Here is a 55689-nt window from a genome sequence, read left to right on the forward strand (position 1 = left end):
CGTGCTGGTGCTGCCGGCCGGGCTGGACCCGGATGAGGCGGCGGAGACGGCGGGCGCCTTCCGCCTGCTCGGCTGCCGCCATTTGCTGCCGACAAGGCTGGACAGCGCGCGCCGCCTCGGCAGCGTGCTGGCCGCCGCCGCGGTGGGCCTGCCCCTGACCGAGGCCGGTACCGGGCCGGATGCCTCGGGCGGGTTGGAACCCTTGACGCCGGAGGGGCTGGCGCAACGCCTCGCGACCCCTGTGAGGCAGGAGAGAGCATGACGGGACGGATCATCGCCGTCGCCTCCGGCAAGGGCGGCGTCGGCAAGACCTGGCTGTCCATCACCCTCGCGCATGCGTTGGCCGAACAGGGCCGCCGCGTGGTGCTGATGGATGCCGATCTCGGGCTGGCCAATGCGGATGTGCAACTCGGGCTGAATCCCGGGCGCGACCTCGGCGCGGTGCTGGGTGGCGTCGCGGTGGAGGAGGCGGCGCAGGCGCTGCCGGCCGGGTTTCACCTGCTGGCCGGGCGGTCCGGCAGCGGGGCGCTGGCCGGGCTGGCGGGCGCGGGGCTGGATGCGGCGCTGGCCTTGCCGCAGCGCCTGGCTGCGCGCTTCCAGGATGTGGTGGTCGATCTCGGCGCGGGGGTGGAGGCGCCGCAGCGCCGCCTGGCCGCGCTGGCGGATCTGCTGCTGGTGGTGGCGACGGAGGAACCGACCAGCCTGACCGATGCCTATGCCGTGCTGAAGCTGCATGCGCAGGACGCGCCGCGGGGCGATGCGCGGCTGGTGGTGAACCTGGCCGGCACGGCGGCCAGCGGCCAGCGCACCCATGCGACGCTCGCCGCCGCGGTGCGTCGCTTCCTGGCACGGGACCTGCCCCTGGCCGGCGTGGTGCGGCGGGATGCGAAGGTGCCGGATGCCATCCGCCACCAGACCCCGCTGCTGACCCGCCACCCCGGCTGCACCGCCGCGCTGGATGTGCGGGCGCTGGCCCGGGGGCTACACGCGGCGTAGCACCAGCAACACCCCGGCCACCGCCACGCCCTTCTCCTGCCGCAGCGGCGCATCCTGCCGCGCCAGCAGGGTGAGCCCCGAAGCGGCGGCCAGCGCCAGGACATGCGCGGGGTCGTGGCGGTAGCGCAGCCCCTCCCCCAGTACGAAGGAGGCGCCCTGCCCGGCCGCTGGTTCAAGGGCCTCGATGCTGAAGGCCGCCACGCCCCCCGGCACCAATGCGCCGGCGATGCCGGCCAGGGCGGGGGCGAGGTCGCCCAGGTAGTTCAGCACATCCACCGCCGCCACCAGATCGAACCCGGCCCGACGCGCGGCCAGGAAAGCCGCCAGATCGGCCTCATGCAGCGCGTCGTACAGCCCGCGGCGGCGCGCTTCCGCCAGCATGCGGGGCGACAGATCCAGACCTTCCAGCCGCCGCGCCCAGGGCTTTAGCGCCAGCCCCGAAAGCCCGGTGCCGCAGCCAAGGTCCAGCACCCGGCGACCGCCATCCGGCGCGATGCCCTGCTGGGCCAGCAGCGCCGCCAGCAATGCGGGCGTGCGGTAATGCAGTCGGTCCTGGAGGTCCTGGTCGAAGCGTGGCGCGTATTGGTCGAACAGGTCGCGCACATAGGCGGCCGGCGCGCGGTCCGGCGCCGCTTCCGCCCCCAGCGCGGCCAGCAGGAAGCGTGCCTGCGCGGCAAGCCCCGGCGGCAGGCCGGGCAGCGCCAGCACGCGCCGCGCCGCATCCTCCGCACCATCCTGCCCGGCCTCGCGCAGTGCATGGGCCAGGGCGAGCCAGGGCTCCGGCGCCTGTGGCGCGATCTGCACGGCCTGTTGCAGCGGGGCGATGGCCGCCGCCGCCTGGCCCAGCGCGCACAGCGCTTGGCCGAGGTTCCGCAGCGCCGTCGCATCCGCCGGGCGCCGGGCCAGCGCGGCGCGCAGCGCCTCCACGGCCGGTTCCAGCTGCCCGGCCTCGGCCAGGGTGGCGCCCCGATTCGCCAGGAAAATCGGGCTGTCCGGCTGCACCGCCAGCGCCTGGGCGGAGAAGGCCAGCGCCGCCGCCAGATCGCCGCGCTGGCGGGCCGCCACCCCCAGCAGGTTCAGCGCATTGCCGTCCCCCGGGCGCAGCTTCAGCACGCGGCGGTACAGCCGCTCCGCCAGCGCCAGGTCGCCGCGCTGGTGCCGGGCCGCCCCCTCGCGCAGCAGGTCGTCAGCCGATGCTTGCGCCAAGCCCTGTCCTTCCGCGATGCTGTCGGCGCATGTCCTCCCCCTCCGCCTCCGCCTCCGCCGCCGCCTCGCGTGACATCCGGGTGGATTTCCTGCGTGGCCTGGCGCTGTGGTTCATCTTCATCACCCACACGCCGGGCAATCTGCTGGCTCACGGCACGCTGCGCAACGTGGCCTTCTGCGATGCGACGGAGGTCTTCGTGCTGCTGGCGGGCTATGCGGCCGGCATCGCCTATGGCCGCATGCTGGAACGGGATGGCTGGCCGACCGCCGCGGGCCGCATCGTCGGCCGGATGGGCACGCTGTATGTGGCGCACATCTTTCTGTTCGTGGTCTTCGCCGCCCAGGTCGGCTTTTCCGCCGCCGCGCTGAACCAGGCGGCCTATCTGGACGAGCTGCACCTCGACCCCTTCGGCCAGGAGCCCTACCGCGCGCTGCTGGAGGCGCTGCTGCTGCACTACCAGCCCGCCTTCCTGGATATCCTGCCACTCTACATCGTGGTGCTGGGCCTGTTCGCGCTGAGCCTGCCGCTGATCCGGCACCCGGCCTGGCTGCTGGGCCTTTCCGCCACGCTGTATGTCGCCATCCGGATCAGCGGCTTCAACCTGCCGAACTGGACCGGCGGCTCCTGGTTCTTCAACCCCTTCGCCTGGCAGTTGGTATTCACCATCGGCGTGGTGCTCGGCCGCGCCGATCCGGCGGTGCTGGCGCGGCGCCTGCCCTGGCACCGGGGGCTGGCGGTGCTGGCAGGCCTGTTGCTGCTGGCCTGCGCGGTGGCGCTGAACCTGGTGTGGCACGGGCCGGGCTTCGGGCTGTACGCGCCGGAATGGCTGGCGGCCGCCATCGCCACGGTGGACAAGGCCGGGTTGCATCCGGCGCGGCTGGCCTCCGTCCTGCTGCTCGGCTGGCTGGTGGCGCATCTCATCCCGCGCCAGGCGTCCTGGCTGTCGCACCCGGTGCCGGCGATGTTCGTGCTGATGGGGCAGCAGGGCCTGGCGGTCTTCTGCGCCGGCATCTTCCTGTCCTTCCTCGGCCGGCTGGCGCTGGAAATGATCCCCGGCCTCACCGGGCAGGTGCTGGTGAACCTGGTGGGGCTGGCGGCGCTGATCGCGGTCGCGGTGGTCTCCGCCTGGTATGGCGGAGAGGGCAAGCGGTCGCGCAAAACCCCCTTGCCGGCCACGTCCGGGATCGTTACGCCATGAGCGCCATGCCCCGCAAATTTCAGCCCTGGCTGCCCCTGCTCGCCCTGGCCGGCGCGCTCGCCTGGACCCCGGCGCGGGCCGGGGACGTGGCCTGCGGCGCACCGGCGGAGGCGATGGAAGCCGCACCGATGGCCGGCGTCTTCGCCGCCCTGTCGCATACCGATCTGCGCATCCTGGTGGTGGGCAGCGCCTCCACCCAGGCCGGCGGTACATCCGGCCCCGCGGCGACCTGGCCGGAGCGGCTGGGGGCGGTGCTGGGCGAACGGGTCGCGCCGGTGACGGTGACGGTCGCGGTCTATGGCCGGCGCGGCACCACCGCCACGGATCATGCCCGCATCCTCGCCGAACAGGGCCCGCGGCTGCGGCCGCACCTCGTCATCTGGCAACTCGGCACGGTGGAGGCCGCCCGCGGCCTGCCGGTGGAGGAGATGGCGGAGACGGTGCAGAACGCCGTGGCCCAGCTTCGGGCGGTGCGGGGCGAGCGCACCGATGTGGTTCTGGTGGACCCGCAATTCTCCCGCTTCCTGCGCGCCAATGCGGATGTCGAAAGCTACCGCAACTGGCTGCGGGTTTCCGCCGCGGCCAGCGGCGCGCAGCTTTTCAGCCGCTGGGCCATCATGCGCCATTGGGTGGAGACGGAGAAGCTGGACCTGGAACGCGCGCCAGCCTCTCAGCAGGTGGCGCTGGCGGACCGGCTGCATGATTGCCTGGCGAAGGCGATGGCGGAATTCATCCTGGATGGCGCGCAGCGCGGGCGGCGAGCGCGCCCCTGACCGGGGCCAAGGAACCCCAGGGCGCCGGCTGCGCTCTCATCGCATGATCCTTTTCCAGCATCCTCCCGCAAGGCCCCAGCTTCCGCCGCCCGGTGGGGCGGCGTTCGATCGCTGGCTTCAGGACGAACTCACCCGACGCTACGAGAGCGCCCTGGCGGAGCCGGTGCCGGAGGCGTTGCTGCGCCTCCTGCGCGAGACGCACTGAGACGCCGCACCGCACGCCCGCGCACCGCCGTGATCGCGCCCCGGAAGTGACGGATACCGCCCCCGGCCCGAGCGATCAGAACAGCCCTTCGATGCGGCCCTCCGCATCCAGGCCGATGGTCTCGGCCGCCGGGCGGCGCGGCAGGCCGGGCATGGTCATGATCTCCCCGCACACCGCGACAACGAAGCCCGCGCCGGCCGAAAGCCGCACATCGCGCACCGGCAACGTATGGTCCACCGGGGCGCCCAGCGCGGTGGGGTCGGCGCTGAAGGAATATTGCGTCTTGGCGACGCAGACCGGCAGGTGGCCGAAGCCCTCCGCCTCCCACCGCGCCAGCTTCTGGGCGGCAGGTGCCGGTATCGCCACGTCGCGCGCCCGGTAGATCTGCTGCGCGATGGTCCGCAGCTTGTCTGCCAGCGGCATCGCATCCGGATATAGCGGCTGGAACCGCGCGGCCCCGGCGGCGATGCGGGCCTGCACCGCCTTCGCCAGTTCCTCGGCCCCAGCCGCGCCATCCGACCAATGGGTGCAGAGGACCGCCTGGGTATCCAGCCGCGCCATGGCGGCCTGCACCGCAGCGATCTCGGCCGGCGTGTCGCTGTTGAAGCGGTTCAGCGCCACCACCACCGGCAGGCCGAATTTGTGCATGTTCTCGACATGACGGGCGAGGTTGGCCACGCCGCGTTCCACCGCCGCCACATCCTCCCGCCCCAGCTCGGCCTTGGCGACGCCGCCATGCATCTTCAGCGCGCGCACCGTGGCGACGATGACGCAGGCGGCAGGGTTGAGCCCCGCGAGGCGGCACTTGATATCGAGGAACTTCTCCGCGCCGAGATCCGCGCCGAAGCCGGCTTCGGTGACCACCACATCGGCAAGGCCCAGGCCCATCCGCGTGGCGACCACGCTGTTGCAGCCATGCGCGATATTGGCGAAGGGCCCGCCATGCACCAGCGCCGGGGTGCCGGCGATCGACTGCACCAGGTTGGGCGACAGCGCATCCCGCAGCAGCGCCGCCATGGCGCCATCCGCCTTGATGTCACGCGCCGTCACCGCCGTGCCGTCCCGCCGGCGGCCGACGATCATGCGGCCCAGGCGGTCCTGCAGGTCAGCCAGGTCGCGCGCCAGGCAGAACACCGCCATGACCTCGGACGCCACGGTGATGTCGAAGCCATCCTCCCGCACCACGCCCTGGGTGGCACCGCCCATGCCCACCACGCAGTCGCGCAAATTGCGGTCGTTCATGTCCATGGCGCGGCGCCAGGATACGCGGCGCGGGTCCAGCCCCAGTTCGTTGCCCCAGTACAGGTGGTTGTCCACCATCGCCGAAAGCAGGTTGTTGGCGCTGGTGATGGCGTGGAAATCGCCGGTGAAATGGAGGTTGATGTCCTCCATCGGCAGCACCTGGGCATAGCCACCGCCGGTCGCACCGCCCTTCACCCCGAAACAGGGGCCGAGCGAGGGCTCCCGCAGGCAGATCATGGTGTTGGTGCCGAGCGCGTTCAGCGCATCGCCGAGGCCGATGGTGGTGGTGGTCTTGCCTTCGCCGGCCGGGGTCGGGCTGATGCCGGTGACCAGCACCAGCGCGCCGGGCGGCCGGGCGGAGGCCTCGGCCACGAATTGCGTGCCGATCTTGGCCTTGTACTTGCCGTAGGGCTCCAGCGCCGCATCGGGGATGCCGGCGCGGGCCGCGATCTCCGTGATCGGGCGCAACGTCGCCGCGCGGGCAATGTCGAGGTCGGTGGCCATGCTGGTGCTTGCTCCCTGCGATGTCTCCGCGCTTATCGGGACATAGGCATGGGAGCAAGCCATGCCGTTGCCTTCAGCGCAGCAGCGCGAAGCCCAGCGCCATCAGCAGCACGAGAAGGCCGGTGAGCGTGGCCAGGAGAATGGCGATCCTGCGGCGCATCGGGTCCTCCTCAGGCCAGCTCGAAGATTTCGGTCTGGATCTGCCGCGCCGGGATGCCCATGCCCAGCAGCGCCTGTTCCGCCGCCGCCGTCATCGGCGTCGGCCCGCACAGGAAGCAGTGCAGATGCGGGCGGGGTTCGGGCGGCAGATGCCGCTCCAGCACCTCCCGCGTCACGAAGCCCGTCTCGCCCTTCCAGCCCTCCGGCGGGTCTTCCAGGATGTGGATCAGGTGCAGGTCGAGCCGCGCCCGCAGGGCCTCCAGCTCCTCCCGGTAGGCCACATCCTCCCAGCCCTTGTTGCCGTAGAACAGCCAGACCGGCCGCCGGTCGCCGCGCGCGGCCAGGCTGCGCAACATGCTCAGCATCGGCGTGATGCCGACGCCGCCGACGATGCCGACGATGCCCTCCGCCGCCTTCTGCCGGTCGATGGAGAACACGCCATAGGGCGCGTCGATCCAGGCCGGGTCACCGGGGCGGACCTCCCCGATCCGGCTGGTGAAGTCGCCCAGCTCCTTGATGCCGAATTCCAGCCGCGGCAGGGATTCAGGCGCCGAGGCGATGGTGAAGGGATGCTCGCGCAGGCCGAAGGGCGAATTGCGCAGGGTCAGCCAGGCAAACTGGCCGGGCAGGAAGCGGCGCAGCCCGGCATGGCCATCCGGCTCGATCGCGATGGTCCAGACATCGTTGCGGCCGGGCCGCACCTCCACCACCCGCCAGGGCTCGCGGGTCTGCCGCATCGGCTTCACCAGCCGGACCCAGACCAGCAGCACCAGCCAGGACAGCGTCGCCAGCAGCCATAATGTCCGGTTCATCGGGGATGCGGTGAAGTAGCCGATGCCGATGATGTGGGCGACCGCCGCACCGAAGCCCAGCGTCGCCAGCACCACATGCAGATAGCGCCACAGCCCATATTCCAGCCGCAGCAGCTTCCGCCATTCGGAGGTGACGACGGCGAGCCCGAACAGCAGCAGCGCCGCGCGCCCCGCCGTCAACTCCCAATCCGCCGCGAAGGGATTGATGGTGGGGCCCAGGCTTTCCTCGTACCACAGCCACAATATGCCGAAATGCGCCGCCACGAGCGCAAGCGCGATCCAGGCCAGATAGCGATGGAACAGGTAGATGATGTCGACGCCGAAGGGCGAGGTCATCGGGCGGATGCGCGCGGTCAGGGCAAACTGCACGCCCATCATCGCCATGCCGGCGAAGCCGAGCGCCATGGAGAAGTTCCACCAGAAATCGCGCCCCGGCGGCACCTCGCCCAGGAACAGCAACGCCTGCGGCGTCAGCACCAATACCAGATAGAGCGCAATCCAAGCCGCCTGGCGGAACGCCATGCCTTTCTCCCTGCCGATCCCCTTCCGAACGCAGCGGCGCCGGTCTCGTTCGCCGCGTGGTGACCTCGCCGGTTGCCGGCGGCCTTTCGCGCCACAGCGATGCCCGGCATCATCCCGGCAAAAGACCACCCTGGAGGATGTCCCATGCTGCGCCGAACCCTGCTGTCCACGCTTGCCGCCACGCCGCTGCTGCCGGGCCTCGCCCGCGCGCAGGATGCCGCCTGGCCGACCCGGCCTGTCACCATCATGGTGCCCTTCGTCGCCGGCGGCCCCTCCGACATCATCGCGCGGACCATCGCCAACCGCATGGGCCAGGCGGTCGGCCAACCCGTGGTGGCGGAGAACCGCGCGGGGGCGAATGGCGAGGTCGCGGCACGGCTGGTGATGCGGGCGCCGGCGGATGGGCACATGCTGTTCGTGGGCTCGATCGGCGTCTTTGCCATCAACGCCGCGCTGCGGCCGAATCTCGGCTACGACCCGGTGCGGGATTTCGCGCCGATCACCATGGCCGTCACCACGCCGAACGTGCTGGTGGTGAATGCCGAGAAGGTGCCGGCGCGCACGCTGGATGAGGTTGTTGCCTGGCTGAAGGCGCAGGATGGCCGCGCCAGCTACTCCACCTCCGGCGTCGGCTCCTCGGACCATCTGACGATGGAATTGTTCAAGCAGCGCACGGGCACGGATGTAACGCATGTGCCCTATCAGGGCGGTGCCGCGGCGGCGACGGACCTCATCGCCGGCAATGTGCAGATCTCCTTCCAGAATCTCGGCACGGTGGCGGCGCATATCCAGGGCGGGCGGCTGCGCGCCATCCTGCTGACCAGCGCCACGCGCAGCCCCGTGCTGCCGGATGTGCCGACGGCGGCGGAGGCAGGGCTGACCGATTTCGTGGTGACATCCTGGCAAGCCGTGATGGCGCCCGCGGGCCTGCCGCAGCCGGTGCTGACGAAAGTGCATGCCGCGACCGTGGCCGCGCTGCGCCACCCGGAATCGGTGCAGCGCCTGAACGCCATCGGCTTCGATGTCGTGGCCAATTCGCCGGATGACTATCGCAGCTTCCAACAGGCGGAGATCGCGCGCTGGCGCGAGGTGGTGCGCAGCGCCAATATCCGGGCGGAATGATGCAAACCGCATGACCTGCATCAAGGATTGGTGAGGAAGCCAGGACCAGAACACCTCCGCGGCCGCGCACGGTGCGCGTCGCGGAGAAAGGCTATTGGCTATGATTCGGAAGATCTGCGCAGCGGCCCTGGTGGGTGTGGTCGCGGCGATGCCGGCGATGGCGCAGGATGTGCGTGGCAAGCTGGCGGGCGATATCGTGCTCGGCGTCGGCCTCATCGGCGTGCTGCCCTCCAATGGCGGCAACACCACCATTGGCGGCGAGCCGCATGTGAGCGCAACGGCAACCCCGCAGCTCGACCTCACCTATTTCATGACGCCGAACTTCGCGGTGAACGTCATTGCCGCGACCTCGCGCCATGATGTCTCCGTGCGCGGGCTGGCGGGCGGCAACATCGATCTCGGCCGCGTCTGGGCGCTTCCGCCGACGGTGACGCTGCAATATCACCCGCTGCCGGCCAGCCGTTTCAGCCCCTATCTCGGCGTCGGGCTCAACTACACGGTGTTCTATGGCGAAGGCGGCGGCCGCAGCGCCGGCATCACCAGTGTCGATGTCGAGAATGCCTGGGGCGTCGCGGTGAATGCCGGCGTGGATTACGAGATTTCGCCGAACCTGCTGGCGAATTTCGATGTGAAGCGGCTGTGGCTGCGGCCTGATGTCAGCGTGAACCAGGGCGCCGTGCGGGCTGAGGCGAATCTCGACCCCTGGATCATCGGCACCAGCATCCGCTACCGCTTCTGATGTGACGAGGGGGCGGGGCAGCCATGCCCTTCCCCCACCGCCGGCGCGCCCCATCTGCGTGCCATGGCCAGTCCCTGCATCGATATCTGCCGTTATGACGAAGACACCGGCTGGTGCTTCGGCTGCGGCATGCTGAAGCCCGAGAAGAAAAGCTGGAAGAAGGACAAGGCGGAGCGCCCCGCGATTCGTGCCGCGCTGCCCCAACGCCTTTCGGCCCTCGCCAATGCCGGCCACAGGACCGGCACGGCAGCGGCGAAGAAAAAGAGGAAGGCCTAGGCGGCGGCGCGGGTGCCGACGCCCATTTCCTGCAGCACCGCCTCCGCCTGCTTCAGCGCGAAGCGGATATCCTCCTCCCCGATCGCACCGATGCAGCCGAAGCGCATGGACGGCTTCAGGGTTGAGGAGAAGTCGGACAGGATGACGCCGCGCGCCTTCATGCCGCGCTGGAAGGCCTCGAGGCTCCAGTTCGGATCGACCGGCTGATACACATTGACGATGATCGGCCCCTGGTGTTCCGGCGCGACATAGGGCGTGAAGCCCAGCGCCTTGAGGCCCGCATACATCACGTCCCGGTTGCGGCTGTAGCGTGCGAGCCGCGCCGGCTGGCCGCCTTCCGCCTCATAGATCTCCATCGCCTTGCCGAAGGCCCGCAGCGCCTGCACCGCCGGCGTGAAGCGAAAACTGCCCCAGCCATTCTTCAAGGCGTGATCATAAACGTCGGACAAATCCATGACCCAGGACCCGGCCTGGCCGCGGCAGGCTTCCAGCCGCGCGATCGGCGCCACCGCGAAGCCGAAGCCCGGCAGGCCTTCGAGGCATTTGTTGGAGGTGAAGACCACCACATCGCATTCCGGATGCGCCTCCAGGCTGAAGGGCAGCGCGCCGAAGCCGGAGACCGCATCGCAGATCATCCGCCGCCCCGCCGCGGCGATGACCGGGCCGAGGATGTTCGGATCGTTCACGATGCCCGTGCCGGTCTCGCTCACCACCAGCGCGACCTGGCCGCAATCCGGATTTTCGGCCAGCGCCTGGGCCAGCCGCTCGGCCGGCATCGGCGCGTCATCCGGCCCATCCAGCGCCACCACCACGCGGCCCGCACTCTCGGCCAGCCGGGCCAGGCGGTCCGCATAGCCGCCATTGCGCACCACCAGCAGCTTGGCGCCGGCCGGCACGAAGGTGCGGATCGCGGCCTCGATGATCATGTGGCCGCAGCCGGGCAGCGGCAGCGACACATGCTTGCCCTCCACCCCGCCGGCGATCTTCACGATGCGCGGCCGCATGGCGGCGTATTCGTCGCGGAATTCCTCGTCCCAGGGGGCGATGTCCTCGGCCATGCAGGCGCGGACCTCGGGGCGGGTCTGCACGGGGCCGGGAATCAGCAGCAGCATGGGTTTCGCCCTTCGGATTGCACCCCTGGCTATACCACCAGCGCGTCGCCCAGCAATTCCCGTCGCAGCTTGCGCAGGATGGCTTCGGCGAAATCGATGTAGTCGGCGCAGGGCATGGCGAAGGACCCCGGGCCGCCCACCACCTCCGCCAGGTAATGCTCCAGCAGGTCCGGCTCCTCGTTCAGCAGGGCCAGGCCGTTCACCGTCAGCCCCGCCGCCACCGCCAGGTCCCGCACCGGCCCGGGCGGGCGCCCGGCATTGTGGCGGCCATCGCCCGAGACATCGAGCACCAGGCGGGTCGGATCCCCCGGCGCACGGGCCAGCACGGCGAGGCCCGCGGCCATCCCCTCCCCGATCGCCGTGGCGCCGGGGCGGGGCATGCGGGGCGTGTTCTCGATCGCGTCGGCCAGGGCAGCGGCGGAGGCCGCATCCGCGATCCGGGTCCAGCCCACCGCCAGATCCTGCTCGCCGGGGCCGGACCACAGCAGCAGCGCCACCGCCGCGGCACCACGCGGGCCGGCGGTGGCGGCGGCCAGGATGGCGGGGTCCCGGAACGCCGCCGCGGTGCCGCCGGCCATCAGGCCGAACTCCGCGTAGTCCACGCTGGCCGAGACATCCATGGCCAGGCACAGCGCGATATCAACGGCCGCCATCGGCAGGTTCCCACTCATTAACGAGTCGATTGCATGACGCCCGGGCCGATGCCAGCCTGGGCCGGTGATGTGTGACAGGAGCGCAGGATGATCGGCAGGCGTGGCATTCTGGCGGCGGGTGGCGGGCTGTTGGCCGCACCGCTCGCATCGCCCCGGGTACTGGCGCAGGCCTGGCCGGCGCGTCCGATCCGCATGATCGTCCCCTACCCGCCCGGTGGCGCCACCGACGCCATGTCCCGCCTCGCCGCGCAGAAAATCCAGGAGAAGATGGGGGTCCCGGTGGTGGTGGAAAACCGCTCCGGCGCCAATGGCCAGGTCGGCAGCAATGCCGTGCTCCAGGCCGGCGCGGATGGCTACACCATCCTCGGTTCCGCCTCGATCCACGTCATGGCGCGCAGCGTGATGCGGAACGTGCCCTATGACCCCGTGACGGATTTCGTGCCGCTGGCCCGTACCGCGCGCGGCCCGCTGGTCCTGGTGATGAGCCCGCAGCGCCCGCAGCGCGACATCCCCGAGATCGTCGCGGCCGCGAAAGCCGAACCGGCACGCTGGTCCTTCGCGACATCCTCGCTGGGTTCGGCCGGGCATCTCGGCACGATCGAGTTCAACCGCGTGACCGGCGCCAATATCGAGATCGTCGGCTATCGCGGCACCGCGCCGGCGCTCACGGATGTTGCCGGCGGCAATGCGCATCTGATGTTCGACCCGGTGCTGGCCACGCTGCCCATGGTGCGCGGCGGGCAGCTGCGCGGGCTGGGCATCGCAACCGCGGCGCGCACACCCCTGGCCCCCGACCTGCCGACCATGGCGGAGGCCGGACTGCCGGGCTTCGAATTCTATTCCTGGTACGGCGTATGGGCCCCGCGCGGCGTGCCGGCCGAGATTGTCGCGCGGTACAATGCCGCGCTGGTGGAGGGCATGCGCGACGCCGCCGTGGTCGAGCGCCTGACCGGCCTCGGCTTCGAAGCGGTGGCGGAAAGCGTGGCCGAGGCTGAGCGCTTCATCAATGCCGATGTCGCCCGCAACGTGGAATTGCTGCGGATCGCGAATTTCCAGCCGCAATAGGCGCGGCAGCCATCAGGCCGGCTGCGATACAGCCGGCCGCAGCAGAACCGGCCACGAAGCTGTCACACCGCGCCTTCTGGCATCCGGCGGCCACCCGCCCTATCACCTCCTCAAGCCGGGCGTTCAGCCCTGGTGCGCGGAGAGGGTCTCCATGGATGGGATGAAGCACGGCCACGAAGCAAGGCAGGCGCCCGTCGCCTGCAACCTCACGGCTAAGTGACAAGCCCTCTGTGAAGGATCCCCGGGCCGTGCTACCGCTTATCGCGGGAAATGGCTTCCCGGCCGAAAGCGCCGGGCTGGGGAAGGAGTGGGCGCGTCATCGACGGGCTTCAGGATTTGTCGCACGCCGATGCGCCTGCCGCGCATCCGGTGCCTGTTTCGGAATTGGTCACCGGCATCGCCCGAGATTGGCCGACGGATCGCTTGACCCTCGGGGAGCTCATGCAAGCCCTCGGGGCACGCGGCTACGGCGTGCTGATCGTGCTGTTCGCCCTGCCGAACCTGCTGCCGATCTACATCCCCGGGCTCAGCCCCATCTTCGGCGTGCCGCTGCTGATCATCTGCGCGCAGCTCGCCTATGGGCTGCCATCCCCGAAGCTGCCGGTCATGCTGACACGGCGGTCGATGCGGCGGTCCGACCTGCGGTTGATCGCGGCGAAGTCGTTGCCCTGGCTGCAACGCGTCGAACGCTTCGTGAAGCCGCGCCCCTCCTGGCTCACCAGCCGGACCGGGGAACGGATGATGGGCGCCTATGGCGTGGTGCTGGCCGCCATCGTCTGCATTCCCCTGCCCTTCACCAACGGCCCACCGTCGCTCGCCTGCATGATCATGGCGATCGGGCTGATGGAGGAGGATACCCGGACCATCCTGGCCGGCGCGCTGTTCGGCATTTTCGGCATCTTCATCGGCCTGTCGATCATCGGCAGCGTCGGCTGGATGCTGGCGGCCGGTTTCGCCTGGCTGTTCGGGCTGAGCTGACCACCTGCCCCACCTCAGCACCATGAAGCCGGAGCCGATGGCAGACGCGGATACGGCACCGATTTCCCGCATCGTGGCAGAGGTGGCGGCCGCCTTTCCGGGCGAGCGCATCAGCCTGGGCGAATTGGCGCAGGCCTTCGGCGACCGCGGCTTCGGCCTGCTGCTGCTGCTGCTGTTGTTGCCCGGGTTGCTGCCCGGCATGGCCACCGTCTTCGGCACGCCGTTGCTGATTCTCGGCGTGCAGATGGGACTCGGGCTGCGCGTGCCGAAGCTGCCCGCCATCCTGGCCCGCCAGACCATCAAGCGGTCCGACCTGCTGCGCCTGGCCTCCGTTTCCTCCAAGGGGCTGGGGCGGATCGAGAAATACGTGAAGCCGCGGCCGGGCTTCTTCACCTCCCCATTGGGCGAACGCATCATCGGCTGGCTGACCGCCTATGTGGCGATCATGCTGATCCTGCCCGGTCCGGGCACCAATGGCCCGCCGGCCTTCGGCAACATCGTCATGGCGCTCGGGCTGATCGAGCATGACAGCATCGTCACGGGCTGGGGCGTGGTGCTGACCATCGCGGGCTGCGTCTTCGCCACGGTCATGCTCGGCCTGCTCGGCTGGCTCGGGCTGCAGGCGCTGGGCTGGATCTTCTGAGCGCCCGATTGTGCGCCATCACGCCCCGGTGGTAACAGTGCGTCATGCGACGGTGGCCCGCAAGGGCTGAAACGGGAACGCGCGAAGGCCCGGTGGCGCAATCCGCCGAGCCACGTCCGCGGCTGCCCCCGCAACTGTAGGCGGAGAGATCGTCTCCCTGACGCCATTGGGTCCATCGGGCCCGAGAAGGCGGGGACGGTCCTTCGGGAGGATCCCTCCCGAGCCTCCGCGAGCCAGGAGACCGGCCGGCGCAGAGACGTCACGCGCGTGCCGGGCGGGGTGCACCGGCGCAACGGAACGACAGGCCACTGGTGGGCATGCCCCGCCGGTATCCGCTCGTCTCCGCCGGCGGCGACGACGCCAGCCGCCGCGTTGCCCGCAAGGGTGGCGTGGCTTGTCGTCTGATCGCACGGAGGATTCCCATGCGACTTCTGTCCACGCTCGCGGCCGCGCCCATCGCGCTCGCCCTGCCCTTGCTGCTGTCCACCACCGCGCTGGCGCAGCCCACCCTGCCGGAGACCATCGTCACCGCGACCCGCATCCCCACCGATGCCGAACGCGTGCCGGCCGCCATCACCGTGCTGACCCGCGCGGATATCGAGGAACGCGGCTACCAGTCCCTCGCCGAAGCCCTGGCGACGGTGCCGGGGATGAACATGGTGCAGGGCGGTGGCCTCGGCCAACAGGCCAGCGTCTTCATCCGCGGCACCGCCTCCCGCCATGTCCTGGTGCTGCTGGATGGCGTGCCGGTGAACGATGCCTCCGAGCCCAATGGCGCCTTCAATTTCGGCAATGAACTGCTCGCCGATATCGAGCGGATCGAGGTGGTGCGCGGCCCGGGCTCCTCGCTCTATGGCTCCGGCGCCATCGGCGGCGTCATCAACCTGGTGACGCGCCGCGCGCCGGAAGGCGTGCCGCTGCAGGTCTTCGGCGACCTCGCCGGCGGCAGCCAGGGCACCGCCCGCGGCGCGCTGGGGGCCGCCGGCAGCCTGCGCGGCTGGAACTACCTGGTGGTCGGCCAGGGCCTGACCACCCAGGGCAGCGACGCCACCCCGCGCCGCTTCACCAACGACACGAGGGAAACCGAATCGCTGCGCGCCGGCGCCGGCACCGCCCGCTTCGGCTGGTCGGGCGGCACCACCAGCATCGAGGGCCTGCTGCGCTGGCGCGAGAACCGGCTGGACCTGGACAACATCCCGAATGACGACCCGAACTACACCGGCAATGACCGCCGCTGGTATGGCCAGCTCCGCGCCGAGACCGGGCTGTTCGACGGTGCCTGGACCACCGGCCTGCGCGCCGCCATCACCGAGGACCGGCGCCGCTACCTGAACCTGCCGGATGCGCGCAGCAGCGCCTCCACCGACGATCTGTATCGCGGCACCCGCCAGGTCCTGGATTGGGGCAATCGCGTGCGGCTCGGCGATCTCGGGCCGTTCTCCGCCGCGGGCATCGCCTTCGGCGTGACGCATGAGCAGGAAAGCGTGGAGGCCAATTCCGGCTCCCCCAGCTTCCGCACCACCACGGATGCCTCGGCCAGCAACACGGCGGTACATGCCGGCATCCAGGCGCAGCTTGGCCCGCGCCTCGATCTCTCGGCCGGGCTGCGGCAGGATTTGGCGGATGACTATGACGGCTTCCTGTCCTGGCGCACCGGCGCGGTGCTGGCGTTGCCGGAAGTGTCCTCCCGCCTGCGTGCCTCGGCCGGCACCGCCTTCAAGGCGCCCTCGCTGTACCAGCGCTTCGGCCGCATCGGCAGCTTCTTCCAGGGCAACCCGAATTTACAGGCGGAGGACAGCTTCGCCTGGGAAATCGGCACCGAGACCGACCTGCCGCTGTTCGGCCGCACCGATGGCGTGACCGCGAGTGCCACCTATTTCAACACGCGCACCAACAACCTGATCAACTTCAACCGCGCCTTCTCCAGCCTCGAGAACATCGAGAAGGCGAGCAGCCAGGGTGTCGAGCTGGGGCTGGTGGTGCGGCCGGCGCGCTGGCTGGATGCGCGGCTGGGCTGGACCATCACGCAGGCACGGGACCGGGTGGCGGATGCACCGCTGGCCCGCCGCCCGCGCAACGTGGTCAGCGCCGGCGCCCGCATCTCGCCGACGGACCGCATCACCATCAGCCCGGAGATGCTGTTCACCGGCCCCTCGCCGGAGACCGCCTCCTATACCGACAGCGGCGCCTTCGTCTCCGGCGTGAACTACAACAAGTCGGGCACGGTGCTGAACCTGACGGCATCCTACCGCGTGACCAGCGCCATCACCGGCTATGTCGAGGGGCGCAACCTGGGCAACAGCCGGTGGGAACCGGTGAACGGCTTCGTCACGCCGGGCCGCAGCCTGCTGGTCGGCACGCGCTTCACGTTCTGAGCGCGACCGTCAGGCCGCGCGCTTGCCGCGCGGCTTGCGGACCGATGCCGGCTGGGCCTCGGCCTCGCCGGCATCGGCGACATCCTTGCTGCCCTCCAGCGCCGAGAGGAAGCGCCGGCACCAGATGCTGGCGGAGCCCGCCTTCACGGTGGCCCAGTTGCGGGTCCAGCGATCCAGCCGCTCATCCGCCGGCATGTCCATCGCCGCATCGAGGGCTTCGGCGATGTCGTCGGGGTCGAGAGGGTTGACGATCAGGGCGCCATCCAGCTCCACCGCGGCGCCCGCGAAGCGTGACAGCACCAGCACGCCGGGGTCCGCCGGGTCCTGCGCCGCGACGTATTCCTTGGCCACCAGGTTCATGCCATCGCGCAGCGGCGTCACCAGGCCAATGCGCGCCATCCGCATGAAGCCAGCCAGCGTCGGCCGGGCGACGGCGCGGGTGATGTAGCGGATCGGCGCCCAATCCGGCTCCGCCATCTGGCCATTGATGCGCCCGACACCTTCATCCAGCTCGCGCCGCAGCGCGCGGTACATCGCCACATCGCCGCGGCTGACAGGCGCCACCTGCAGGAAGGTGATCTTGCCGCGGTGCCGCGGAAAACGCTCCAGCATCGCGCCGAAGCCGGCGATCCGTTGCGGCAGGCCCTTGGTATAGTCGAGCCGGTCCACGCCGATGGCGAGCGAGCGGCCGCCGAGCGAATCGCGCAGCCGCACCACCTCCTTCGCCGAGGCGCGCTGGGCGGCCAGCTTGGCGAAGCCGATGGCGTCGATACCGATGGCGAAGGCGCCGACGCGCATCGCCACATCGCCCTTGCCGATCGCGATCAGCGCGGCGCGCAGATTCTCCGCGTCGTCCTCGGTCTGCGTGCCGATGGTGTCCACCGCCTCCAGCGCTTCCAGCAGCTTTTCGGCATGCGGCAGGCCGTTAAAGACGGAGCGCGGCGGGAAGGGCACATGCAGGAAGAAGCCGATGCGCTGCCTGCAGCCCAGCGCACGCAGTTCCGCAGGCATTAGGAACAGGTGGAAGTCATGGATCCAGACCGTGTCATCCGGCTGCAGCAGCGGCGCCAGGGCCTGGGCGAAGGCCAGGTTGGTGCGCTGGTAGCCGGCGAAGTCCCGCCGGTCGAAGCGCGCAATGCCGAGGCGGTAGTGCAGCACGGGCCACAGCGCCGCGTTGGAAAAACCCTGGTAGTAATGCTTGTAGTCGTCATGCCCGAGGTCGAGCGTGGCATAGGTGGTGCGGCCATGCTGGGCGATCGTGGCTTTCGGGCCGGTCTCCGCCGCCGTCTTGCCGGACCAGCCGAACCAGACCGCATCCCGGTTGGCCAGGGCATCCTTCATGGCCACCGCCAGGCCGCCGGCGGTGGCACCGCCTTCCTTCGGGTCGGGCACCCGGTTGGCGACGATGACGAGGCGGCTCATGCCGCGGCCCCGCGCGCATAATGCCGGTCCAGACCGGCCAGCCAGTCCCGGAACACCGGTGGCGTGCCGAACACATCCTGAAGCCGCAGCCCCTGGCCGCCGGCGGCGCGCGCCACCGCCATGCCGGCTTCATCGGTCACGTCGTCACCGACGAAAACCGGCAGGCGCCCGGCGAAGGGGCTTCGCGCCATCAGGCTGGTCACCGCGGTGCCCTTGGAGACGGCGCGCGGCGTCACTTCCCAGGCCATGCGGGCCGGCATCAGCACGAAGGCATCCGGCGCTTCCGCCACCAGGGATTCCAGCAGGGTGCGGGCGACCGGGCCGGCTTCCGGGGCCTGGCGGAAATGCAGCACGAAGCCATGCGCCTTGTCCTCGATGAAGGCGCCGGGAAAGCTTTCGGCCAGGGCTGCAAGGCGCACGCGCCAGGCGGCGGGGGGCGAGGGCAGCGCGGGTTCCTCGAGCGGGCCATGCGGCACCGGGCGCAGCACCGCGCCATGGCTGCCGACCTTGGCGATGGGAACCGGGAGGAAATGGTCGAGTTCCGCCAGCGGGCGGCCGGAGATGATGGCGAGTGCACCATCGAGATGCGCCGAGAGACGCTCCAGCAATCCGGGCAGGTCGGGGGGGACAATTACGGCGTCCGGTCGTTCGGCGATCTCCACGAGAGTGCCGTCGAAGTCGAGGAACAGCGCCGCGCGTTCGGGTGGGTGGGGTAAATCCTGCATACCGCAGCCTAACACGACGGCAGCATTCCGGTTACCATGCCCTCACGTGATCGTGAGGCGCATGCCGCCCGCCCTTGTCATCCTGCCGCCATGTTACGGTGGATGCGGGAATCGCCAAGGGAGAATTGCCCCATGCCAGAGGTGCCGCGCACCACCATCAGCCGGGCCGAAGGCGCCCATTTCGAGACCGGGCTGCGAAGCTTCTTCGCCTATCGGGACCTCGGCGTGCGGGCGGCCACGGGCGGCGCCTTCGGTGCGCATGTGATCCGCGCCGTGCCCGGCACGGGCGCGGCGCCGCAATGGCACACGCACGAGCTCGGCTTCCAGCTTGTCTATGTGCTGCGCGGCTGGGTGACCTTCACCTATGAGGATATCGGGCAGGTCACCTTCCGCCCTGGCGACAGCGTGCTGCAGCCGGCCCTGGTCCGCCATGTGGAGGTGGCGCATTCCGAGGATCTGGAATTGCTGGAAATCACCAGCCCCGCCGACTTCCCCACCCGAACCGTCGATCCACCCGGTTCCCCCTGAACGGGTTCTGCGCTATCCTTGCCACTTCGCGGGCGTGGTGGAACTGGTAGACGCGCCGGACTCAAAATCCGGTTCCGAGAGGAGTGTCGGTTCGATTCCGACCGCCCGCACCACTTTTTCCTGGCGCGACGCCGCCGGCCAGCCCCATCGCGCGGATGCGTTTCCGCTCCGCCGCATCTCCCGCTCCCGCCGCGCTGGCTTGACCTGCCGCAAGGCGCTTCCACCCTGCCTGGCCCAACATGAATCTGTCATCATGGCCAAGCCGAGGGAGGAAACATCATGCGGGACCGCCTGATCGCCGAGATCATCCAGGGCCAGAACCCCCTGACCCTGCCGCCCGACGCCACGCTCGCCGCCGCCTGCGAGGCCATGTACCGGCGCCGCGTCGGCGCGGTGATGGTGGTGCGGGATGCCGACCTGCTGCTGGGCATCTTCACCGGCCGGGATGCGGTGCGCTGCCTGGCCGAGGGCCGCAAGCCCACGGCCAAACTGGCCGATGTCATGACCCGGCAGCCGGAGACGGTGACGCCGGAGCAGCATGCCAGCGACGCGCTTCGCCTGCTGAATGATGGCGGCTTCCGGCATTTGCCGGTCTGCGAGGATGGCCGCGTGCGCGGAATCCTGTCCCGCTACGATTTCCGCGCCGCGGAACATGCACAGCAGGATACGGAGAACGGCTTCTTCGAGAACCTGCGCTGAGTCATCACGACCCCGTCACCGCCTGCGCCAGATCAAGGTCCGGAGTCCCCGGCCGGTTCGAAGATACCCAGATAAAGGCTGCCAGCTGCAAGATACGGGGAACGCGCCATGGCCCAGTTCGCACCACCCCTGCCTACCCAGCCGCCCATCCAACAGGCCGAACCGGTCACGCTGTCGCCCGGTGACAGCGTGGCGGAAGCCTGTCACGCCATGCAGCGCCACGGCACCACCGCGGTCCTGATCGTCGGCGTCGGGGAACGACTGCTCGGCATCTTCACCGGCCGCGATGCGGTGCGCTGCCTGGCCGAAGGCTGCGACCCGCAGCAGACGCGGGTGGAGTGGGAAATGACCCGCAGCCCGGTCACCATCCCGCCCGACCTGCCGATGCAGGAGGCGCTGCGGGTGTTCGAGGCAGCGGGCGTTCGCCACTTGCCGGTCTGCGTCGATGGCCGCCCCCGCGGCGTACTGCGGCGCGGCGCCGGCACCCGTCCGGCATTTCCGCCGGAGCCGAAACTGCCCTAGCCTCGGCCGCATGACCCGCCGCGCCCAACTCGCCCGCCAGCCTTCCGGCCCCCGCAGCGCGTGAGGCGCCTCGGCCGCTTGCTGCGCCTTGTCCTGCTGGTGGCGCTGCTGGCGCCGCCGGGTCTGATCCTGGCCTACCGCTTCATCCCGCCGCCGGTAACGCCGCTGATGCTGATCCGCGCCGCGCAGGGCCATGGCCTGCAGCGTGACTGGGTGCCCTTTGCGGCCATGGCGCCGGCGCTGGCGCGCTCCGTCATCGCCGCGGAGGATAATCTGTTCTGCCGCCAGGCGCTCGGCTTCGATTTCGGCGCGCTGCGGGAACAATTCCGGGCGTGGCAGGCGGGGGACCGTCCACGCGGCGCCAGCACCATCACCATGCAAACGGCGAAGAACCTGCTGCTGTGGCCGGGGCGCGACCCGCTGCGCAAGGCGGTGGAGGCCTGGCTGACGCCGCAGGTGGCGCTGCTCTGGCCCAGGCAGCGGGTGCTGGAGGTGTATCTGAACATCGTCGAATTCGGCCCGGGCGTGTATGGCGCCGAGGCCGCGGCCCAGTCCTTCTTCAACAAGCCGGCCGCGCGGCTGACCGCCCAGGAAGCCGCGCTGCTCGCCGCCGTGCTGCCCAGCCCGCTCACCTGGTCCGCCGCCGAACCGACGCCGAGCCTGCGCCAGCGCGCTGCCATCATCGAAAGGCGCGTGGGGCAGCTCGGCCCGCTGCTGGATTGCGCCGCGCCCGGTTAAGAATCACTCGCAACTCCGGGTGGCCTGCCGGACCGCCGCGCTGGACAAGGCGGCCGGTTCGGGCGAAGAGGCGCGCTTCGCGCATCGCCCCCACTCCGCCCGGAGCCTGTTCCCCATGACGTCCCCGGTTTTCGACCGTATCGCCGACATCATCGCCGAGAACAGCGAAGTGGCGCGTGACAGCATCACGCCGGGCGCGCATGTCATCAACGACCTGGGCATCGACAGCCTGGATTTCCTCGACATCGTCTTCGCCATCGACAAGGCCTTCGGCATCAAGGTGCCGGTCGAGACCTGGACGCAGGAAGTGAATGCCGGCACCGCGCCGGCCGAGCAGTATTTCGTCATGGGCAACCTCGCCCAGCGGATCGAGGAGCTGGTGGCCGCCAACCAGGCCAAGGGCTGAAATCTGGGTCACGGGGCACGCGCCATGCGGCTGGAATATTTCCAGATGGTCGATCGCGTGGTGACGCTGGGCGCCGACCACATCACGGTCGAAAGCCAGGTGCCGGAGGCCAGCCCGGTCTTCGAAGGCCATTTTCCCGGCTATCCCATCGTTCCCGGCGTGCTGCTGGTGGAGACCATGGCGCAGACCGCCGGCTGGCTGCTGCTGGCGATCGAGAAGCTGGAACGCATGCCCTTCCTGCTGAAGGTCAATGGCGCCAACTTTCGCGGGTTTGTCGGGCCCGGCGCCAAGCTGGTGGTCGAAGCCAAGCGCACCCATGACGGCTCCGGCTATGCGGTGGCGGAAGCGCGCATCCTGGCCGAGGGCAAGCGCATCGCCGATGCCGAGATCACCTTCCGCATCATGCCCTTCCCCGCCGAGGCACTGCGCGAGGCGATGACCGCGACCGCCCAGCGCATCGGCCTGCCCAATTTTTCTGGGCCGGAACATGGCTGACATGGACATCTGGATCACCGGCCTCGGGCTGGTTTCCGCTTCCGGCGAAGGCCGCGCGGCGCATCTGGCGGCGCTCGCGGGCAGCGCCCCGGCGCCCACGGATGCCGAAAGCCACGCCCCCTTCCCGCTGCACCCTGCCCCGGCGCTGGAACTCGACCGGCAGATCCCGAAAAAGGGCGACCAGCGGCAGATGGAGCCCTGGCAGCGCCTCGGCACCTATGCCGCGGGCCTGGCGCTGGATGATGCCGGCGCGCGCGCGCTGGTCGGCGAGATGGACCTGATCGTGGCCGCCGGCGGCGGCGAGCGTGACCTGGCTCTGGATGAAAGCGTGCTGGCGGCGCTGGCCGGCCTGCCACGGGCCGAGGCCGCGACGCAGTTGAACGCGCTGCTCGCCGGCGGGCTGCGGCCCACGCTGTTTCTGGCGCAGCTTTCGAACCTGCTGGCCGGCAACATCTCCATCGTCCATGGCGTCACCGGCGCGTCCCGCACCTTCATGGGTGAGGAACAGGCCGGCGCCGATGCGGTGCGGATCGCGGCGGCGCGGCTGGCCGAAGGCCGTGGCCAGGCGGCGCTGGTCGGCGGCGCCTTTGTCGCGGCGCGCTGGGACCTGATGGTGCTGTATCATTCGGCCGGGCTGCTGCGGCAGGGCGGATTCGCGCCGGTGTTTTCCCGGGCGGAGGCGCCGGGCGCCATCCCCGGCACGCTCGGCGCCTTCCTGGTGCTGGAGACGGCCGAGAGCGCCCGCGCCCGTGGCGCACGCGGCCTGGCGCGTATCATGGGCGTTGCCTGCGAACAGGCACGGCGCGATGCCGCCGATGGCAGCGCCGCCGCCGCCACCCGCGCCTTCGCCCGGCTGGCGCTGCCGGAAGCTCCGCTGACCGTGCTGTCCGGCGCCACGGGTGTCGCCGGGCCGGTCGCGGCGGAACGGGATTTCCTGGCGGGCCTCGGCCGCGACATCACACTGCGCGCCGCGGGCAGCCGCCTCGGCTGGGGGGTGGAGGCAAGTTTCCCGGCCAGCCTGGCGCTGGGTGCGCTGATGCTGGCGGAGGGCGTGCTGCCACCTGCGCTGGAGGAGGCCGAGGCGCCCCTCGACGCCCCGCCGACCGACCTGCTGGTGACCGGCTTCGGCGCCTGGCGCGGCGAGGCGCTGGCCCATCTGCGCGCCATTCCGGCGGAGGATCAGCCGTGAAAGTGTCGGATGGTCGGAGGGGCGAAGGCCCCGGAGAGCTGAATCGGCCGCAGCAAAGCGATCTTGACCATCGCGGCCGCCCCATTGTCGCCGTCACCGGCATCGGCCTGGTCACGCCGCTCGGCTTCGGCGTGGCGGCGAATTGGGCGGCGCTGCTGGCCGGCACCTCCGGCATCCGCCGCATCACCCGCTTCCCGACCGACCACCTTCGCACCACCATCGCCGGCACCGTGGACCTGCCGGAGGAAGCCGATGGCCCGGCGCTGACCGCCACCCCCCGCGTCGCCCGCATGGCCGCGATGGCGGCGGAAGAAGCGCTGGCCGAGGCCGGGCTCGGCGGTGGCGATTTCCCCGGCCCGCTGATGCTCGGCATGCCGCCGGTCGAGGTGGAATGGCCGCACCGCTTCGAACTCGCCCGCCGCGTGGCGCCGGAGCCTGTCGCCTACAAGGCGCTGACCCTGGCCGCGACCGGCTGGCCCACACTGTATGAGACAGCGGCCTTCCAGACGGTGGGGGAACAACTCGCCGCCCGCTTCGGCACGCGCGGATCGCCGGTTTCCGTCACCACCGCCTGCGCCACCGGGGCTTCCGCCATCCAGCTCGGCGTCGAGGCGATCCAGCGCGGCGAGACAGAGGCCGCGCTCGCCATCGGCGCCGATGGCACGGTGCAGCCAGAGGCGCTGATCCGCTTCTCGCTGCTCTCGGCGCTGTCCACCCGCAACGACGACCCGACCGGCGCCTCCCGCCCCTTCGAGAAGAACCGGGGCGGCTTCGTGATGAGCGAGGGCGCGGCCTGCCTGGTGCTGGAAAGCCTTTCGCACGCCCGCGCGAGAGGGGCATCGATTCTTGGCGTCGTGCGCGGCGCGGGCGAGAAATCGGACAGTTTCCACCGCACCCGCTCCAACCCCGATGGCAGCGCGGTGATCCGCGCCATGCGCAACGCCATCGAGGATGCGGGGCTGACGCCGGCCGATATCTCCTACGTCAACGCGCATGGCACCGGCACGCCGGAGAACGACAAGATGGAAAACCTCGCCATGCGCGCGGTGTTTGGCGAGGCGGCGCCGCCGATCTCCTCCAACAAATCGATGATCGGCCATACGCTCTCGGCCTCCGGCGCCATCGAGGCGGCGTTCAGCCTGCTGGCGATCCGCGACCAGATGCTGCCGCCCACCATCAACCATGTGGAGCCGGACCCGGCGATCACGCTGGATGTGGTGCCGAACGTCTCCCGCGCCGCGAAGGTGGGGAATGTGCTGTCGAACAGCTTCGGCTTCGGCGGCCAGAATGTCTGCCTGGTCCTGAGCGGAGAACCCACCTGATGCGCGCGCTGCGCCTGCATGGCGACCGCGATCTGCGGCTGGAAGACATCGACGCCCCGCCGCCGCCTGGTGAGGGCGAGGTGCAGTTGCGCATCCGGGCCATTTCGCTGAACCACATCGATGTCTGGGGCTGGCGCGGCATGGCCTTCGCCCAGCGCACCCTGCCGCTGGCGGTGGGCGCGGAGGCCTCGGGCGAGGTGGTCGCCGTCGGCGCCGGCGTCACCGGCTGGAAGGCCGGCGACCGCGCCGTGCCCTATGGCGCGCGCACCTGCGGCCATTGCGCCGCCTGCCGCGAGGGCCGCGACAATTTCTGCGAGAACGTCTCGGGCGTTGCCGGCTTCCATGTGGACGGTTTCGCGCGCGAACTGGCCAACGTCCCCGCCCGCCTGCTGGTGCGCGTGCCGGAGGGCGTGCCCTTCGAGGAAGCCGCCTGCGCCACCGTCACCTTCGGCACGGTCGAGCACATGCTGTTCGACAACGCGCAGCTCAAGCCCGGCGAGACCATCCTGATCCAGGCTGCCGGATCGGGCATCGGCTCCGTCGCCATCCGCGTCGCCAAGGCGCATGGCTGCACCGTGATCGCGACCGCCGGCGATGACGAGAAATGCGCCAAGGCGCAGGCGCTCGGCGCCGACCATGTGGTGAACTACACGGACAAGAACTTCTCGACCGTTGCCCGGCGCGTGACGGGCAAGCGCGGCGTCGATGTGGTGTTCGAGCATGTGGGCGCCACCACCTGGGCCGGGTCGCTGCTGTCGCTGCGCACGGGTGGCCGGCTGGTGACCTGCGGCAGCACCTCCGGCGTCTCCGCCGAGACCAATCTGATGATGATCTTCCAGCGCCAGCTCCGCATCTTCGGCAGCTTCGGCTGCGCCATCCGCAATGTCGGCGATGCGCTCGGCAAGATGTCGCAGGGCATCCTGCCGGTTCTGGATACCGTGGTGCCGCTGGAGCGCTTCACCGAGGGGCTGGAGCGGCTGGAATCGCGCCGCGTCTTCGGCAAGATCGTTGTGAAATTCTGACTTGAAGGCGGCCCTGAAACGCGCCGCGGATGAGACGCTGGCCGCCCTGATCCGCGGCGGCTTTGCCATGGTGCGCGCGCTGGGGCCGGACCGCGCCGGGCGCATCGGTGCCGCGGTGGCGCGCAACCTCGGCCCACTGACCTCCGCCAACCGCATCGCGCGCGAGAATATCGACGCCGCCTTCCCGGAGAATACCGCCGCCGAACGGGCGGCGATCCTGCGCGAGAGCTGGGAGAATCTGGGGCGCACCGCCAGCGAGTATGTGCACCTGGGCGATCTCTGGGATTTCGACCCGGAGCACCCCAATTCCGGCCGCATCCTGCTGGATGCCGAAAGCATGGCGCGCTTCGAGCGGCTGCGCGATGACGGCAAACCCGCCATCATCTTCGCCGCCCATCTGGCGAATTGGGAATTGCCCGCCGTCGCCGCGCTGCGCCATGGGCTGCCGGCCGCCGCCCTGTATCGCACGCCGAACAACGCCGCCGTGGCGCGGGACATCCTGGCGCTGCGCAAGGGTGTGATGGGTGCGCTGATCCCGGCCGGCCCCGCAGCCCCGATCCGCATGATGGAGGCGCTGGATGAGGGGCTGCATCTCGGCATGCTGGTGGACCAGCGCTTCGGCCGCGGCCCGAAGATCCGCTTCTTCGGGCGGGAGGCCACCGCCATTCCCATCCTGGCCCGCCTGGCCCGGCGCTTCGACTGCCCGATCCACGGGGCGCGGGCCATCCGCCTGCCCGGCGGCCGCTTCCGGCTGGAACTGACGGAGGCGGTGGAGCTGGCGCGGGACGCGAAGGGCCAGGTGGACATCCAGGCCGCGACGCAGCAGGTGAACGACATCGTCGAGGGCTGGATCCGCGAGCACCCCGGCCAATGGCTGTGGCAGCACCGCCGCTGGCGCATGTAGAACGCCTGACAAGCCCTCCCCCCACTTGGGGGGAGAGCTTTCATCCCCTCAAGCCAGCGGCAGCGTCCGGTACAGCGCCACCCGCAGCCCGCCATGCGGCACCGGTGCGGTGTTCGGCAGGAAGGGCAGCCTGGTCGCATGGGCCAGCTTCGGCTCGCTGGTCACCATGCCCACGCGCCAGCCGGCGAAACGCCGCAGCATCACCTGGCCGAAGGCGGCGTAGAGCGGGGCGAGGTCCGTCCCCTCCCCCATCCGGCTGCCATAGGGCGGGTTGACGATGACCAGGCCGGGCGGTCCCTCCGGCGGGGTCAGCTCGCTGATCGGCGCCTGGGCAAAGTCGGTGATCTCGGCGACACCCGCGCGTTCCGCATTGGCCCGGCTCATCGCGATGGCGCCCGCATCGCGGTCCCGGCCGTGACAGCGCACCGCCGAGACAGGCTCGCGCCGCACCGCGCGCATCGCCGCCCAGGCTTCCGCATCGAAGCTGGCAAGCTGTTCGAAGCCGAAGGCGCGGGACCGGCCGGGATTCAGCCGGGCGACGATTTCGGCGGCCTCGATGACGAAGGTGCCGGCGCCGCACATCGGGTCCACCAGCGGCTCGGTGCCCTCATAGCCGCATTGGCGCAGGAACAGCGCGGCCATGGTCTCCCGCAGCGGCGCCGGGTTCAGCGCCTGCTTGTAGCCGCGCTTGTGCAGCGGCTCGCCGGAGGTATCGACGCTGATGGTGCATTGGTCGTTCTCCAGCCGCACCATCACCAGCACGCCGTCATCCGACTGCTTCGCGCCGAGTGTCTCACGGATCGCGGTCTCGATCCGCTGCGCCGCGGCACCCGAATGGTAGATGCGCGACCCGGCGCAGCTTGCCTCCACCCGGAACGGCACGTCGGCGCGCAGCACGCTCGCCCAATCCACGCGCCGGGCCTTGGCGTCGAGCTGCGCCAGATGCACCGCGCGGAATCTGTCGATGCGCGCCAGCACGCGCCCGGCGCCGCGGAGCCAGAGATTGGCCCGCCACACCTCCGGCCAGCCGCCCTCGATCACGACGCCGCCCGGCACCGCCTTGGGTCGCTTGAAACCCTTGGTGCGGACTTCCTCGAACAGCAGGGGCTCCAGGCCGGGGGCGGTGGCCAGGAAGATCTCGAAGGCGTCGGTCATGCCAAATCCCAGGGGTCGCGACTCGCGCCCGGACGGGCGCCGCGCCTGAATGGCGCGGAGCCAAGCGCGCACCGGCCTGTGCCGGCGCGTAGCGGCGGATCAGCGACGATCCGCGGAGTTTTTCTCAGACGTTGAAGCGGAACAGCAGGACGTCGCCGTCCTTCACCACATATTCCTTGCCCTCGACGCGCATCTTGCCGGCTTCCTTGGCGCCCTGCTCACCGCCGAGCGACACATAGTCATCGAAGGCGGTGGTCTCGCTGGCGATGAAGCCGCGCTCGAAATCCCCATGGATCACGCCGGCCGCGCCGGGCGCCTTGGTGCCGCGGGTGATGGTCCAGGCCCGCGTTTCCTTCGGCCCCACCGTGAAATAGGTGATCAGGCCGAGCAGCTCGTAGCCCGCGCGGATGATCCGGTCCAACCCGCTATCGGGCAGACCCAGGCTCTCCAGGAAATCCGCCCGGTCGGCTTCCGGCATCTGGCTGATCTCGGCCTCGATGGCGGCAGAGACGATTACCGCCTTGGCGCCCTGCGCCTTGGCCATGGCAAAGACCTTCTCGCTATGCGCGTTGCCGGTCCCGGCGGAGGCTTCCTCCACATTGCAGACATAGAGCACCGGCTTGCTGGTCATCAGCTGCAGCCGGCGCACCGCCTCCTCCTCCCCCTTCGGGATCGCCGTGCGGGCGGCGCGGCCTTCGGTCAGCGCGGCCAGGATCGGCTCAATCAGGCTGAGCTGCGCGCTGGCTTCCTTGTCGCCGCCACGGGCCCGCTTGTTCAGGCCGTAGGCGCGCTTCTCCAGGCTATCGAGGTCGGCGAGCATCAGCTCGGTCTCGACCGTCTCGGCATCCCGCACCGGGTCCACATTGCCCTCGACATGGGTGACGTCGTCATCCTCGAAGCAGCGCAGGACGTGGACGATGGCGTCCACCTCCCGGATATTCGCCAGGAACTGGTTGCCCAGCCCTTCCCCCTTGGAGGCGCCGCGCACCAGGCCTGCGATATCGACGAATTCCAAGCTGGTCGGGATGATCTTCTGCGACTTGCCGATCTTCGCCAGCACGCCAAGCCGCGGGTCGGGCACGGCGACGCGGCCGACATTCGGCTCGATCGTGCAGAACGGGTAGTTCGCCGCCTGGGCCGCCGCAGTCTGCGTCAGCGCGTTGAAAAGCGTGGACTTGCCGACATTGGGCAGGCCGACGATGCCGCAGTTGAAACCCATGGGAGATATCCGTTCAGGAGGAGGCGGCGCCTCAGGAAGAGGCAGCGTCGCGGGCGAGCAGCGCGCAGAGATCGGCGGCGAGGGTGGAGGCGGCGATGCGCGCGGCCGCATCATCGGTACGGAAATCCAGCGCCGCGCTGCGCAGGAAGGGAGACAGCGTGGCCGGCGGCAGGCCCACCTTCTTCGCCGCTTCGGCAATGCGCGCGGCGTGGTCGGCGGGGCTGCGGGCTTCGGCCAGCAGGGCTGCCGCATCCAGCGCCAGGGCGGCGCGCAGCGCGGCCTCACCGGCGGTGTGCAGCACCATGCGCTGGCGGCGGATGTCGGAAACTGGCTCGCCACCCGGGACGCCGGGCGGGTTCGGCGCGGCGACGCTGCGGAGCGAGGCCGCGGCATTGGCCAGGCCCTGCGCTTCCCGGATCAGCCCCGCCGCGAGGGCCGCGGCGCCATTGGCGAAATCCTCGGGACCCGGGCCGCCGAAACCGCCATCGAACACGCTGTCATCTTCCATGCCGGTCATTGGGCCGCTCATTGGTCAGCTCTCCTGGGTCAGCAATGCGACGCGGGTCATGAAGGCCTCGTGCTGACCCTCCGCCAGCAGCGGCGCGGCATCCGCCACCGCATCCAGCAGCGGCTCCACCCAGGTATCCACCTTGGCGAAATTGCCGAGCACATGGCCGGTGACGCGGTCCTTGTGGCCAGGGTGCCCGATGCCGAGGCGAATGCGCCAGAAATCCGCGTTGCCGAAGGCGCGCTGCATGTCGCGCAGGCCGTTATGGCCGGCCGTGCCGCCGCCCTTCTTCACCCGGATCTTGCCGGGCGCCAGGTCCAGCTCGTCATGGAAGGCCCAGATATCGGCGGTGCCCAGCTTCAGGAAGGCGGCGGCCTGCTGCACGGCGTCGCCGCTGGCATTCATGTAGGTCTCGGGCTTGAGCGCCAGGATCTTCTGGCCGCCGAGGTTGCCCTCCGCGACCAGGCCCTTGAAGCGCTTGCGCCAGGCGGTGAAGCCATGGCGGCGGGCGATGGCATCCATCGCCATGAAGCCGATGTTGTGGCGCTGCCGCGCATGTTCCTGCCCCGGATTGCCGAGGCCGACCCAGAGCAGCGCCACCGCAACAGACCCCTTCAAGTTTCGATCGAGACTGGAGCATGACCCGCCCTGGCGGGCGGGTCATGCTCCAGCGGATTACTTCTTCTTGGCGGGCGCGGCAGGGGCGGCGGCAGCGGCGGGCTTGGCAGCGGCCTTGGCCGGCGCCTTGCCCTTGCCCTTCACCGGCTCCGGCGCAGCCACGACCACCGGGGCCAGGCTTTCGTCGATGGTCGGCGCGGCGATCGAGGCGATCATGAAGTCGCGGCCGGCGATGCCGGGGCGCGCGCCCTGATGGTCCTTGATGGCGGACCAGCGCAGGCCGTCGCCGATCTTGGCCTCGGCCAGGTCGATCTCGAAATGCTCCGGCACGCGGTCGGTCTCGGCCAGGACCTCGACCTCGCGGCGGACCACGTTCAGCACGCCGCCGGCCTTGATGCCGACCGAGGTTTCCTCGTTCAGGAACACCACCGGCACGCGGACGCGGATACGCGCACCGGGGGCCACGCGCTGGAAATCGATGTGGATGGGGCGATCCGTCACCGGGTGGAACTGCACCTCGCGCATGATGGTGCGCTCGGTCGGGCCGTCCTTCACCGCAACCTCATAGAGGTGCGACTGCCAGCCACCCTTGGTGAGTTCCTTCATGATATCGCGCGGGTCGAAGGCCACCAGCGTCGCCGCCTGCTTCGCACCATACACCACACCGGGGACGAGCCCCTCCCGCCGGGTCGCGCGCGCTGCCCCCTTACCTGCATCTGCGCGCGCCACGGCTTCGATCCGCACTGTCTGGACCATTGCCAGGCTCCTTCAAGAATGATGCGCCCGCAGCCGTTGCCGGATGGCTTGGCCGGGGCGGGCGCAAAGAAAATGCGCCGGCCTCCAGGGGTGCCGACGCAGCGGGGACGCCTAGCCGATCCAGGGGATCGAGACAAGGGCGGAGGCAAGGGCGAAGGGGGATCTGGCCCCCTTCGCCCGATGCACTCAGCCGGTCTGCTGGATCGCCGACAGGCGCCAGGCCTCACCCGGGAAGCGGGTGTAGGTGATGATCTCCGTCACCACCTGCGGCTCCGTCGGATGGCCTTCGACCACCTGGCCGCCGGCATCCTTGGTAACGTCGACGATGGAATAGCGCATCGCCACCGTCGCGTAATGCTGGCCATTCTCCTGCCACGCCTCGGACAGGTCGCCGGCCTCCAGCTTCGTGCCGCTGGTGGTGTTGGTCCAGCCGCGGGCGCGCAGGTCCTTCAGGTCCTGGGCGAAGTAGTTGGTCATCTCCGAGGTCGAGAGGCGGCGCAGCGCCTCCAGGTCCTGGCGGGACCAGGCGTCGTTCACCGCCTGCAGGTTCTGCTCGAATTCCTGATAGTCGGATTCGACGATCTCCAGCGGCGTGGTGGCCACTTCCGGCTCGGCCGGGGTCGGCATCGGGCCGCGGGCGGCGGCCATGCCACCGGCCATCGGACGCGGGTTGGCACCCTGCTGCATGTCGCGCGCATAGGCGTTCGGCGGGCCACCGGCGGTCGCCTCGCGGCGGCTGCGGATCATGCGCATGACCAGCCAGATCACGCCGCCAATCAGCGCCACCTGCAGCAGCAGGCCGAGGATGGAGGCGAAGCCGCCCAGGCCACCGAACAGGCCGGCGCCGAGGAACATGCCGAACAGGCCGGCACCGAGCAGGCCGCCCATCAGGCCGGAACGCATGCCGGTACGCGCCGCGGCGCTGCCGGCCGCGGCCGTGCCGGCGGTTGCGGCGCCCGCGGTCGCGGCGGTCGGCGCGCTTTGCGTGCGCTGCATCTGCGTCGCGCCGCCCGGGGCGGTGCTGGTCGGAGGCGGCGCCTGGTAGGTGCGGGCGCCACGGCTGCCGGAGGAGAAACCCCCGCCGCGGCGTGCTTCCGCGAAGGCTGGGGCAAGCGCCAGCGCCACGACGGCGATGGCGGCCATGAAGGTTGCTTTGCGGCGCATGGTGGGTTGGGTGACTCCGATCTGGGTTTCCTGCACGTAATATAGGGAGGCTTGAGCGGAAATGCGACTGCCTCCTTGCGGCGAGCGAATCCATTGCGGACGGGGCACAAGCTGCGCCACGCTACCGCATTGCAGCGCGAGACATGACGCAGATGACACGCAAAAACCGCCTCTGGGACACCTTCCTACGGGGCACCTTCCTCTCGGGCATCGGCGCCCTTGGCCTGGTGGTGGCGGGCACGGCCGCCGCGCAGGCGCCGCAGCCGCGGCTGTTCCGCATGGCCACCAGCGTGGATGCGGCAACGCTGGACCCGCACGCCACCAACGCCCTGTTCACCTATCTGGTCGTCAGCCAAGTCTATGAGACACTGACCCACCGCGCCGACGATCTGAAGGTGCAGCCCGGCCTGGCGCTGCGCTGGGAACAGGTGGAGCCGACCCGCTGGCGCTTCCACCTTCGCGCGGATGTGAAATTCGCCGGTGGCGAGGCCTTCGATTCGGACGATGTGGTGTTCAGCATCACCCGCGCGCTGGCGCCCACCTCCAATTACGGCATCTTCGTCGACACGGTGGCCTCGGTCGAGGCGCGGGACGCCCTGACCGTGGATGTGGTGACCCGCGTGCCGGACCCGGTGGTGCCGGACAAGATGACCCGCGTGCTGATGATGGATCGCGGCTGGTCCGAGGCGAACCGGGCGACCGTGCCGCAGAACTTCGCGCAGCGGGAGGAGACCTTCACCGTCCGCAACGCCAATGGCACCGGCCCCTTCGTCATCCGGACCCGTGAGACGGACCAGCGCACGGTGATGGTGCGGAACCCGAATTGGTGGGGCAACGGCCAGGCCGGCGGCAATGTCACCGAATACCACCACATCACCCTGACCTCGGATGCCACCCGCGTCGCCGCCCTGCTGTCCGGCGAGGTGGACATGGTGCATGTCGTGCCGGTGCAGGATGTGGCGCGCATCCAGCGCGACCCGCGGCTGCGGATCCTCCAGGGGCAGGAGAACCGCACCGTCTGGCTCGGGCTGCGCCAGGATGTGGAGGAACTCGCCGGCTCCGACGTGCGCGGCCGCAACCCCTTCAAGGATTTGCGCGTGCGCCAGGCCATCGCCCATGCGCTGGATGTCGAGGCGATGCGCCGCACCACCCTTCGTGGTCAGGGCGTACCCACGGCCAGCATGTGGACGCAGTTCGTCAATGGATGGTCCGAGGATCTGGACCGCCGCCTGCCGCATGACCCGGCCAAGGCGCGCGCCCTGCTGGCGGAAGCCGGCTACCCGAACGGCTTCTCGGTTCCCTTCGAATGCCCGACCGGGACCTATGACGAGGCCTGCCAGGCGGTGGCCGGCATGCTGGCCCGAATCGGCATCCGCGCGCAGCTCAACATCCTGCCGAACGCCCAGTTCTCCCAGCGCATCCGCCGGCAGGAACCCATGATGTATGCGCTGTCCTGGGGCGTGCCGACCTTCGATGCCAGCTACACGCTCCGCGCCGTCATGGCCTCACGCGCGGTGGGTGGGGCGGCGACCTGGAATGCCGGCGGCTGGTCTAACCCGGCCTTCGACGCGATGATCCCGCGCATCGACAGCGAACAGGACCCGGCGGCGCGGCGCGGCCTGATCCGTGAGGCGCATGCGCTGCACAATGCCGATCTCGGGCACATCCCGATGTACCACATGATGATCCCCTGGGCGCACCGGGCCGGGGTGGCGGTGACGCACCGGGCGGACAACCAGGTGCAGGTGCGGGAAATCCGGGTGGATTGACGCCGCCGCCTCCGATGGTCGCGGCGCCGATCGGCGCCGCGACCACCGCATCAGGCACCCGCGAGTGTCAGCCCCTCGATCCGGATGGTCGGGGCATCCATGCCGCGGCGGAAGACCAGGTCATTCGCCGCCGTCAGGTTCAGGAAGATATCGCGCAGATTGCCGGCGATGGTGATCTCGCTCACCGCCTCCGCCAGCGCGCCGTTGCGGATCATGAAGCCGGCGGCACCGCGGCTGTAATCGCCGGTCACGCCATTCACCCCCATGCCGATCAGGTCGACGACGTAGAGGCCTTCCTTGATGTCGGCCATCAGCGCCGTGGGCGTCATGCTGCCCGGCTCCAGCCACAGGTTGGACGCCGCCGGGCCGGGCGGGCCACCGGTGCCACGGCTGGCATGGCCGGTGCTGGCCAGGCCGAGCTGGCGGGCGCTGCGCCAATCCAGGATCCAGCTCGTCAGCACCCCATCCTCCACGATGGCGCGCGGCTGGCCGGCCATGCCCTCGCCATCGAAGGGGCGGGACCGCAGGCCGCGGGGGCGGGTCGGGTCGTCACGCACCGTCAGGCCGCGCGCCAGCACCTGCTTGCCCATGCTGTCCGCCAGGAACGAGGTGCCGCGCGCCACGGAGGCGCCATTGATCGCCCCCAGCAGATGCCCGAGCAGGGAGGACGAGACGCGCGGGTCGAACACGACCGGAATCCGTGCCGTCTTCGCCCGCACCGGATTCAGCCGCGCGATCGCCTTCTCCGCCGCCCGCTGCCCGATCGTCGCCGGGTCCTCGAGGTCGGCGAGGTGGATGACGGAGGACCATTCATAATCCCGCTCCATCCCCGTCCCCTGCCCGGCCAGTGCCGTGCAGGACAGGCTGTGGGAGGTGCGGGTGTAGTGGCCCGCGAAGCCGGCGGAGGTGGCGAGTGCGATGCGGATGCGGCCCCAGCTGGCATCCGCACCCTCGCTGTTGGTCACGCCCTTCACCGCCAGCGCCGCATCCTCGGCCGCCGCGGCGCGGGCGATCAGCTCTTCCGCCTTGGGCTCGGTGGCATCCGCCAGGTCGAGCGGCCCGGCATCCCGCGGCGCGTCGAAATGGTCAGCGAGGCCGCCGAAGGGGTCCTCCGGCACCACCTTCGCCATCGCCACGGCACGTTCCGCCAGCGCGGCGAAGCCCGCCGGGTCGGCCACGGTGGTGGAGACGATGGCCTGGCGCTGGCCGAGGAACACCCGCAGCCCGATATCGAACCCCTCCGACCGCTCCAGCTGCTCGATCCGGCCGAGGCGGCGGGAAACCGAGAGGGATTCGTTGCTTACCTGCAAAGCATCTGCCGCATCCGCGCCGGCCCGGCGGGCGGCGGCGACAAGGTCGGAAAGGTAGTTCAGGTCGCTCATGCTCGCTCCGCATCCTGGCGGTTCGGGGACATTCGTCCCTGCTCATCGCCGCAGGGCCCAACAACCACGATCCGCGCGGCCAGGCCAGCCCGGTCCTGCGGGATCACCGGGTCAGGCCGGTGCCGCGCCCTGCCGCGCCGCCATCCAATCCAGCGCCAGATCGAACAGCATGGGGCTGCCGACGCGTTTTCGGGCGAGCGCCGCCCAGGGCTGCGGGGGGCGCCAGACAGGCTGGACGCGTGCGCGGAGCGTCGCATCCCCGGCACGTCCCCGGCACCCGGCCTCCGCCACTGCGACGGCCTCGGCCTCGTGCCCGCCCAGGCTGAGCAGACCGACCAGCGCATGGATGCAGGCGTCACGGCTCGCACCCGACTCGGCCAGGCTTCGCGCCAGGGCCAGTGCCGTGTCGTGATCTCCCACGGCGATCACGAGGAACAGCAGCGCCGTCCTTGTATGACCGTCGCTGGGCAATTCCTCACGGGCCAATAGGTCGCGCAGCTGTTCCGGCCGGGGCGGCGCATCCCGCATCAACATCCGGTGGAGTTCGGCACCCAGCGTCGTGAACCGGACCTCGCCGGGCAGCGCCGAGGCCGGGACATCGCCGGATTCAACAAAAGCCCCGATTGCCGGAGCGACGGCGGCGATGATCTGCGGATGATTGAAGTCGCCATGGTCCACGGTCGGCAGGGCCAGCGGCGTGACGGGAACGCCGAGTGCCTGCCAGCGCGCCTGCGCCTCTTTCTGCAACACGAAGGGAGCGGGCGCGCACCGGCAAATCAGCAGCATCCTGCCAGGTTCGCTCTCACTGCCGGCCAACAAAGCCCTTGCTTCGACCGCCACCGCATCCTTGCCCGCATGCAGAGGGGCCGTATCGAGGGCGATGATGCGGCCCGGGCGCCAGGCCCCGCGCGGCAGGATACGGTCGACGAGCCAGGCGATGTTGCCGGCGACCGAGAAGCCGACCATGGCGCAGGGCCGCAGCCAGGGCATCGCTGCAAGTTGTCCGGCTATCTCCTGCGCGCAGGCCAGCCACACCCCATCCTGCAGCATGGTCCGATCGCCGATATCGGCATCGAAGCCCCATATCTCGTGATCGGGAAGCGCATGCTGGGCGAACATCGCGAGTGGCGCCAGGTGGCCCCTGAAGCTCGGCATCCCGAGGATGGTGCCCTTGGAAAGCCCCCGCGCATGGCGCAGGCGCTTCAGTGTCACGCGCCCCCGCGCGTCGAAGCGCCCGGTTTCCGGGGCTGGGCCGATCCGGGCTGGGCCGATCAGGGCTGGGCCGATCAGGGCTGGGCCAATCTGGGACGCCCCCATCTGAACGGACCCGATCTGCAACCGCATCAAGGCGACCAGGCCCCGGATGGTTGGCCTGTCGAGGAACGCCGCCGGGCTGAGTGGCCGCGCCATGCGCCGTTCCATCGCCAGGGTCAGTTGCAGCAGCTTCACGGAATCGCCGCCAAGCGCGAAGAAATCGGCATCCGGATCGGGCGCCTCGATGCCCAGCACCCGCGCCCAGTCGGCGCGCACCTGGGCCGCCAGTTCGTCCGCCTCGGCCACGTCTGGTTCGGACAGGTCCGAGCCTGCCGCTGCCGGCAGAAGCGCCAGCAGCGCCTGGCCATCCACCTTGCCGCCGGGCAGCAGCGGCAGCGCCGGGACAACCCAGAAGCGGGCTGGCACCATGTAGCGCGGCAGCCGGGCTGCCAGCCAGGCGCCGGGGTCGGCGGGCGCGCCCTGATCGGTCACCAGGAAGGCCACAAGCTGTGTTGCGCCGCCCTGGTCCCGCGGCTGCACGGAGACCTGGGTGCAGCCGGGCATGCCCCGCAGCGTCGCCTCGATCTCCAGCAGGGAGACGCGCTGCCCGTTCACCTTCAGCAGCCGGTCGCGACGCCCCTGCACCACCATGCAGCCATCCGGCAGCAGCCGCACCACGTCACCCGTATAGTACAGCCGGCGCCCGCCGCCGCGCGGGTCGGGCGGGAAGCGTTCCGGATCCACCCGCCCCTCCGCCCAGTCACCCAGCGCATGCAGGCGGGAGCTGATGACCAACTCCCCCGCCTCGCCTTCCGCCGCCGGACGGCCTGCCTCGTCCAGCAACAGGAACTCGGCCACCGGGTAGATGCGGCCGTTCGGCACCAGGGCGCCGGAGGGCAGCGCCTCGGTCCCGTCGGACCAGAAGAAGATCATGCTCTCCGTGCTGCCATAAAGGTTCTGCACCTCGCAGCCCGGTCGCAGGTGGGCGCGGGCCAGGGCGATGTCCTCGCGCAGCAGCGGTTCTCCGGCGAAGCGGATGCAGGCCGCCTGGCGCAGCGCCGGCGCCGCTTCCGGCATCGCCGCCACGCTGCGGAACAGCGAGGGGGTGAAGCGCAGGTGGTTCACGCCGAAGCGCGCGATGGCGCCGAACATGCCGGAGAGCCCACCCTGCCGCATGTCGTGCAGGCATAGCGTGCCACCACGGAACAGGAAGACCAACGCATGGTGCAGCACGCCGAAATTGGCGTGGGAGCCGGCGATCATCACCGTGTCGCCCGGCCCAACCCCCATGACCAGGGCAGAGCATTGGACCTTCGCCTGTAGCGTCGCCTGGGCATAGACCACGAGCTTCGGGTGGCCGGAGGAGCCGGAGGTGGCGAACAGGAAGGCAGGCGCCGCCGCATCCAGCCCGCCCGAGGGCAGCGGTCCCGGCGCCAGCGGGAAGGACAGGCAGAGGCCGGGCCGGTCGCCCATTGCCTCCACCGCCGCCGCGTCGCCATCATGCAGCACAAGCGCCGCGCCCGCCGCCGCCAGCAGAGCCGCGTTGCGTGCAGGCGGGTTGGCCAGTTCCACCATCAGCATTGGCCGTCCTGCCGCCGCACAGGCGAACCAGGCGGCGATGTAGCCCGCCCCGGCGGGCAGCAGCAGCGCCACCGGCCCCGGTGGTGCGGCCGCCGCGCGGATCGCCGCAGCCAGCGCACCCACCTGGCCGAGCAACTCCGCAAAGCTCACCTGGCCAGCGGCGGAGACGATAGCCGGTCTGTCGGAATGGCAGGTGGCGATCTGCGCAAGGCTCTCGCACAGGGTCATCGCCAGCGTCTCGGCCGTCGGCGCCGGCAGAGCGGAGCGTCGCCAGTGGGTATCCTCCGCCAGCGGATCGGCTGCCATGACCGCCGCGCTCATGCCAGGGCTGAGTCCGGCCCGGCGAGGCCCGCAGGCCAATGCACCGGCACCGGCACGACAGCCGCGCCGGCGAAGGTTGCGGTGGTGATGAGCATCGGCACCGGCTTCCCGCCCGGCATGCGGAAGCCCACCTGCCCGGTCTGCGCGCGGGTCGCGGCGCCGGGAAAGGGGCGGAATGACAGGAAATCCGCGCTCGCCACCTGCAACAGGCGAATGCCCTCCGCCGCATCGACAATCCCGCGCAGTTCCTGCCACCAGGCGGCCTCGGCCGGGGCGTAGCGGGCCAGGCGCAGGCGCGCTTCCGCCGTCGTGCAGGGGCGGCCGAGGAAGCGTTCGATGTTGTGGTGCGTGGCCGCGTCGATCGCCGCCGCCGGGGCGATCGGCACCTCGCGCATGCGGGCCGCGAAATCGCCGAGATCCGATTGCACCAGCAGACGCACCTGCCCCGCGGCGCCCGGCCCCGCGGCGCCCAATTCCGCCGCCATCCTCTCCAGCGCACGCGCATAGGATTCGGTGCGCGCGACGGGAATATCGTTCACCCAGCCGGCAACGCCGTTGTTGAGGACGATGTGGAAGACCATGCCGGGCGGGTAGACTGCGGCGAGCCGGTGTTTGAGCCGCGCGATCACGTACAGGAACAGCAGTTCCGCGATCCCCGCCTCGAAGCCCAGGGGGCGGGAAAAGTCGGGCCGGGTGGTGGCGTGGTAGCCGCCATTGTAGCTCATGAAGAACGGGATGGGTGCGGCGCGCTGCACCTGTGCCAGCAACCGCCGGCGCAGACCGGGCAGCAGATGCGCCACCCGGCCGCGGGACTGGTGGTTGAACTCATGCCCCAGCAGGACGCCGAGGATCGCCTCCACCGGGTCCCCGTGCTGTGCCACCTCGCCCGGCGCCCCGGCGAAGGCGGCGCGCGCGAAGCTGGCGCAGTTCGCCAGATAATCGGAGATGCGGGCGCCCAACGCGGGCAGATCGTCACCGGAGACCCGATCGGCCTCGCTGAGCAGCGCCGGCTCGTACACCGTGTCGGCAATACACGCCGCAGGGCCAGGGGCGGAAAGCCTCTCGCCAAAAGCGGGTGATGCGTCGCTCATGGCGCGAAATTAACGGCAGGATCAAGCCAACGTCAAACGCCGGGGCGGGCCGTCCGCGTTCAGGCGGCCAGGCTCTCGATGATGGAAGGCAACCCCGGCACCTTGCCGGCCGGGCCGAGGGCGGCCAGCGTCGGCGCGCCGCGGAAGGCCATGGCGGCGGCTTCCTGCACCTCGGCCACCGTCACCGCGGCGATGCGGGCCTTGGTTTCCTCGGTCGGGATGATGCGGCCATGCACCTGGAGCTGGCGGGCGAGCTGTTCACAACGGCTGCCGGTGGATTCCAGGCTCATCAGCAGGCTGGCGCGCAGCTGCGCCTTGGCGCGGGCCAGCTCATCCTCCGACACATCCTTCTGCACGCGGCGCAGTTCCTCCAGCGCGACCGGCACCAGCTCCTCCGCCTGATCCTCGCCGGTGCCCGCATAGACGGCGAAAAGCCCGCCATCGGCGAAGGGCGAGGCGAAGGAATAGATGGAATAGACCAGCCCGCGCTTCTCCCGGATCTCCTGGAACAGGCGGGAGGACATACCGCCGCCGAGCAGGGTCGAAAGCAGCTGGGTTGCCATGTGCAGCTTGTGGTTGGCGGCGACGGATGGGAAGCCGAGGCACAGATGCACCTGGTCCAGGTCCCGCTCCTCCCGGAACTCGCCGCCGGTGTAGCGCGCCGGTTCCGGCACCGCGGCGATCGCGGCGGGCAATTCGCCGAAATGGCGCTGGGCGAGGTCGAGCAGATCCTCATGCTCCAGCGCGCCGGCGGCGGCCACCACCATGCGGGAGGGGCCGTAATGGCGGCGCATATAGCCGGTCAGCGCCTCCCGGCTCATCGCCTTGATGGTGTCCTCGGTGCCGAGCACCGGGCGGCCCATGGCCTGGGCGCCATAGGCGGTGGCCTGGAAATGGTCGAAGACGATATCGTCCGGCGTGTCGTTCGCCTGGCCGATCTCCTGCAGGATCACGCCCCGCTCACGCTCCAGCTCCTCCGGCACGAAGGTGCTGTGGGACAGGATATCGCCCAGAATATCGGCGGCGAGGCCGACATCCTCCTTCAGGATCTTGGCGTAGAAGGCGGTGTTTTCGCGCGACGTGTACGCGTTGAGGTGCCCCCCCACATTCTCGATCTCGCGCGCGATGGCCGCGGCGTCCCGGCGTTCCGTGCCCTTGAAGGCCATGTGTTCCAGGAAGTGGGAGACGCCGTTTTCCGGCGCCGCCTCATGCCGCGTGCCGGCATCCACATAGGCGCCGATCGAGACGGTCTCGACCCGCGGCATCTTCTCGGACACGACCGTGAGGCCGCTCGGCAGCCGGGTCAGGCGAATGGCGTCGTTCATATGTGTCCTTCGCCGCGGTCAGGCGACGTTGCGCAGGGTGTGGCGTCGCACGAAGGCCTCGATCTGGCCGAGATCGGCCGGCAGGCGGGAGTAACGCTCGGGACGCTCATATAGGTCGGCCAGGCGCGAAGGCAGGGGGGCCTCGATGCCGGTGGCCTGGCGCACCGCATCCGGGAATTTCGCGGGGTGCGCGGTGGCCGCCACCACGATGGGGATGGCCGGGTCCGATGGCGGGCTGGCCATGGCGGCGGCGGTGCCGATGGCGGTGTGCGGATCGGCCAGGTAGCCCTGCCCATGCAGCCGCCGGATTTCCTCGAGCGTCCCGGCATCATCCAGCGCGAAGCCGCGAAACACGCGCGTTGCGCTGTGCCAGGCGGCATCCGGCACCGGCATGCGGCCCTCCGCCCGGAACCGCCGCATGGTGTCCGCCGTCGCGGTGGGGTCGCGGCCCATCAACTCGAACAGCAGGCGCTCGAAATTGGAGGAGACCTGGATATCCATGGAGGGGGAGAAGGAGGGCTCGACGCTCCGCATCGTCATGTCGTTGTCCGACAGGAAGCGGGTCAGGATATCGTTGCGGTTCGATCCGATCAGCAATTGCGCGATCGGCAGCCCCATGCGCCGCGCCGCCCAGGCGGCCAGCACATTGCCGAAATTGCCGGTCGGCACGGAGAACGCCACTTCCCGGTCCGGCGCACCCAGCGCCAGCGCGGAGGCGACGTAGTAGGGAATCTGCAGCGCGATGCGCGCCCAGTTGATGGAATTCACCGCCGAAAGCCGCATTTCCGTCCGGAACGGCGCATCGGCGAACATCGCCTTCACCAGATCCTGGCAATCATCGAAGGACCCCGCGATGGCCAGATTGGCGACGTTCGGCGCCAGCACCGTGGTCATCTGCCGGCGCTGCACCAGGCTGGTGCGGCCCTCCGGATGCAGGATGACGATATCGATCGCAGCACGGTCGCGGATCGCCTCGATGGCGGCGGAGCCGGTGTCGCCGGAGGTGGCGCCAACGATGGTCAGCCGTTCGCCGCGCCGCGCCAGCACATGCTCGAACAGCGGCCCGAGGGCCTGCATCGCCATGTCCTTGAAGGCCAGCGTCGGGCCGTGGAACAGCTCCAGCGCGAACATCCGCGTATCCAGCTGCACCAGCGGCGCCACGGCGGGGTGGCCGAAGCCGGCATAGGCTTGGCGCAGCATCGGCAGCAGCGTCGCATGGTCCGGCTGGCCGCCGGTGAACAGCGACAGGATGCGGGCCGCGAGGTCCGGGTAGGGCAGGCCACGCAAGGCGCGCCATTCGGCGCTGGTCAGCACCGGCCAGGTCTCGGGCACGAAAAGCCCGCCATCCTCGGCCAGCCCGGCCAGAAGGACGCCTTCGAAGTCGCGCGACGGGGCCTCGCCGCGGGTGGAGATGTAGCGCATCTGAGCTGAATAGCTCGCCCGAGGCCCTGCCGCGAGGGGGGGCTATGCGGGCGTGAAGCCGACCTCGATCAGGAAGGCCTCGACCAGGGCGTTGAAGGCCGCTGGTGCCTCGAAATAGGCGGAGTGGGCCGCATCCGGAATCGGCGCCACCCGGGCGCCCGGAATCTCGGGCGCCATGGCGTGCAGGGCGAAGGGCGGAATCACCTGGTCCTGGCCGTTCGGCATGAACAGCACCGGGCAATTGCCGGCGGCGAGGTCGGCGGGCGGGCGGCGGCGCATGTCGCCCATGCGGGCGCGCAGCGCTTCCTTGTCCAGCCCGGCACTGAGCCGGTCGATCTGGGTGTAGAGGTGGTGCAGCGCGGGCTGGCGCGCGGCCATTGCCGGACCGGCCGCGGGGTGGATGTTGCCGGCCGCCATCGCGGCACGCGCCTCCGCGGAGTCCTTGGTCCAGCCCTCCAGACGCCCGCGCGCCGGCTCGGCCATCTGGCGCGGGTCGAGCGATCCGGTGGTCGCCGCCAGCACCAGGGCGCGCAGCCGCCCGGGCCGGGCCAGTGCATATTCCACCCCGGTCCAGCCGCCCATGGACTGGCAGACCAGCGCGATATCCCCCAGCCCCAGATGGTCCACCAGCGCCGCCAGGTCGCCCGCATAGTCCCGTGGATCCGGCCCGCCTTCCGGCGCGGTGGAGGGGAAGAAGCCGCGATGGGAGAAGCTGATGCAGGTATAGCGCGGCGCGAAATGCGCCACCTGGTGGAACCAGGACAGGTAGCAGCCGCCCAGCCCATGCGCGAAGACCAACGGCGGCCCGCTGCCCGTCACCTCATAGGCGATGGTGCAATCCGGGCGCTCCAGCGTGCCGAGCCGGCGGGCGGGGGCGGTGAAGGACATGGGCGCGGCCTCCTCAAGGGAGGGCCAGCCTACAGGGTGGGGCGGGCCGGGAAAGTCCCCGGCAGTGCCTCAGAACCGCCGCAGCAGGCGATCGATATAGTCCAGTTCCTCCTGCGGACGGGTCCGCTCGGCGCCGCGTTTGCGTAGTTCCTCCTGTATGCGGCGGGTGCGGAGCAATTCGGCCTCGTCCGGCACGCGGGTGTCGCTGCCATTATCCTGTGCGCCGGGGGCCTCCCGGCTGCGGCGGCCGAGCGGGTCGCGGCCGGGGCCCTGGCCCTGCGCATTCTCCTGCCCGCCTTCCTGCCCGCCCTCGCCCTGGCCCTGGCCCTGGCCGAACATCTCGCCTTCACCCTCGCCCTCACCCTCCCCTTCCCCCGGCTCGCCCTGGCCGAACTGGCGCTGCATCTGCTGCGCCATCTGGCGGCCACCTTCCTGCAATTCGCGGATCGCGGTCTGCTGCGGGGTGCGGGCATCGCCGCCCTGGGCCAGCGCCTCCTGCGCCTCCCGCATCGCCTGGTCGGCGCGGCCGAGCGGGGTGGGGATTTCGCCGGTCAGATCGCCGAATTGCTGCATCACCTCGCCGAGCGCGCGGCGCAGCGCGCGCTGGGTCATCGCCTCCCGCGCCGCCTCGGTGCGGGTCTCGGCCTCCGCGGGGTTGGGCTGGGCCGCGGGTGGTTCCGGCTGCTGCGGCGGGCGGGACCAGGGGGCGCGGTTCTGCAACTGCCGGGCGCGGCGCTCGGCCTCCTGCCGCTGCGCCTCGGCCTCGGCACGGCGGTGGCCGCTATCCAGCATCTGGGTCTGGCGGCGCACCATGTCCTGCACCACGCCCATCTGCTGCTGGCCGCGCTGGCGCTGCTGGCGGTTACGCTCCGCCGCCTCATTCTGCGGGGTGCGGCCTTCCTCCAGCGCGCGGAGCATTTCCTCCAGCTCCGCCAGCTCCCGCTCGGCATCCTGCGGGCGCTGTTCGCGGTTGGCGTCGCGCATGCGGTCGGTGCGGCGTTCCAGGTCGCGGCGGTCCATCAGGCGGTTCTGCGGGTCGGTGGTCATCGCCTCCGCGTTTTCCTGCTGCAACCGCTCGGCCAGCGCTTCCAGATGCTGGCGGATGGCGTCGCGCAGTTCCTGGATGCGCCGATCGGTCTCCGCCCGCTGCTCCTGGGCCTGACGTTCCTGTTCCTGGGCCTGTTCGGGTGTCCGGTCCTGCTGTTCCGCCTGTTCCCGCTCCGCCTGTTCGCGAAGCTGCTGCTCCAGTGCCTCACGCAGTTCGGCGCGGGCCTGTTCCAGGGCGCGGGCGGTGCGGTCGGCGCGGCCTTCCTCCAGCGCCAGGGCGGTTTCCCACATCAGTTCCTGCACCTCGTCCACCGCCTGTGGCCGTTGGTCGCGCTGCAGGCGATGCCGCGCGGAGCGCAGCGCCAGGAAGGTGGTGGTGTCGTGTTCGAAGGCCTCCGGCGCGCCGGAAAGCCGGTCCAGCTCCGCCCGCGCCCCCCGCCGCGCGGTCGGGTCCAGCGACAGCGCCTTGCGGAGCGTGATCAGCGCCACCGCCACCGGATGGGTGAAGGCACGTTCCGGCAGCGTCACGCGGGCGGGGTCGGAGCGACCCTCCTGCCCTGCGCCGTCCCGCGCCAGAAGCTGCACCTCCACCTCCAGCCCGGCCCAGGGATGCGCGGAAAGGTCGGGGCCGGCGATGCCGGTCGCCTCACGCGGCTGCACGCTGGGCAGGTTGATGTCGATCGCATGGGCCGGCGCCTGTGGCCGTGCCGCCAGGCGGAATTCCGCCACCACCCCGGCCAGGCCCCAATCATCCGCCGCCTGCCAGGGCAGGCGCAGCGCCAGGCCGCGCGGGGCGCGGGCGGGTGCATCAGTGAAGCGGGCGGTCGGTGGCTGGTCCGCCTGCACGGTCAGGGACCAGCCGGCCACTTCGGACCCGCCGCGGCGGATCGCCATCCGGGCGCCCTGGTCGAGCCGCGCTTCCGCCGCCCAGGATTGCGCATCGAGGGCGCGGAACGGCGTCGCCTCCGCACCGAGCTGCAATTCGGGCGCGCCACCGCTACCACCCGAGAGCGCCACCTGAAGCCGGCTGCCCTGCGGCACCGTCACCTCGCCGCCGGCGAGGTCCAGGAAGATCGGCGCGGCGTTGGTATAAGCCGGCGGCGTTACCCAGGCTTCCAGCCGCAGGCCAGGCGCCGCAACGGCCAGGCCGAATTCCGGCACCAGGGCGCGGCGCAGCCGTTCCGGCGCCTCGGCCCCCGCCACCACCAGGGCCGCACCCAGCGCCAGGCCCAGCCCGGCGCGCAGCGCGATCGGGTCCCGCTTCGCCAGCCCCGGCCGTGGCAGGCCGACGCGCAGGCTTTGGATGGAGGCGGTGGCGCGGCGGCGATGCGCTTCCCACACCGCCAGCGCCACGGGGTCATTCCCCGCCGGCCGGTCCGCCAGCGCGGCGAGTGGCCGGTGGGCGAGGCCGGAGGCCGCCTCCAGCCGCCGGTCGGCCTCCGCCGGGCGGGGCACCGACAGGCCGCGAAAGCCGCGGATCCCGGCGTAGATGGCGGCCAGGAGGAAGAAGAAGGTCAGGAAGGGCCGCAGCCAGGATGGCAGCAGCAGCGGCAGGCCGAGCAGCGCCACCAGCAGGAACAGGCCCACCACGCCAAGCGGCGGCCACAAGGCCGGCCAGAGCCGTTCCCAGCCCAGCGCCAGCCGCGCCAGAAGCCGGCGCCGCGGCAAAGCGCGAAGCGGGGAAGCCTCGCGCCGGCCGCTCATGCGGCGAACCACTCCGGCAGTCGCTGGCCGGCCAGCAGCGCGTCCTGGGTCTGGCGTTCACGGACCGTGGCGAAACGGTCGCCATCGACCAGCACTTCGGCGGCCAGGGGCCGGTTGTTGTAGGTGCTGCTCATCGACGCGCCGTAGGCTCCCGCATCCAGGAATGCCACGAGGCTACCCGGTTCCAGCCGTGGAAGGCCACGGTTTCGCGCAAAGGTGTCCCCGCTTTCGCAGATCGGCCCGACCACATCGGCCGGGGCTGTCTGGGCGGTGAAATCCGCGGGCGCGACCGGGAGGAGGCCGTGCCAGGCGTCATACATCGCCGGCCGCACCAGGTCGTTCATCGCCGCATCCAGCACCACGAAGCGGCGCTCGGCGCCCTGCTTCTGCAGGATGACGGAGGCAAGCAGCACGCCGGCCGGCCCGGCGATCCAGCGGCCGGGCTCCACCATCAGCTCCACGCCCAGATTGCCCAGCGTCGCCTGGATGGCGCCGGCGAGCGCCGCCGGCTGTGGCGCAGGCTCGTCCCGGTAGGGAATGCCGAGGCCGCCACCGCAATCGACCCGCTCCACATTCAGCCCCTGGGCGCGCAGCGTGCGGACCAGATCGGCCAGATGCCCATAGGCGATGCGGTAGGCGGAGACGCCGGCGGTGATCTGGCTGCCGATATGCACGGCGACGCCGATCGGCTGGATGCCGGGCAGGCTGGACATGCGGGCGTAAAGCGCGGGGGCGTCGCCGATGGCAATGCCGAACTTGTTCTCCGACTTGCCGGTGGTGATCTTGGCGTGGGTCTTGGCATCCACATCCGGGTTCACCCGCAGCGCCACGCGGGCGGTGCGGCCCATGCCAGCGGCGATGGCGGAGATCATCTCCACCTCCTCCGCGCTTTCGGCGTTGATCTGCTGGATGTCCTCGGCCAGTGCCAGGCGGATTTCTGCGAGTGTCTTGCCGACGCCGGAGAAGACGATGTGGGCGGCGGGGATGCCGGCGGCGCGGGCGGCACGCAGCTCACCCTCACTGACCACATCGGCGCCGGCCCCAGCCTGCCCCAGGGTCCGCAGCACGGCCAGGTTCGGGTTGGCCTTCACCGCGAAATGCACCTGCGCGCCGAGCCGCGCGTCATCCAGCGCGGATTGCAGCGCGGCCAGTCGGCGGCGCAGCGTATTGGCGGAGTAGACCCATGTGGGCGTGCCAACGGCGGCGGCGATGCGCGCCAGCGGCACCTCCTCCATCATCAGCCCGGCCAGCGGGTCCATGCGGAGATGCGGGCGGAGGGCGAGCAGCTCGGCGAAGCTGGGGTCGGAATCCGGGTGAAGCTGGGGTGCGGGTGCGGCCATGACCCTATTCTGGGGGCGCGGCCGGCACACGCCAAGCGCCACCCGTGCTACAGTTACGAAGACGGCGCCGACACCGGCCACGGACGCCAAATGGAATGAACGGCCCATGCTGTTGATACGACATGGCACCGATGCGCCGGATTTCGCGATGGCACGACGAAACGCCAGCGAAGCTCGCCGCGCATCCGCGCCCGGAGCCTACACGGACGACCGCGCGCTGCTGCGTCCACTGGCAGACCGCCGGCAAGGCAAGGCCAGGCGCGGCACGCCGGCGGCCACACCTGGCAGGGTGCGGTAGGGGTGGCACCGCAGGGTCTGGGCATCCTTGCCGGGGGTGGCGAACTGGGCGCGCTGATGCGCCAGCGCGACTGGGCGGCAACTCCGCTCGGCGACCCTTCGACCTGGCCGCAGTCACTCCGCTCCGCGCTGTCCACCTGCCTCAATTCACGGGCGGTGAGCGCCATTTACTGGGGTCCGGAGTTCTACCTTCTCTACAACGAGGCCTATCGGCCGTTCCTCGGCAGCCGGCACCCCTGGGCGCTCGGGCGGACCATGCAGGAGGTCTGGCCCACCTTGTGGCAATCGCTCACCACCGCCGCGCGCCAGGTCCATGAGACCGGCGAGGGCGTGGTCGCGGAGGACCAGCGCCTGCTGATGGAACGCGATGGCGGGCTGGACGAGACGTTCTGGACCTACAGCTTCGCCCCGATCCGGGACGAGACGGGGAAGGTGGCCGGCATCTTCCTCACGGCCCTGAGCACCACCGAGCGGAACCTTGCCGAGCGGCGACAGGCATTCCGGCTCTCGCTCGATGAGCGGCTGCGGGACCTCGCCGCGCCAGCCCCCATCCTCGCGGAGATGAGCAGGTCGCTGGGCCTGCATCTCGGCGTCGGCGAGGTGGCCTATGCCGATGTGGAGCCGGACGGCGCCTTCGCCACGATCACACAGGCCTGGACCGATGACGGCGCACCGCGCAGCGCCGCTTTGGTCCAGAACGGCTGCCACAGGCTGGATGATTACGGCCCGGCCCTCGTCGCGGAGCTGCGGCGGGGGCGAATCGTGGCGATCCCGGATGTGCGCCAGGACCCGCGCACCTGCGCGGCGGAGACGCTGGCCGCCCTCGACCGGATCTCCGTCGCCGCGCTCCTCAATGTTCCGCTGATGAAGGCGGGGCAGATGGTGGCGATCCTGGCCGTCCATCATGCCACGCCGCGTGCCTGGACCCGTGGCGAGATCGCCCTGGTCGGGGAGGTCGTGGCGCGAAGCTGGGACGCCGTGGAACGCGTGCGGGCCGAGGCGGCGCTGCGGGTGAGCGAGGAGCGGCTGCAGCTCGCGCTCGGCGCCTCCGGCATGGTCGGGCTGTTCGACTGGCACATTCCGGAGGATCTCCTTTACCCCGATGAGCGCTTCGCCCGCGTCTTCGGGGTGGATGCGGCGCGTGCGGCCAACGGCGTGCCGCACGCTGAATTCGTGCAGGCCATGCATCCGGATGATCGCCTTCGTGTCCAGGCCGCCATCGGCCGCGCGGTCGAGACCGGTGAGCCCTATGACGTCGAATATCGCGTGCTGCAGCCCGACGGCGGGTCGCGCTGGCTGCATGTGCGCGGCCGTTGCCTGCGCAATGCGGCGGGCGAGCCGATGCGCTTCCCCGGCACGGCAGTGGATATCCATGCCCGCAAACTGGCCGAGGAGCGGCAGGCGCTGCTATCGCGGGAAGTGGACCACCGGGCCAAGAACGCGCTCGCGGTGGTGCAGGCCGCGCTGCGCCTGACGCGGGCGCCGGACCTGCCCAGCTATGTGAAGGCCATCACCGGGCGGGTCGCGGCGCTGGCGCGGGCGCAGACGATGCTGGCGAACGAGGCATGGGCCGGGGCCGATCTGCGCACCATGCTGGCCGCCGAGATGGATGCCTTCATGATCCGCGGGCCGGAGGGCGCGCCGCGCGCCACCCTGGATGGACCGGCCGTGGCCTTGCCCGCCGGCGCCGCGCAGCCCCTGGCGATCGTGGCGCACGAACTGGCCACCAACGCGATGAAGCACGGCGCGCTCTCCACGGCGGCCGGGCGCGTCACGGTGCGATGGACGCGCGATGATGAGCCATTGGGGACGTTGCGGCTTCGCTGGGCCGAAACGGGCGGACCGCCGATCCTGTCCGAACCGGCGCGGCGCGGCTTCGGGTCCCGCGTCCTGGCCGGCGTGGTGCATGGGCAGCTCGGCGGGTCCCTGCTGCTGACCTGGCACGAGACCGGTCTGGTCTGCGACATCAGCCTGCCCCTGGCTCGGATCGCCGGCATCCCCGCCAGCGACCTCGCCATGTAGGGCACCCCGGCGCTGCGACCGGGATGCACAGCCGGGTCAGCGCCTGGGTAGGTGTGCCGCGTCAGCGGCTCGGATAGGTCCGTGGGTGGGTGATGGCCTCCGCCGGGCCGGGCGGGCGGATGCCGCCGGCGCGGCCGCAGGCGGCCAGGGTCCCGGCCACCAGCAGCAGGGCGATGAACAGCCTCATGCGAGCTTCTCCTGCCATTCGGCGGCCATCCGCGCCACATTCGCCGGCGCCGTGCCGCCGAAGGAGGTGCGGGACCGGACGGAGGCATCCACCGTCAGCACATCGAAGACGCCCTGGCTGATGCGCGGTTCCACCTGCTGCATCTGGGCGAGGCTGAGGCCCGCGAGGTCCACCCCCGCCGCCTCCGCCATCGCCACCAGCTTGCCGGTCACATGGTGGGCGTCGCGGAAGGGGAATTTCAGCTCCCGCACCAGCCAATCCGCCAGATCCGTCGCGGTGGAGAAGCCGGCCCCGGCGGCGATTTTCAGCCGCTCCGGCTGCGGCTGCATGTCCCGCACCATCCCGCCGGTTGCGGCCAGGCACAGGGCCAGGGTCTCGGCGGCATCAAAAATGCCTTCCTTGTCCTCCTGCATGTCCTTGCCATAGGTCAGCGCCAGGCCCTTCAGCACGGTCAGCATGCCGACCAGGGCGCCGAACACCCGCCCGGTCTTGCCCCGCACAAGCTCCGCCGCATCCGGATTGCGCTTCTGGGGCATGATGGAGCTGCCGGTGGTGAAGGCATCCGACAGCTTCACGAAGCCGAAATAGGGGTTGGTCCAGATCACCACCTCCTCCGCCAGCCGCGACAGATGCGTCACGCACATCGCGCAGGCGAACAGGAACTCGGCGGCGAAATCGCGCGATGCCACCGCATCCAGGCTGTTCCGCATCGGCCCGTCGAAGCCGAGTGCCGCGGCCGTCATGTGCCGGTCGATCGGGAAGCCGGTGCCGCACAACGCGGCGGAGCCCAGCGGGCTTTCATTCAACCGCTTGCGGCAATCGGCCAGCCTTCCGCGGTCGCGGGACAGCATCTCGACATAGGCCAGCAGGTGGTGGCCGAAGGTGGTGGGCTGGGCGGGCTGCAAATGGGTGAAGCCGGGCATCACGGTGCCGGCATGTTCCGCGGCACGGGCGACCAGCGCCCGCATCACATCCGCAATCTGACGGTCCAGCCCATCGATCGCGTCCCGCGTCCACAGCCGGACATCCAGCGCCACCTGGTCGTTGCGGCTGCGCGCGGTGTGCAGGCGCTTGCCGGCCTCGCCGATGCGCTCCGTCAGCCGCGCCTCGATATTCATGTGGATATCTTCCAGCGCGTCGCTGAAGACGAACTGCCCCGAATCGATCTCCTCGGCGATATCCGCGAGGCCCTGGCGGATCGAAGCCTCGTCCTCCGCGCTGATGATCCCTACATGCTTCAGCATGGCCGCATGGGCTAGACTGCCGGAGATGTCCTGGCGCCACATCTTGCGGTCGAAGCCGATGCTGGCATTGATCTCCCGCATGATGGCGGAGGGGCCTTCGGCATAACGCCCACCCCAGAGGTCATGGCTCGCACGCGGTTCGGTCACGGAGGAGGTCTTTCGAAGTGCTATGGAAATCCGGCAGCCGCCGCACCCTGCTGGGGACCGCGACCGGCGCGACCCTACTCGCCACGACGGGGGCACGCCAAGCGGCAGCCAGCAACGGCCTGCAACGCATGGTCGAACACCCGGCGCCGCAACCCCTGCCCGAGGGCCTGTCCTTCACCGATGCCGAGGGAAGGCCCTTCGGCTTCGAGGCGTTTCGCGGCAAGGCGCTGGTGGTGAATTTCTGGGCCACCTGGTGCCCGCCCTGCGTCGCCGAGATGCCGGCGCTGGACCGCCTGCACGCCATGGTGGCCCGCGACGGGATCGAGGTGCTGGCCCTTTCCAACGACCGCGGCGGCCGCGCCCAGGTGGAGCCCTTCTACCAGCGCACCAACCTGCGCCACATGGCCATCTGGCTGGACCCTCGCGGCGCCACCGGCCGGGCGTTGGCCGTGCGGGTGCTGCCCACCACCATCCTGATCGACCGGCGCGGCCTGGAAGTGGCCCGCCTGATGGGGGAGGCCGAATGGGACCAGCCGGAGGTTGTCGCCGCCATCCGGCGGTTGACCCGCACCCCGGCCAGCGCTGAAACCAGCACTCGCACCTGATTTTAGGACCACTGCGCCATGACTGATTTCGCCACGCGGCTCGACAGGCTGGCAGCGCTTGCCGTGAAGGTGGGGCTGAACCTGCAGCCGGGGCAGGAGCTGGTGATGACCAGCCCGGTGGAGGCCCTGCCCCTGGTGCGCCGCATCGCGGTGCATGCCTACCAGGCCGGCGCCACGCTGGTGACGCCGCTGATCGGCGATGACGAGGTGGCGCTAGCCCGCTACCGCCACGCAGCGCCGGAGGCCTTCGATGTCGCCCCCGGCTGGCTGTTCGAGGGCATGGCCCAGGCCTTCCGGGGTAACGCCGCACGCCTGGCGGTCGTCGGCGAAAGCCCGACGCTGCTGGCGGGCCAGGACCCGGAAAAGGTGGCCCGGTCCAACCGCGCACGCTCCATCGCCTATCGCCCGGCGCTGGAGCTGATCACCAGCTTCGCCATCAACTGGAACCTGGTCCCCGCCTCCACGCCGGGCTGGGCGCGGGAGGTGTTTCCAGGGCTGCCGGAGGAGGAGGCCGTCGCGAAGCTGTGGGACGCGATCTTCGCCGCCTGCCGCGTCGATGTGGCGGACCCGGTGGCGGAATGGGCGGCGCACAATGCCCGCCTGCATGCGCGCACGACCTATCTGAACAACAAGGATTTTCTCGAACTGCGCTATCGCGGGCCGGGCACGGAGCTGACGCTCGGCCTGGCCGATGGGCATCTGTGGGCGGGCGGAGCGGAGCCGGCGAAGAACGGCATCACCTGCAATCCGAACATCCCGACCGAGGAGGTCTTCACCACGCCGCACCGGCTGCGCGTGCACGGCACCGTGCGCTCCACCAAGCCGCTGGCTTACGCGGGCACGCTGATCGAGGACATCGTGGTGCGCTTCGAGGAGGGCCGCATCGTCGAGGCGCATGCCTCCAAGGGCCAGGAAGTGCTGCGCAAGGTGCTGGAGACGGATGAGGGTGCGGCGCGGCTGGGCGAGGTGGCGCTGGTGCCGCATTCCTCGCCGATCTCGGCCAGCGGCCTGCTGTTCCGCAACACGCTGTTCGACGAGAACGCCGCCAGCCACATCGCCTTGGGCCAGGCCTATACCACCTGCCTGCGGGATGCGGCGGGGGTGCCGATGGAAAGGCTGGCGGCACGCGGCGCCAATGCGTCTCTGATCCATATCGACTGGATGATCGGCAGCGCCGAGCTGGATGTGGATGGCGTGACGAAGGATGGCGCGGTGGAGCCGCTGATGCGCGGCGGGGAATTCGTGGCGGTTTGACTCTAGGCTGCGGTGGCGGCGGCAGCGCGTTCCACCGCCTCCGGCTCCCGCTCCATCACTTCCAGCAGCAGCCGCGCGGCCGGGTCCGGCGCGCGGCGGCCCTGTTCCCAATTGTTCAGCGTCGCGGCCGGGATGCCGAATTTCTGCTCAAAGTCACGGGCGGACTTCGCCAGGCGCTTGCGAATGGCGCGGAGTCGCTCCGGCGGCATGGGGTTGCGGTTGACCACCTGCAGCGCGCCGCGGCCCTGCTGCCAGTCCCGCACCTCGCGCAGCGACCCGGCCAAGCCTGGTCCATATCTGCTACCCTTCGGCATTCTTTCTGCCCTTTGGATATAGACGCGTGTGGATCATGTCGTGGAAACCCAGAAGGTTTAGCGCAGTGTATGTATGTGCATCCGTGAAGCAACCCCGCACTTCATCCGTTTCATTTCTGGAATATGGATACAACGATGAAACGCAGTGATACAATTTGGCGCAGTCGGCTATGTACACATCAATATTGTAAGAGGTCACAATTTTTATTTGTGTGTCTAATTTCGGTTTACTTGGGAGCGCCTTGGTCCGAGAGAGCAGGATCTGGTAAAGCTGGATAATTTGCCGGATTTGGTCAATCGCCGATTTCTCGGTGATGTTCTCTATAGTTGATTGAAGAGCACTAAGTGCCTCGGGGCTGATTTTATGCGGTTTGAACGACCCAAGCAAATCTTCAGGAATGGCCCCGTGGGTTGGCTGATAAAGCTTCTCAAGCTGAATTGCCAAATCCACACAGAATTCCGAAATTTGCTCTTAAAAAACTGGCAGGGCCGCTCTCGCCGCAATATCGCGGCGAGCAATTCGTGCATTTTCATGATCTTCCGCCTGCTTGGTTTGCCTCCAAAGAAAAAAAGCACCAATCATCGCAGCAATAAGGGCTAGCAGAGACCCAATGAGGGGCTGCCAACGCTCCAGATTTCTGAAAACGCGCGATTCAGCCATTAGGATTGCCTGGCATCGCCATTGGCGTGTTTCGTCACGTCTCCGTGCCGCCATTCACCTGCAGCATCTGCCCATTGATGAAGCCACCATCCGCCGAGACCAGCAGCCGCACCATCGCGGCGACTTCCCGCGGCTGGCCCATCCGCCCCACCGGCACGCGGGCGACCATTTTCTGGCGGTATTCGGTGGGGTTCTCACCCTCATCATCCGCCGCGATCGGGCCGGGCGAGATGGCGTTCACCGTGATGCCCTTCGGGCCGAATTCCTTGCCCATCGACTTGGTGAGTCCCCACAGCCCGTGCTTGGCGACGGAAACCGGCGCGCGCCCGGCATAGCCGTGGATGGCGTTCATGCCGGTGAAGTTCACGATGCGGCCCCAGCCACGGTCGAGCATCCCCGGCAGGCAGGCCTGGGACAGCCAGATCGCGGCTTCGAGGTCCACCGCCATCACCCGGCGCCAATCCTCCGCCGTGGTCTCCAGGAAGGCCTTCGCCGGGCGCAGCGCGGCGTTGTTCACCAGCACGTCCACCGCGCCGAATTCCCCCAGCGCCGCGGCGGCAATGCGGCCGCAGGCGGCGGGGTCGCCGACATCGCCCATGGCGACCAGGGATTTCACGCCCAGCGCCTTCGCCTCCGCCGCCACCGATTCGGCGGCTGCCTTGTCGGAGGAGCCGTTGATGACGACGTTGAAACCATCTTCGGCCAAGGCGAGGGCGACGGCGCGGCCGATATTGCGGCCGGCACCGGTGATCAGGGCGGTCTTCATGCCTGGGTATTCTCCTTAAGCGGCCCGCCGGATGAAATCGGCGCAGCGTTCGCCCACCATCAAGGCGGCGGGCTGGATATTGGGGGACGGGATCAGCGGGAAGACGCTGGCATCGGCAACCCGCAGGCCGGTGACTCCGCGCACCCGAAGCTCAGGGTCAAGCACCGCGCGGCTATCGGTGCCCATGCGCGCGGTGCCGCAGGGGTGGAAGACGGTGCCGGCGGTGGCACGAATATTCGCCTCCAATGCCGCATCGCTGTCGCCCTGCGGCCCGGGGCGCAGCTCTTCCTCGATCAACCCGGCGAAGGGCGCACTGGCGGCGATGCGCTGGGACAGGCGGGCGGCGCCGAGCATGATCCGCAGATCATTCGGATGGTCCAGATAGTTCGGCCGGATCACCGGCCGGTCCGCCGGATCGGGCGAGGCGAGCGTCAGCCAGCCGCGGCTATCCGGCCGGCAGGGGCCGTAATTCCACATCACGCCCGGGAAGGGATGCAGCCCCTTGCTGTAGTCGAACGTCGAAAAGTTCACGAACAGGATCTGCGCCTCCGCCTCCTCCGCGCCCGGCGTGATGCGGGCAAAGGCCGTCGCCTCCCCGGCGCCGATCGCCAGCGGCCCGGACCGGCGCAGCAGCCAATCCAGCCCTATGGCACCCTTGCGGAGATTGCTGCCGAGGATCTCGTTCAGCGTGCCGCAGGGCCTGGTGCGGAAGATGAACTTCGAGATCAGGTGGTCCTGCAGGTTGCGGCCGACATCCGGGCTATGCGCCACGCTCTCGATGCCGAATTCCGCCAGCGCCGCCGCATCGCCGATACCTGACAGCATCAGCAGTTTCGGTGATTCGATGGCGCCCGCGCTCAGCACGATTTCCCGGCTGGCCCGGAACACGCCCTGCCCGGTATGCACCCCCACCGCGCGGCCTTCCTCGACCAGGATGCGCTGCACGGTGATGCCGGTCTCCACCCGCAAATTCGGCCGCCGCATCGCCGGGTGCAGATAGGTGCGGGCGGAAGACGAGCGAAAACCGCTGCCGACATTCAACTGGATCGGCCCCGCCCCCTCGATCGGCCCGCCGCCATTCACATCGCCAAAGCG

At 70.2% G+C, this 55689-nt stretch carries 52 protein-coding genes, 1 tRNA gene, 1 pseudogene and 1 riboswitch (1 of these 55 only partly in view); of the genes and pseudogenes, 27 read left to right on the forward strand and 27 right to left on the reverse strand.

Annotated features, from left to right (window positions below; all coding sequences use genetic code 11):
* Together Q8S40_RS20555 and Q8S40_RS20560 are read left to right on the forward strand one after the other, a co-directional pair.
* Positions 1-262: pseudogene (locus Q8S40_RS20555) on the forward strand (GTPase); the annotation flags it as partial.
* Entirely contained in the window at positions 259-996 is a 738-nt protein-coding gene (locus Q8S40_RS20560) for a cellulose synthase operon protein YhjQ/BcsQ (protein ID WP_305671894.1), read from the forward strand. The pseudogene Q8S40_RS20555 and the gene Q8S40_RS20560, both read left to right, overlap by 4 nt.
* Here Q8S40_RS20560 and Q8S40_RS20565 read toward each other — a convergent pair.
* The gene (locus tag Q8S40_RS20565; RefSeq protein WP_305671895.1) at positions 982-2202 is read right to left on the reverse strand and encodes a methyltransferase domain-containing protein; all 1221 of its coding nucleotides are present in this window, start codon (positions 2200-2202) and stop codon (positions 982-984) included. The genes Q8S40_RS20560 and Q8S40_RS20565 overlap by 15 nt on opposite strands.
* Positions 2203-2231: 29 nt before the next feature.
* Here Q8S40_RS20565 and Q8S40_RS20570 point away from each other — a divergent pair, with 29 nt between their 5' ends.
* The 3 genes from Q8S40_RS20570 to Q8S40_RS20580 are packed head-to-tail and all read left to right on the forward strand — an operon-like array spanning position 2232 to position 4379.
* Positions 2232-3401 (forward strand): OpgC family protein, encoded by a 1170-nt coding sequence (locus Q8S40_RS20570; RefSeq protein ID WP_305671896.1) that lies wholly within the window; start codon positions 2232-2234, stop codon positions 3399-3401.
* Positions 3402-3406: 5 nt separating this feature from the next.
* A complete protein-coding gene (locus tag Q8S40_RS20575; protein ID WP_305671897.1) occupies positions 3407-4174 on the forward strand; it encodes an SGNH/GDSL hydrolase family protein in 768 nt (255 codons plus the stop codon).
* A 43-nt stretch (positions 4175-4217) separates the two neighbouring features.
* Complete coding sequence (locus Q8S40_RS20580) at positions 4218-4379, forward strand: hypothetical protein (protein ID WP_305671898.1); 162 nt, start codon at positions 4218-4220, stop codon at positions 4377-4379.
* A 75-nt stretch (positions 4380-4454) separates the two neighbouring features.
* Here Q8S40_RS20580 and Q8S40_RS20585 read toward each other — a convergent pair whose 3' ends face one another.
* Together Q8S40_RS20585 and Q8S40_RS20590 are read right to left on the reverse strand one after the other, a co-directional pair.
* The gene (locus Q8S40_RS20585) at positions 4455-6125 is read right to left on the reverse strand and encodes a formate--tetrahydrofolate ligase (protein ID WP_305671899.1); all 1671 of its coding nucleotides are present in this window, start codon (positions 6123-6125) and stop codon (positions 4455-4457) included.
* A gap of 170 nt (positions 6126-6295) precedes the next feature.
* Complete coding sequence (locus tag Q8S40_RS20590; RefSeq protein ID WP_305671900.1) at positions 6296-7618, reverse strand: ferric reductase-like transmembrane domain-containing protein; 1323 nt, start codon at positions 7616-7618, stop codon at positions 6296-6298.
* A gap of 144 nt (positions 7619-7762) precedes the next feature.
* Between Q8S40_RS20590 and Q8S40_RS20595 the strand changes: the two genes are divergently transcribed.
* The 3 genes from Q8S40_RS20595 to Q8S40_RS20605 all read left to right on the forward strand — a co-directional run bounded on the left by Q8S40_RS20595 (position 7763) and on the right by Q8S40_RS20605 (position 9755).
* Positions 7763-8740: a tripartite tricarboxylate transporter substrate binding protein gene (locus Q8S40_RS20595; protein WP_304815091.1), complete on the forward strand. Its 978-nt coding sequence runs from the start codon at positions 7763-7765 to the stop codon at positions 8738-8740.
* A 100-nt stretch (positions 8741-8840) separates the two neighbouring features.
* A complete protein-coding gene (locus Q8S40_RS20600) occupies positions 8841-9479 on the forward strand; it encodes an OmpW family protein (protein WP_304815089.1) in 639 nt (212 codons plus the stop codon).
* A gap of 63 nt (positions 9480-9542) precedes the next feature.
* Positions 9543-9755 (forward strand): DUF1289 domain-containing protein, encoded by a 213-nt coding sequence (locus Q8S40_RS20605; protein WP_304815087.1) that lies wholly within the window; start codon positions 9543-9545, stop codon positions 9753-9755.
* Here the strand turns inward: Q8S40_RS20605 and Q8S40_RS20610 are convergent.
* Together Q8S40_RS20610 and Q8S40_RS20615 are read right to left on the reverse strand one after the other, a co-directional pair.
* Positions 9752-10867 carry a 2-aminoethylphosphonate--pyruvate transaminase gene (locus Q8S40_RS20610; RefSeq protein WP_305671901.1) on the reverse strand — a complete coding sequence of 372 codons (1116 nt, stop codon included), beginning with the start codon at positions 10865-10867 and terminating at the stop codon, positions 9752-9754. The two genes, Q8S40_RS20605 and Q8S40_RS20610, sit on opposite strands and share 4 nt — an antisense overlap.
* A gap of 29 nt (positions 10868-10896) precedes the next feature.
* Positions 10897-11520, reverse strand: coding sequence for a DUF1194 domain-containing protein (locus tag Q8S40_RS20615; protein WP_304815085.1), 624 nt, complete (start codon positions 11518-11520; stop codon positions 10897-10899).
* Positions 11521-11607: 87 nt separating this feature from the next.
* Between Q8S40_RS20615 and Q8S40_RS20620 the strand changes: the two genes are divergently transcribed.
* The 4 genes from Q8S40_RS20620 to Q8S40_RS20635 all read left to right on the forward strand — a co-directional run bounded on the left by Q8S40_RS20620 (position 11608) and on the right by Q8S40_RS20635 (position 16581).
* Positions 11608-12585, forward strand: coding sequence for a tripartite tricarboxylate transporter substrate binding protein (locus Q8S40_RS20620; protein ID WP_304815084.1), 978 nt, complete (start codon positions 11608-11610; stop codon positions 12583-12585).
* A 270-nt stretch (positions 12586-12855) separates the two neighbouring features.
* Entirely contained in the window at positions 12856-13563 is a 708-nt protein-coding gene (locus tag Q8S40_RS20625) for an exopolysaccharide biosynthesis protein (RefSeq protein WP_304815082.1), read from the forward strand.
* Between the two features lie 37 nt (positions 13564-13600).
* The gene (locus Q8S40_RS20630) at positions 13601-14206 is read left to right on the forward strand and encodes an exopolysaccharide biosynthesis protein (RefSeq protein WP_305671902.1); all 606 of its coding nucleotides are present in this window, start codon (positions 13601-13603) and stop codon (positions 14204-14206) included.
* Positions 14207-14239: 33 nt separating this feature from the next.
* A riboswitch (cobalamin riboswitch) is annotated at positions 14240-14471 on the forward strand.
* A gap of 157 nt (positions 14472-14628) precedes the next feature.
* On the forward strand, positions 14629-16581 hold the full coding sequence (locus Q8S40_RS20635; RefSeq protein WP_305671903.1) for a TonB-dependent siderophore receptor: 1953 nt from the start codon (positions 14629-14631) through the stop codon (positions 16579-16581).
* Positions 16582-16590: 9 nt separating this feature from the next.
* Here the strand turns inward: Q8S40_RS20635 and Q8S40_RS20640 are convergent, their stop codons facing one another.
* Together Q8S40_RS20640 and otsB are read right to left on the reverse strand one after the other, a co-directional pair.
* On the reverse strand, positions 16591-18003 hold the full coding sequence (locus Q8S40_RS20640; RefSeq protein WP_305671904.1) for a trehalose-6-phosphate synthase: 1413 nt from the start codon (positions 18001-18003) through the stop codon (positions 16591-16593).
* Positions 18000-18728, reverse strand: a complete 729-nt coding sequence (gene otsB, locus Q8S40_RS20645; RefSeq protein WP_305671905.1) for a trehalose-phosphatase — start codon at positions 18726-18728, stop codon at positions 18000-18002. The genes Q8S40_RS20640 and otsB overlap by 4 nt, the downstream gene beginning before the upstream one ends.
* A 132-nt stretch (positions 18729-18860) precedes the next feature.
* Here otsB and Q8S40_RS20650 point away from each other — a divergent pair, with 132 nt between their 5' ends.
* The 11 genes from Q8S40_RS20650 (at position 18861) to Q8S40_RS20700 (ending at position 26553) form a co-directional block, all read left to right on the forward strand.
* On the forward strand, positions 18861-19256 hold the full coding sequence (locus Q8S40_RS20650) for a cupin domain-containing protein (protein WP_305671906.1): 396 nt from the start codon (positions 18861-18863) through the stop codon (positions 19254-19256).
* 28 nt (positions 19257-19284) lie between these two features.
* Positions 19285-19369: transfer RNA gene (locus Q8S40_RS20655), tRNA-Leu, on the forward strand.
* 166 nt (positions 19370-19535) lie between these two features.
* A complete protein-coding gene (locus tag Q8S40_RS20660; RefSeq protein ID WP_304815071.1) occupies positions 19536-19955 on the forward strand; it encodes a cyclic nucleotide-binding/CBS domain-containing protein in 420 nt (139 codons plus the stop codon).
* Positions 19956-20063: 108 nt separating this feature from the next.
* Positions 20064-20477 carry a cyclic nucleotide-binding/CBS domain-containing protein gene (locus tag Q8S40_RS20665; RefSeq protein WP_305671907.1) on the forward strand — a complete coding sequence of 138 codons (414 nt, stop codon included), beginning with the start codon at positions 20064-20066 and terminating at the stop codon, positions 20475-20477.
* 78 nt (positions 20478-20555) lie between these two features.
* Positions 20556-21215, forward strand: coding sequence for a monofunctional biosynthetic peptidoglycan transglycosylase (mtgA, locus tag Q8S40_RS20670; RefSeq protein ID WP_304815067.1), 660 nt, complete (start codon positions 20556-20558; stop codon positions 21213-21215).
* Between the two features lie 115 nt (positions 21216-21330).
* Positions 21331-21621 (forward strand): acyl carrier protein, encoded by a 291-nt coding sequence (locus tag Q8S40_RS20675; protein WP_305671908.1) that lies wholly within the window; start codon positions 21331-21333, stop codon positions 21619-21621.
* Positions 21622-21645: 24 nt separating this feature from the next.
* Positions 21646-22116, forward strand: coding sequence for a 3-hydroxyacyl-ACP dehydratase FabZ family protein (locus tag Q8S40_RS20680; RefSeq protein WP_305671909.1), 471 nt, complete (start codon positions 21646-21648; stop codon positions 22114-22116).
* A 1-nt stretch (position 22117) separates the two neighbouring features.
* The gene (locus Q8S40_RS20685; RefSeq protein WP_305671910.1) at positions 22118-23305 is read left to right on the forward strand and encodes a beta-ketoacyl-ACP synthase; all 1188 of its coding nucleotides are present in this window, start codon (positions 22118-22120) and stop codon (positions 23303-23305) included.
* Positions 23306-23307: 2 nt separating this feature from the next.
* Positions 23308-24627 carry a beta-ketoacyl-ACP synthase gene (locus Q8S40_RS20690; protein ID WP_305671911.1) on the forward strand — a complete coding sequence of 440 codons (1320 nt, stop codon included), beginning with the start codon at positions 23308-23310 and terminating at the stop codon, positions 24625-24627.
* Positions 24627-25649, forward strand: coding sequence for a zinc-binding dehydrogenase (locus tag Q8S40_RS20695; RefSeq protein ID WP_305671912.1), 1023 nt, complete (start codon positions 24627-24629; stop codon positions 25647-25649). Before Q8S40_RS20690 ends, Q8S40_RS20695 begins: the two co-directional genes overlap by 1 nt.
* Before the next feature lies 1 nt (position 25650).
* Positions 25651-26553 (forward strand): lipid A biosynthesis lauroyl acyltransferase, encoded by a 903-nt coding sequence (locus Q8S40_RS20700; protein ID WP_305671913.1) that lies wholly within the window; start codon positions 25651-25653, stop codon positions 26551-26553.
* A 48-nt stretch (positions 26554-26601) separates the two neighbouring features.
* Here the strand turns inward: Q8S40_RS20700 and Q8S40_RS20705 are convergent, their stop codons facing one another.
* From Q8S40_RS20705 to Q8S40_RS20730, 6 genes are all read right to left on the reverse strand, one after another.
* Complete coding sequence (locus tag Q8S40_RS20705; RefSeq protein WP_305671914.1) at positions 26602-27708, reverse strand: class I SAM-dependent RNA methyltransferase; 1107 nt, start codon at positions 27706-27708, stop codon at positions 26602-26604.
* Positions 27709-27832: 124 nt separating this feature from the next.
* A complete protein-coding gene (gene ychF / locus Q8S40_RS20710; RefSeq protein WP_304815055.1) occupies positions 27833-28927 on the reverse strand; it encodes a redox-regulated ATPase YchF in 1095 nt (364 codons plus the stop codon).
* A gap of 31 nt (positions 28928-28958) precedes the next feature.
* The gene (locus Q8S40_RS20715; protein ID WP_304815054.1) at positions 28959-29456 is read right to left on the reverse strand and encodes a hypothetical protein; all 498 of its coding nucleotides are present in this window, start codon (positions 29454-29456) and stop codon (positions 28959-28961) included.
* A gap of 3 nt (positions 29457-29459) precedes the next feature.
* Positions 29460-30029: an aminoacyl-tRNA hydrolase gene (gene pth / locus Q8S40_RS20720; protein WP_305671937.1), complete on the reverse strand. Its 570-nt coding sequence runs from the start codon at positions 30027-30029 to the stop codon at positions 29460-29462.
* A gap of 81 nt (positions 30030-30110) precedes the next feature.
* Positions 30111-30809, reverse strand: coding sequence for a 50S ribosomal protein L25/general stress protein Ctc (locus tag Q8S40_RS20725; protein ID WP_304815052.1), 699 nt, complete (start codon positions 30807-30809; stop codon positions 30111-30113).
* A 186-nt stretch (positions 30810-30995) separates the two neighbouring features.
* Entirely contained in the window at positions 30996-31973 is a 978-nt protein-coding gene (locus Q8S40_RS20730; protein ID WP_305671915.1) for a TIM44-like domain-containing protein, read from the reverse strand.
* Positions 31974-32125: 152 nt separating this feature from the next.
* Between Q8S40_RS20730 and Q8S40_RS20735 the strand changes: the two genes are divergently transcribed.
* Positions 32126-33742 carry an ABC transporter substrate-binding protein gene (locus Q8S40_RS20735; protein ID WP_305671916.1) on the forward strand — a complete coding sequence of 539 codons (1617 nt, stop codon included), beginning with the start codon at positions 32126-32128 and terminating at the stop codon, positions 33740-33742.
* A gap of 50 nt (positions 33743-33792) precedes the next feature.
* On the opposite strand, the gene Q8S40_RS20740 is transcribed toward Q8S40_RS20735, so the two are convergent.
* The 8 genes from Q8S40_RS20740 to lysA all read right to left on the reverse strand — a co-directional run bounded on the left by Q8S40_RS20740 (position 33793) and on the right by lysA (position 47097).
* Positions 33793-35124: a TldD/PmbA family protein gene (locus Q8S40_RS20740; RefSeq protein WP_305671917.1), complete on the reverse strand. Its 1332-nt coding sequence runs from the start codon at positions 35122-35124 to the stop codon at positions 33793-33795.
* 111 nt (positions 35125-35235) lie between these two features.
* On the reverse strand, positions 35236-38280 hold the full coding sequence (locus Q8S40_RS20745) for a non-ribosomal peptide synthetase (protein ID WP_305671918.1): 3045 nt from the start codon (positions 38278-38280) through the stop codon (positions 35236-35238).
* Complete coding sequence (locus tag Q8S40_RS20750) at positions 38277-39371, reverse strand: hypothetical protein (protein ID WP_305671919.1); 1095 nt, start codon at positions 39369-39371, stop codon at positions 38277-38279. The genes Q8S40_RS20745 and Q8S40_RS20750 overlap by 4 nt, the downstream gene beginning before the upstream one ends.
* A 59-nt stretch (positions 39372-39430) precedes the next feature.
* Positions 39431-40696 carry a pitrilysin family protein gene (locus Q8S40_RS20755; RefSeq protein ID WP_305671920.1) on the reverse strand — a complete coding sequence of 422 codons (1266 nt, stop codon included), beginning with the start codon at positions 40694-40696 and terminating at the stop codon, positions 39431-39433.
* Positions 40697-40714: 18 nt separating this feature from the next.
* A complete protein-coding gene (gene thrC / locus Q8S40_RS20760) occupies positions 40715-42118 on the reverse strand; it encodes a threonine synthase (RefSeq protein WP_305671921.1) in 1404 nt (467 codons plus the stop codon).
* Positions 42119-42160: 42 nt separating this feature from the next.
* Complete coding sequence (locus Q8S40_RS20765) at positions 42161-43006, reverse strand: alpha/beta fold hydrolase (protein WP_305671922.1); 846 nt, start codon at positions 43004-43006, stop codon at positions 42161-42163.
* 69 nt (positions 43007-43075) lie between these two features.
* Positions 43076-45757: a DUF4175 domain-containing protein gene (locus Q8S40_RS20770; protein WP_305671923.1), complete on the reverse strand. Its 2682-nt coding sequence runs from the start codon at positions 45755-45757 to the stop codon at positions 43076-43078.
* Positions 45754-47097, reverse strand: a complete 1344-nt coding sequence (lysA, locus tag Q8S40_RS20775) for a diaminopimelate decarboxylase (RefSeq protein ID WP_305671924.1) — start codon at positions 47095-47097, stop codon at positions 45754-45756. Before lysA ends, Q8S40_RS20770 begins: the two co-directional genes overlap by 4 nt.
* A gap of 300 nt (positions 47098-47397) precedes the next feature.
* Between lysA and Q8S40_RS20780 the strand changes: the two genes are divergently transcribed.
* Positions 47398-49416: a PAS domain-containing sensor histidine kinase gene (locus Q8S40_RS20780; protein WP_305671925.1), complete on the forward strand. Its 2019-nt coding sequence runs from the start codon at positions 47398-47400 to the stop codon at positions 49414-49416.
* A 61-nt stretch (positions 49417-49477) separates the two neighbouring features.
* Here Q8S40_RS20780 and Q8S40_RS20785 read toward each other — a convergent pair whose 3' ends face one another.
* The gene (locus tag Q8S40_RS20785; protein WP_305671926.1) at positions 49478-49603 is read right to left on the reverse strand and encodes a hypothetical protein; all 126 of its coding nucleotides are present in this window, start codon (positions 49601-49603) and stop codon (positions 49478-49480) included.
* Entirely contained in the window at positions 49600-50994 is a 1395-nt protein-coding gene (gene argH, locus Q8S40_RS20790; protein ID WP_305671927.1) for an argininosuccinate lyase, read from the reverse strand. Before argH ends, Q8S40_RS20785 begins: the two co-directional genes overlap by 4 nt.
* Before the next feature lie 17 nt (positions 50995-51011).
* Here argH and Q8S40_RS20795 point away from each other — a divergent pair, with 17 nt between their 5' ends.
* Together Q8S40_RS20795 and Q8S40_RS20800 are read left to right on the forward strand one after the other, a co-directional pair.
* On the forward strand, positions 51012-51599 hold the full coding sequence (locus Q8S40_RS20795; protein ID WP_305671928.1) for a TlpA disulfide reductase family protein: 588 nt from the start codon (positions 51012-51014) through the stop codon (positions 51597-51599).
* 18 nt (positions 51600-51617) lie between these two features.
* Positions 51618-52853: an aminopeptidase gene (locus Q8S40_RS20800; RefSeq protein WP_305671929.1), complete on the forward strand. Its 1236-nt coding sequence runs from the start codon at positions 51618-51620 to the stop codon at positions 52851-52853.
* Between the two features lie 2 nt (positions 52854-52855).
* Here Q8S40_RS20800 and Q8S40_RS20805 read toward each other — a convergent pair whose 3' ends face one another.
* The 4 genes from Q8S40_RS20805 to Q8S40_RS20820 form a co-directional block, all read right to left on the reverse strand.
* Positions 52856-53137 carry a DNA-binding transcriptional regulator gene (locus Q8S40_RS20805; protein ID WP_305671930.1) on the reverse strand — a complete coding sequence of 94 codons (282 nt, stop codon included), beginning with the start codon at positions 53135-53137 and terminating at the stop codon, positions 52856-52858.
* Between the two features lie 16 nt (positions 53138-53153).
* On the reverse strand, positions 53154-53618 hold the full coding sequence (locus Q8S40_RS20810) for a hypothetical protein (protein WP_305671931.1): 465 nt from the start codon (positions 53616-53618) through the stop codon (positions 53154-53156).
* Between the two features lie 244 nt (positions 53619-53862).
* Positions 53863-54594, reverse strand: coding sequence for an SDR family NAD(P)-dependent oxidoreductase (locus tag Q8S40_RS20815; RefSeq protein ID WP_305671932.1), 732 nt, complete (start codon positions 54592-54594; stop codon positions 53863-53865).
* A 15-nt stretch (positions 54595-54609) separates the two neighbouring features.
* Positions 54610-55689, reverse strand: partial view of a GMC family oxidoreductase gene (locus Q8S40_RS20820; RefSeq protein ID WP_305671933.1) — the 3' portion only. 513 nt of this gene lie beyond the right edge of the window; the window shows 1080 of its 1593 coding nt (coding positions 514-1593); its start codon lies off the right edge, out of view — the gene reads right to left on this strand; it ends in the stop codon at positions 54610-54612.

The sequence above is a fragment of the Falsiroseomonas sp. genome (assembly GCF_030695085.1).
In the GTDB taxonomy this organism is placed as follows: Bacteria; Pseudomonadota; Alphaproteobacteria; order Acetobacterales; family Acetobacteraceae; genus Falsiroseomonas.

Excerpts from the sequence above, each read along its gene's own strand:
- Q8S40_RS20575 (WP_305671897.1), top strand. The coding sequence starts at position 3,407 with ATGCCCCGCAAATTTCAGCCCTGGCTGCCCCTGCTCGCCCTGGCCGGC.
- thrC (WP_305671921.1), bottom strand. The coding sequence starts at position 42,118 with ATGCGCTACATCTCCACCCGCGGCGAGGCCCCGTCGCGCGACTTCGAA.
- Q8S40_RS20785 (WP_305671926.1), bottom strand. The coding sequence starts at position 49,603 with ATGAGGCTGTTCATCGCCCTGCTGCTGGTGGCCGGGACCCTGGCCGCC.
- Q8S40_RS20620 (WP_304815084.1), top strand. The coding sequence starts at position 11,608 with ATGATCGGCAGGCGTGGCATTCTGGCGGCGGGTGGCGGGCTGTTGGCC.
- Q8S40_RS20630 (WP_305671902.1), top strand. The coding sequence starts at position 13,601 with ATGGCAGACGCGGATACGGCACCGATTTCCCGCATCGTGGCAGAGGTG.
- Q8S40_RS20725 (WP_304815052.1), bottom strand. The coding sequence starts at position 30,809 with ATGGTCCAGACAGTGCGGATCGAAGCCGTGGCGCGCGCAGATGCAGGT.
- Q8S40_RS20635 (WP_305671903.1), top strand. The coding sequence starts at position 14,629 with ATGCGACTTCTGTCCACGCTCGCGGCCGCGCCCATCGCGCTCGCCCTG.
- Q8S40_RS20625 (WP_304815082.1), top strand. The coding sequence starts at position 12,856 with ATGGCTTCCCGGCCGAAAGCGCCGGGCTGGGGAAGGAGTGGGCGCGTC.
- Q8S40_RS20650 (WP_305671906.1), top strand. The coding sequence starts at position 18,861 with ATGCCAGAGGTGCCGCGCACCACCATCAGCCGGGCCGAAGGCGCCCAT.
- Q8S40_RS20590 (WP_305671900.1), bottom strand. The coding sequence starts at position 7,618 with ATGGCGTTCCGCCAGGCGGCTTGGATTGCGCTCTATCTGGTATTGGTG.
- Q8S40_RS20765 (WP_305671922.1), bottom strand. The coding sequence starts at position 43,006 with ATGTCCTTCACCGCCCCCGCCCGCCGGCTCGGCACGCTGGAGCGCCCG.
- lysA (WP_305671924.1), bottom strand. The coding sequence starts at position 47,097 with ATGGCCGCACCCGCACCCCAGCTTCACCCGGATTCCGACCCCAGCTTC.
- Q8S40_RS20680 (WP_305671909.1), top strand. The coding sequence starts at position 21,646 with ATGCGGCTGGAATATTTCCAGATGGTCGATCGCGTGGTGACGCTGGGC.
- Q8S40_RS20735 (WP_305671916.1), top strand. The coding sequence starts at position 32,126 with ATGACACGCAAAAACCGCCTCTGGGACACCTTCCTACGGGGCACCTTC.
- Q8S40_RS20745 (WP_305671918.1), bottom strand. The coding sequence starts at position 38,280 with ATGAGCGCGGCGGTCATGGCAGCCGATCCGCTGGCGGAGGATACCCAC.
- Q8S40_RS20755 (WP_305671920.1), bottom strand. The coding sequence starts at position 40,696 with ATGAACGACGCCATTCGCCTGACCCGGCTGCCGAGCGGCCTCACGGTC.
- Q8S40_RS20660 (WP_304815071.1), top strand. The coding sequence starts at position 19,536 with ATGCGGGACCGCCTGATCGCCGAGATCATCCAGGGCCAGAACCCCCTG.
- Q8S40_RS20675 (WP_305671908.1), top strand. The coding sequence starts at position 21,331 with ATGACGTCCCCGGTTTTCGACCGTATCGCCGACATCATCGCCGAGAAC.
- Q8S40_RS20600 (WP_304815089.1), top strand. The coding sequence starts at position 8,841 with ATGATTCGGAAGATCTGCGCAGCGGCCCTGGTGGGTGTGGTCGCGGCG.
- ychF (WP_304815055.1), bottom strand. The coding sequence starts at position 28,927 with ATGGGTTTCAACTGCGGCATCGTCGGCCTGCCCAATGTCGGCAAGTCC.
- Q8S40_RS20585 (WP_305671899.1), bottom strand. The coding sequence starts at position 6,125 with ATGGCCACCGACCTCGACATTGCCCGCGCGGCGACGTTGCGCCCGATC.
- Q8S40_RS20800 (WP_305671929.1), top strand. The coding sequence starts at position 51,618 with ATGACTGATTTCGCCACGCGGCTCGACAGGCTGGCAGCGCTTGCCGTG.
- Q8S40_RS20570 (WP_305671896.1), top strand. The coding sequence starts at position 2,232 with ATGTCCTCCCCCTCCGCCTCCGCCTCCGCCGCCGCCTCGCGTGACATC.
- Q8S40_RS20815 (WP_305671932.1), bottom strand. The coding sequence starts at position 54,594 with ATGAAGACCGCCCTGATCACCGGTGCCGGCCGCAATATCGGCCGCGCC.
- otsB (WP_305671905.1), bottom strand. The coding sequence starts at position 18,728 with ATGCAGGATTTACCCCACCCACCCGAACGCGCGGCGCTGTTCCTCGAC.
- Q8S40_RS20580 (WP_305671898.1), top strand. The coding sequence starts at position 4,218 with ATGATCCTTTTCCAGCATCCTCCCGCAAGGCCCCAGCTTCCGCCGCCC.
- Q8S40_RS20595 (WP_304815091.1), top strand. The coding sequence starts at position 7,763 with ATGCTGCGCCGAACCCTGCTGTCCACGCTTGCCGCCACGCCGCTGCTG.
- Q8S40_RS20715 (WP_304815054.1), bottom strand. The coding sequence starts at position 29,456 with ATGAGCGGCCCAATGACCGGCATGGAAGATGACAGCGTGTTCGATGGC.
- Q8S40_RS20685 (WP_305671910.1), top strand. The coding sequence starts at position 22,118 with ATGGACATCTGGATCACCGGCCTCGGGCTGGTTTCCGCTTCCGGCGAA.
- Q8S40_RS20615 (WP_304815085.1), bottom strand. The coding sequence starts at position 11,520 with ATGGCGGCCGTTGATATCGCGCTGTGCCTGGCCATGGATGTCTCGGCC.
- Q8S40_RS20770 (WP_305671923.1), bottom strand. The coding sequence starts at position 45,757 with ATGAGCGGCCGGCGCGAGGCTTCCCCGCTTCGCGCTTTGCCGCGGCGC.
- Q8S40_RS20665 (WP_305671907.1), top strand. The coding sequence starts at position 20,064 with ATGGCCCAGTTCGCACCACCCCTGCCTACCCAGCCGCCCATCCAACAG.
- Q8S40_RS20730 (WP_305671915.1), bottom strand. The coding sequence starts at position 31,973 with ATGCGCCGCAAAGCAACCTTCATGGCCGCCATCGCCGTCGTGGCGCTG.
- Q8S40_RS20610 (WP_305671901.1), bottom strand. The coding sequence starts at position 10,867 with ATGCTGCTGCTGATTCCCGGCCCCGTGCAGACCCGCCCCGAGGTCCGC.
- Q8S40_RS20750 (WP_305671919.1), bottom strand. The coding sequence starts at position 39,371 with ATGAGCGACGCATCACCCGCTTTTGGCGAGAGGCTTTCCGCCCCTGGC.
- Q8S40_RS20705 (WP_305671914.1), bottom strand. The coding sequence starts at position 27,708 with ATGACCGACGCCTTCGAGATCTTCCTGGCCACCGCCCCCGGCCTGGAG.
- Q8S40_RS20605 (WP_304815087.1), top strand. The coding sequence starts at position 9,543 with ATGGCCAGTCCCTGCATCGATATCTGCCGTTATGACGAAGACACCGGC.
- Q8S40_RS20695 (WP_305671912.1), top strand. The coding sequence starts at position 24,627 with ATGCGCGCGCTGCGCCTGCATGGCGACCGCGATCTGCGGCTGGAAGAC.
- Q8S40_RS20740 (WP_305671917.1), bottom strand. The coding sequence starts at position 35,124 with ATGAGCGACCTGAACTACCTTTCCGACCTTGTCGCCGCCGCCCGCCGG.
- Q8S40_RS20560 (WP_305671894.1), top strand. The coding sequence starts at position 259 with ATGACGGGACGGATCATCGCCGTCGCCTCCGGCAAGGGCGGCGTCGGC.
- Q8S40_RS20640 (WP_305671904.1), bottom strand. The coding sequence starts at position 18,003 with ATGAGCCGCCTCGTCATCGTCGCCAACCGGGTGCCCGACCCGAAGGAA.